Raw genomic sequence first — 56,896 nt, forward strand, 5'->3', positions numbered from 1 at the left:
AGCTCGGCGTGCGGGGGCGAAGGTCTCGATGCGGAGCATCGTGGCCTTTGCACCCGTGCGGCGAGGTGCCGTGCCGAGTGCCCCGCAGTAGGCGCGGAACCATCAGACACCCCCTACGCTGGTGGTGCACAGGCGGCCCGCGGAACACCAGGGAGAGCGCGATGACCGAGTTCCGGATCACGCACGAGATCCACCAGACGCACCCGGACATCCGCGAGCGGCTCACCGCCACCACGATCGAGGCGATCAACGAGTCCAGCGCCCGTTCCGCCGAGGACGCGGCCCGGGTACTGCGCCACAAACTCGGCGAGATCGGCGTACAGATGAGCGACGCCGCCTGCCTGTCCGCGATCGAACGCATCCGCTCCGGCAAACAACTCCGCTTCGAGATCGAGCCCGTCCCCGACGAAGACTGAGCCCCGCCGACTGACGGCAGGTCGGGCGGGCGGCAGCGGGCGGGCGGCAGGCCGGTTGGGCGGCAGGTAGGGTGCGGGCGTGGAGCTTGGTGAGTTGGGGCGTCGGGTTTATGCGACCGCACATCTGACCGGGGAGTTTCTGCTCCGGTCCGGGCAGACGACGACGGAGTACTTCGACAAGTACCGTTTCGAGGCCGACCCGGTGCTGCTGGACGAGGTGACCGCGGCGATGGTCCCGCTGATCCCGGAAGGCACCGAGGTGCTGGCCGGTCTGGAGATGGGCGGCATCCCGGTGGTCACCGCGCTCGGGCGGCACACCGGCCTGCCCTGCGCGTTCGTCCGGAAGCAGGCGAAGGCGTACGGCACCTGCCGGCTGGCGGAGGGCGCCGAGACCAAGGGTCGCCGGGTCACGATCGTCGAGGACGTCGTCACCACCGGCGGCCAGATCGTCCTGTCCACCAACGAACTCCGCGCCCTCGGCGCCACCATCACCGACGCCCTCTGCGTCATCAACCGCAACCCCACCACCCCCGAACCCCTCACCGAGGCCGGCCTCACCCTCCACGCCCTACTAACCCCAGAACACCTCATCCCAACCACCTGACCCCCGGGCTCAACCCACCCACCCCAAGACACCTCGCGCCGGCTCGGGTCAGCCGGCTTTGCGTTGGTGTTCTGGGAGGAGGCGGCGGAAGTCGTCGGACGAGATGATCGGGACGTTGAGCTCGCGGGCCGCGCGCGCCTTGACCGACAGGCTGTCCACGTCAGCGGCCACCACGAACGTGGTATCCGGGCGAACCGCCTCCTGCGGCGCGAACCCGGCCGCCACCGCCCGGTCCCACCACACCTCGCGCGGCTCGACCATGTCCCCCGTGAACACCAGCGTGCTCCCCGGCGGATACCGTCGCGCACCAGGACGATCCGGTACGACGTACCGCCCGGCGCTCGCGCGGAGCAGCGCCTCGTCGACGTCGGACACCCGCCGCCCGAGCATCACCGCCATCTTGTCGAGCTCGCCGCGCTGGTCGAGGGTGATCTCGCCGGTCCCCCACGACGCGGTCGCCAGCGCGGACACGTACCACCGATGCAGATGATCGACCTGCGGACGCGTCATGCCCAACTCGGTTGCCACCTGCACCAACTGGTCAGCGTCCGCCGCCGTGATCTCACGGTTGGCGAGGATCGTATCGAGCAGTACGAGATACGAGTCGGCCTGCGGCGGCTCCGGGACGCGCGGCAACTGGTCGACAAGCCGACTCATCCAGCCGTGTCGTCCACCGGCATGCACCGGTCGCACCGTTGGCGGGACATCCGAACCGGGCAGCTCCGGCCAAGGCATCCGCCGTACCTCTTCGTAAGCCCACTGCCAAGGTGGCGGCGCCGCGAAAGCCCCCAGATACTGGGCGAACAACTCCGCCGTCGCCCGCGTGTCCGCCAGCGCCGAATGCCAGCCCTCGATCGAGATCCCGGCCGCCGCGCAGCAGGCACCGAGCGTCCGTTTCGCACCGGGATGCAGATACGCGGCCAATGCCATCGTGCACATCGACCGCTCGGTGATGAGCGGAACACTGACACCGAGCCGCGCGAACTCGGCCCGCAGGAAGCCGAGATCGAACTCGACGTTGTGCCCGACAACCATCCGTCCGGCCAGCAACTCACCCAACTGCCGGGCGATGTCCCCGAACTCCGGCGCCGCCAGCACGTCGGCGGTGAGGATCCCGTGAATGTGCTGAGGGCCCAAGTCACGTTGGGGATTCAGCAACGTCACCCACTCGCGCTCGACCCGCCCGTGTGCGTCCAGCAGCACGACGGCGATCTCGATGACCCGATGCCGATGGGTCGGCAGTAGACCGGTCGTCTCGGTGTCGATAACCGCGTACATCCAGGCCTCCTCCGGTTCGCTGACCGACTGAGACAACCCAATCACACGCCGCCGACAGTTTCCGCGACGTCAGGTACCGGACGGAATCTCGACCTCGATCTCTTCGCCCAGCCGCGCTCCGTGCGCCAACTGGAGTTCATCGCCACTCCAGAACCGCCCCGGGTCGTACCAGTTGAGCTTCCGCCCGCGGAGCAACCCCATCTCCTCGTACGTCACCGCGACCACCTCGGCGCAGTACGCCGACTCCAGCTCGAGCTCGCGCGATCCGCGACGAATCGCCGGCACCCGCCCACGCACCCATCTCGACGCGAGCCGAGCAGTCGACGGGAACGGCGTACCGTCCAGGCGAGCGACAGTCCGCAGTACTGCGTCCTCCATCTCCCGCGTGACCGGGTGATCGAGCTGCCGCAGCCAGGCCTGCTGACCGTACTTGCGCGCCCACACCAGCACCGCGTCGCGCAGATTGTGCAACTGCGCACCGCGCTGGTGCTGGCCGGTCCACATGTCCGGGAGCGAGCGACCCAGTTCCGCGTGCCACATCAGCGGTGGGAGGTCCTCGACGACGACCGCCATACCGACGTGGTTGACAGGGCTGTTGGTGGTCAGCTGGATGGCACGGTCGGCGGCGCTGCCACCGCGGAACAGCCAAATGTCACCTGTTCGTGTCAGTTCCGTAGCGTCATCCAGTGAAATCCGGCTGTTCACATCGCTAGGTTAGTCGGCATGAAGGTATGGAAGGTGGTAGGGCTTGCGGGACTCGTCGGCGTCGCCGCGACGGGCGTCGTGATCGCACGGGGCGAGCGGAAGCGCCGTGCGTACACGCCGGAAGAGGTCCGCGATCGCCTCAAGACCCGGGTCAAGGAAGCAGCAAACGCCTGACGCCGGACGACAAAGTCGGCCGGGCAGGTGTGGGTGCGCCGTAACTCGGTGGTACGGCGTCGCCCACGCCTGCCCGGCCGCAGTCGTTGCAGGACGCAACTTAAAGGTTGTGCCTTAAAGGTTGTGCAGGGCAACCTGTTCCAGGCGGCCGGCGGTGATCGTCGCGGTCTGGTAGGTGCAGTACGGCTGCCGCCTCCGGTCGGTCGGCGACCCCGGGTTCAGCAGCCGGATCCCGCCCGGGCCGGTCGTGTCCCACGGGATGTGACTGTGCCCGAACACGAGCAGATCAACCCCTGGGTACGCCGCCGCGCAGCGAACTTCTCGCCCCGTGGCCGGACCGGTCTCGTGCACCACGGCGACCGACAACCCGTCGAGCGTCACCCGCGCGACCTCGGGCAGCCGAGCGCGCAACGCCGTACCGTCGTTGTTGCCCCAGCACCCGATCAGCCGGGCCGCACGTGACTCCAACTCGTCCAGCAGCCCGACGCTCACCCAGTCGCCCGCATGGATGACCACGTCGGCGTCGTCGACCGCGTCCCACACCGGCGCGGGCAACTTCTTCGCCCGCACCGGCAGATGAGTGTCCGAGATCAGCACGAGGCGCATGCGCCTACCCTCTATCCCTTCAGCGCCTCGATCAACTCCTTCTCTCGAGCCGGGCTGAGTCCTGCCTTGCGCTCGCGGTCCAGGCCGAGCTCGCGTTCCCAGGCGAGGGTGTCCTCGACGAACTCCCGGCGGGACCGGTGGGTGAGGCCGGCCGCGGCGGCCGCCGCACCGCTGCGGGACGACCAGCCCTCGTACCCCGGCTCAGTGATCCACATCGCCAGCGAATCCGGTCCCATGTACTGCTCGACCTTCTGCTCCTCCAGCCACTCCCGCGGCGCCAGCACGACGGGCCCGGTGTGACCACCGACCTCGCGCACCAACTCGATCCACTCACCGAACGGCACCACCGGCCCGGCCGTGTCGAACGTCCCCGTGCGTCCCTCGGTCGCGTTGTCCAGCAGCCATCCGGCGAGATCCCGTACGTCGACCACCGATGTCGCCAACTCGGGCGTGTCGGGCACCAGCAACGGCTCCTCGGGCGCCCGCGCCGCCCGCGCGACCCACGCACCCGCGCGATCGCTGGGGTCCCCCGGCCCACCGATCAGCCCGGCGCGCGCGATCACCAGCCGATCCCCGACCACCTCGCGCGACGCGAGCTCACACGCGACCTTCGCCTCGCCGTACAGCTCCCGATCGACCACGTCCTCCGCGGTCGGCTCCCGCAGCGCCGCGGTCTCGTCCGCGCCCGGCGTGTCGTACTTCTCGTACGCGTTGCACGAGGACACGTACGTCCAGTGCTTGGCGCGGGCGCCGAACGCGGCCAGGGCGCCCTTCACGAAACCTGGTTGCCACGAGACCTCGAACACCGCATCCCACTCCCGCGCGGGCACCGCGTCGTACGCATCCGGACTGCTGCGATCGGCCGCGACCAACGTTGCGCCGTCCGCAATCGAGCCGCTCTCGCCACGGGCAACACAGGTCACCGAGTGCCCGCGCGCGATCGCCTGCGCCGCGATCTCGCGACCGAGCCACGCCGTACCACCGAGGATCAGAATCTCCATGCGGGCAAGCCAATCAGGCCGCGCCGACAATTCCCAGGCACCTCTGCCGAGGGCAGAAACTCCCGTGCGTGATTCGTTGCCCTCGTCAGGTCACCGTAATCGTCGTCCCCTTGCCAGGCAGGCGATCCGGGCGCACTGTCGAACCAGAAGGACACCCAGGGGTGAGTGTCTGTGGAAACAGGGGGAAGTGATGGCTGGTTTCGTTCAGATCATCGAGTACCGGACCTCCAAGCCGGACGAGATCGAGGCGCTGCTGGAGGACTACCGCGCGAAACGTGAGGCCGAGGGCGGCGGGCCGATGCCGACCCTCAGTCTCGCCTGCGCCGACCGCGACGAGCCGGGACGGTACTTCGCGATCGTCCAGTTCGAGTCGTACGAGGCGGCGATGGAGAACTCGCAGCGTGCCGACACCACCGAGATGTCGGAGAAGATGATGGAGCTCTGCGACGGTCCCGGAACGTTCTACAACCTCGACCTGGTCTCCTCGATGTAGGTGAATCCTCAGGTACGGCGTACGCCGGCTCGCCCGGGCGTACGCCGTACCGAGGTGACCGGTGCCGGGAGGGGGGATCAGCCGGCACCGGTGGATCGGGAGGTCAGCGGAAGACGCGGTACGACGACCAGGTCGACGGCGGCGCCGCGCCGTACGACCCGCGGTCGCGATCGGAGTGCAGCGGGTCGGGGTCCTGCGGCTCGGGCGCCGAGTGCAGGTCCGGCCACGGCCGCGGTGGAAGGGACTCGCGGGGCGGCAGTTTGAGATCGGGATCAGGACCCGCTTCGGGGTCGAGCCACTCGATCACGGTCGCCCCGCCGTGCCCGTGGATCGCCACGACGGAATCGATACCGTCCCAGACGGTCGTGGTCGGATAGTCGCCGTACCAGCGGAGCGCGACCGAGCCGTCGGTGAACTGCACACCCTCGGCGACGGGTCCGGTGCCGCTGACACCGGAGACATCTTGATGACGGATCAGCCGGAAGCGACGGGAGCTCATTTCGGCGCGACCTCCCACAGCCGCTCCCCCGGCAGCTTCCGTTCCGGTCCTGGATCGTGGTCCGGAACCGGGTCACTGGTCACCCGCAACCCGGCGAACCTGCGTGACATGGCCGCGGCGTACCGCTCGGCCAACTCTGCTTCGGCCCGGTAGTCGGCGACCACATGGTCCCCGAACCAGACCCGCACCCGACGACGCTCCACCCGGACCGCAGCCGGGTGTGGATCACCATCGTCGGCCATCTCAAAGCACCCGGCACCGAGTCGAGCCGGTTCCCATCAGCGACCTCGCATGACAACCCTTCACGGCAATCACTTCCACTTCCCTGTGGGGATGGGTTCACAGGTAGTGACGACCGACCCAGCCGTTCATGACGCCGGTTCCAAAAGTTTTCTCACCCTCCGTGAGAGTGCCCACGGCAACCGCCCCGAAGAACACCCGCCGGGGCCGGTGAACAAGCAATAACCTGTTCACCGCCCCCGCGGGGTGTCCCCACTCCCCATCAACGGCACCATGCCGCGCTCAGCCCCGGATCCAGGCCCGCCAGGCGTCGATGTCGTCAACGTCGAGCGACGTCTCCGGCGGGAAGGTATGGACGCCGGAGCCGGGCAGGTACGCCGCGACGATCCAGGACATCGCGGTGGCCAGGACCAGAGCGATCCGAGGCTGCGTCGAGGCGAGTTCATCGAAGACCGCTCGTGCCTCCTTCGCCTGCGCGACCTGGTTCCTCGAGCCGGCGATGCGTACATCGACCGCTCCGGTGTACCGATCGATCGCGGAGACGTCTTCGGGTGCGGGGTCGGCCTCGCCGTAGGTGTTCGGCTCGACAAGGAGCAGAACCCGTCCGTCGACGGTCCGGGCTCGTCCCCCGAAGAAGTGCTCGTTCTCCGCCAGCTCCGAATCCTCCAGCCGCTCCAGTTGCAAGGCAGCCGCGAGCCACTCGGCCACAGCGTCCAGCGGCTCGTCGGCGGCGACAAAGATCGTGTCGCTGTTGGACATCACTTCTCCTTCGTGTACGTGATCAGACGTCCGTCACCGAGGATGACATGAACGACGTCGGCGACTCGCCCACCCGGCTGGCCGCACGCTCTCCGGAACGATCTCCCGGCGACATCCTCTGACAAGCCGACCTGCCTGCCGTCGATCAGGACCTCGTTCCGCTCCCCCGCCTGCCTGCTCGCGTCATGGATGCTCCGCTTGATCGCGTTCGACTTCCCGCTGACCGGCGTCTTGAACTCGATGATGACGCCGTCGGCGTCCCCGGACTTACGCACCATGCTGTCGGGGTTCGACAAGTTGTCCCGGGTGTGATCTGCCGGACGCGCGTCGACCCGCCAGCCCTCCTCCGCGAGCCGGTCCGCGATCGCTCGCTCCTTCGGCTCGAAGACACTTGCCGGGTCGACGACCCCAGGCGCGAAGCTCACCCCCAGAGGACGCGGGTCGAAGGCCGGGTCGACGTCGACGGTTGGGAGGTCTGGGAGGGCTATGTCGACGACTAGTGGGGCGGGAGTGAGCTGCTCGGGGTAGTCGAAGGTGGCTTCGATCTGTTCTGTGGTGATGGTGAGGGTGGCGTGTTGCCATTGGTGGTCTTGGGCGTCGGACATGGAGTCGAGGAGGAGCTTGACGGCCTCGGTGAGGTCGGGGTCGATCTCGAGGTCGCGGGTGAGGCGCTCGGTGCGCTTCTCGTCTTCTTTCTCGTCCGGTTCTTCGAACTCGGGGGCCTCGTCGGTCTCCGGTGCGAATTCGAAGTCGCGGGTCAGGCGTTCCGCGCGTTTCTGCTCTTCCTTCTGGTCCGGTTCCTCGAAGATCACTTCGCCGGTTTCGGTGACGGTGATTTCGAGTTCCAGGAGGTTCTCGTCGTCGCGTTCCTCGTCCTTCTCGCGGGTCTTGCGGTAGTTCTCGAAGGCCTTGCGCGCGACCGTGACCAGCGGCGGCTCGTTGTCTTCGGCAACTTCCAGGTCGTCGTACGTCGCTGTGAGACGTCTCGTGCGGATCTCGGAGCCGGTGCCGCTGGTCGGCTTGTTGCGGTCGGCGGAGTCGGACGACGGGCGGTTCGTGGACGGGCCCCGGTCGCCGACAAGGCCCTCAGCCCAGCCGCGTGCCTTCGGTGGCGCCATTGACAGGTAGTGCGCGGCGGCCTCACATGCGCGCGCCGCAGCGTCAAGCTGCTGCGCGGCGACCGTTGCCTGCCCGCGGGACGCGATCAGCGCGACTTGTGCGTTCTCCCGGCAGCGCGCCGCCGTACGCAGAAGCTGGTCGACGACGCGGGGGATCTCGTCGAAGCAGTCGACCAGGCCGCGGGCAACCCGCTGCAACTCGGACGGCAAGAGCGTTAGATCTGGTCGGCGTAGTTCTTGCAGCCGGCCGACGCGATCTCCAGCGCCTCGGCGGCCTGTTCGACGGCCTTGCTCGCGGCCTCCAGGATCTCGGTGATGTCGCGGTCGATGCCGGTGGCGGTGCCCGCGATCAGGCTCTCCACCAACTGACTGTGCTGCGTGAACCGGAGCTTGAACCCGGCCAGGCCACCCGCTGCCTGCTTGGCCTCCATCGAGACCTGGTGCAGCTGTTCCTTGAGCCGCAGTACGTCGGACACCTCAACCCACTCCCAAACCTAGTTGCGCTTTTTCGGCAGCACGATCGCCGTACCCGCGACGACGACCGGGACCACGATCCCGAGCCACCACGGCAGACCGGCCGCCATCGCGACGAAGACGAGGACCGCACCGCCCCAGCCCCACCAGCGCGCGCCGGGCAGCCATGGCAGCCCGAGCACCCGCGACGCGGCCAGCATCGTGACCGCGGCGATCGCCGCTGCCTCGACACCGGTTAGGAACGACCCGCTGAGCACCCACACCAGCACGAACCCGACCAGCGCCAGGACCGCGCTGATGGTACGCCGCTTGCGCTGCTCCTGGAGCGCCCGGGCCGTCGTCCGCAGCTCCTCCAACTGGTCGACCGACTCGGCGAGCTGTTCGGTGATCCGCTCGGCGACCGTCTCGATGTCGTTCAGCGCGCGGATCTCGGGCAGCGTGTGGTTCGCCCGCTTGCCTTCCGCGGGCAGCCCGGCCCGCTGCAAACTCTCTGCTGCCTTGTCGGCGAGCGAGTTCAGCCGGGTCTGCAGCCGTCGTCCGCGCTCGGCCATCGCATCGGCCTCGGCCGCCGCGGTCGCCTCGGCCTTCGACTTGTGCGCCGTGACCCGGTCCTGCGCCTGCTGTGCGTCGGCCCGCGCCATCGCGACCGTCCGCAGCGCGCGCACGTACTCGGACCACTCCTGCTCGACAGTCTTCATCGCCGTACCAACTCCACCGCACGATCCACCTCGTCCGACCGCAGCGCGGCGAACGGTACGACGACCTGTGCCTCGGGATGCAGCCCGTCCCACAGCAACGCCCGGTGCGGTTCGGAGGCCCACCGCACCAGCGGACCTGCCACCGCGCGTACGCCGTCCTGTGGGTGCCGGAGGAACAGGTGGGTCGCCACGTTCGCCCGCCCGTACCCGAGGTGCTCGGTGCACACATGCAGCCGGTTCCACCACCCGAACGTGATGAGGCCCTGCGCCGGTCCGTCCCGCACGATGTCCTGCAACACGTTCGCGGGGCTCTCGAAGTACCCCTCGGCGTGCAGCTGCATCCGCGGTACGCCGTGGAACCCGAACCCGATCAGGTACGTCCCACCGGCTTCACCGCTCCGCATCGCGTCCCGTAGCGCGAACAGTCGCGGCGCGATGTCGTCGTGCTTGTCCACGGTCTCGACCTCGCACCCGAGCTCGCGCAGCACCTGCACCAACGCGTCCTTGCCCTCGGCAACGGACGGCGCCGAGTTCGTACCGTCCACGAAGAGGAACCGCGGCGGGTCCACGGCTGATGCAGCCGTCGACACCGCCAGCCCGGTCAGTACGCCGAGCGCATCCGGTGGACCGTCACCCAGCACGAGTACGCCGGCGCCAGGCTCCGGCCGCACCTCGACGGAAACCGGCTCCTCCGTCACCGCGATCGGCAGCCCGGTCCACGGCCGCCCCAATTCGGGCTTCACCGCAGTCGCCGTGTCCGTCAACCGCGCCGGCTCGGCCAGATGGAACACCCGCGGCGGATGCACCGCCGAACCCGCGCGCGTCCACAGCTCCTGCCGCAGCGAGTCCAGCACGGGCTTGTCCGCGTAGCTCACCAGCACGTGCTGATTGTCGTCCGGCGACCCGAAGTTCGCGTTCAGCACGGCCTCGCCGCGGAACTGCAACTCGGCCGCCGCCGTGTTCCCGCTGCGCAGGATGGCCTGCGAGTCGGCCGGTGTCGTCTTGAGTGCGATCCGGTACGGCACCTGCCCGAAGATCGAGTCCCGCCGCGTCGACAGCCGCTTCACGCCCTCGATCGTCTGCGTCGCCAGTACGACGTGAACGCCGTACGCGCGCCCCAGCCGGACCAACCGTTCCAGCAGCTTGGCCGCCTCGTCCGCCAGCTCGTCGTCGTCTTCGAGCAGCACCTGGAACTCGTCCAGTACGACGAGGATCCGCGGCGGCCGATCCGGGCCCGGAGGCAGCTCCGCGATATCAGCCACGTTGCCGTGCGACTTGAAGATCTCGCTGCGCCGCGCGAGCTCGTCCGACAGATGACGCAGTACGGCGAGACCGAACGCGCGATCGCTGTGCACGCCGAGCACGCGGATCTGCGGCAGCCAGTGCGGCCGATCCGGGCCGGGGCCGAGCGCCGAGAACTCGACACCGTGCTTGAAGTCGAGCAGGTACATCTCCAGGTCGGCCGGCGAATAGCGCGCCGCGAGACCGTGGATCAGCACGAGCAGCAGGTTCGATTTGCCCTGGCCGACCGCGCCGCCGACGAGCACATGCGGCAGGGCCGGGTTGCCGCTGCGCAACCGCACCAGCGCCGGCGTGCGGTCGTCGTACCCGATCACCGTCCCGACCTCGTCCGTGACGGGCTGCCACCAGGTCGAGCGGTCCGGCAGGGTGCGCTCGAAGTCGACGGTCGGGAGTACGGCGATCTCCGCCTGCTCGGCGATCACGTCACAGATGCCCGCGGCAACGGTCGCGTCGAACGCCGGATCGAGCCGGGCCGGCGGCAGCTGCGCGACCTCGACCCGATCGTTGACGATGGCAACCGGATTGAGGAGATCGAGCAACTGTTTCGAGTCCACGTCGAGCTCGGCCGCCGTGGACGCGTCGTAGTGGACCAGGAAGCAGATGCCACGCTTGCCCGCGGTCGCGGCCAGCCGGAGCAGGTCGCGCTGGGCGAGCGTGTCGATCCCGGACGGGTAGTCGAACAGGATGACGATCCGGTAGGGGTCGGTGACCTGGCCGGTCTCCTTCAGGAGGTCCTCGAAGCGCTCGTGCCCGAGCTGCGCCTGCCTGCTCGCGCGCAACGACGACACGTCGACGAGACCGGACAGCACCGTGTGCAGCTGCTCTGCGGTATGTGTTGCCCTGGGCACCAATTGCGGGTACTTCGTGGTCAGGTGACCGAGCAGCCCCATCATCCCGGTCAGCCGCGGATCGAACGCGTCGATGCGCAGCCGGAACGGTTCGGCCGCCGCCACGAGCCGCATCGCGACGCTCTGCAGCAGACGGCGCGCGGACTCGTTGCGGTCGCCGGTCACCTTCCAGCCGTTGGTGCGGAGCAGTGGCGCGACAACCGGCGTACCAGCGTCCAGTTCGCCGACCCGCACGTACGCCGGGACGCCCGCGCCGACCAGCTGACGCGAACGCCAGCGGGCATCGTTCGGCGGGATCGACGCCAGGCCCGGTGCGAGCCGGTCCGCGAGCAGCCGCGCCTTCGGCTCGGCCTCGGACAGCGCCTCGGCGGTCTTCGCGTCGACGAGCGATCGCGACTCACGCCGGGCGGCCGCCGTCTGCTCCTGCAGTTGACGATGCAGCTTCACGGCGCGCTGATGCTCGCCGTACGTCAGCCGGCGCGCGTTGTCCAGCAACTGCCCCAGCGCATGCTGCAAACCGCGGATCCGCGCTTCCAGGAGCTCCGGTGCGGCCGGTCCCCCGTCAGGCTTCTCCGTCACGAGCATCGTCCTTCCGCCCTTGCCCCGCGACCCTACTTATTGCCTGGTGTAACCATGTCACACCACTAGCCCCAGTGGTCACTCCAGGTATCAGTAGTCTCACCTGCTAATCAGGAGCGACGATCTCTAGCTCGTAGCCGTCGGTGTTGGAGAGGAAGGCGGCGTAATGCTGCGGTCCGCCGGCGTACGGGTGGCGGTCGGCGAACATCAGTGTCCAGCCGTGCTCGGCGGCCTCCGCGACGATGCTGTCGACCTCGGCCCGACCGGCCGCGTTCAGTGCCAGGTGGTTCATGCCCGGCCGCATCCGGTCGTGCTCGGCGGCCGACATCGCCGGGCTCTGCTCGACGACGACGTAACAGCCGTCCGCGGCGGTCCAGGTCATGCCGCCCGGCCAGCCGTCACCGTCCTTCCAGCCCAGCCGGTTGAGGACCCAGCCCCAGCTCGTGACAGCCCGGGAAAGGTCCGGGACCCAGATCTCGACGTGATGCACCGCGGTAGCCATCGGAGCATTATCTGTGCTCGGCATGACGGTGCGACACGGCCGTCGAGATTCCGGCCGCGATCGCGCCGGAAAGCAGCAGCCAGACCAGCGCGGCGAGCAGCCACGGCCACCACGGCCGGACCTGCGCGCCCTCGGCGACGGCCTTGCCGAACAGTCCGCCGGCAGGCGCGAAGACGAGCACGAGCACCAACCGCGCGAACCTCGTCTCCCTGCTCATTTCTTCAGTGTGCGAGACAGCAGCCGAGCCTGCAGAAACCTTGGCGTTTCGCGCCCGGTCACCTTTCTGTCCGTGGGAGGGTTTACGGTCTCCGTGACAGTCGAAATCTGTGCTGGTTCAAGATGGGGGTTCGAGGTGAGTACCACCCGGATCGAGAGCACGGCGTACGGCGCCGCGGCTCTGGAGCGCCTGCAAGCCGTCGTCGCGCGGCTCAAGGCCGACGATCCGATGACCCCTGTCACCCTGCTCCTGCCGAACAACCTGGCCGGCGTGATCGCCCGCCGCCACCTCGCGCGTTCCTCGGTCGCCGGGCTGTACCTGGCGACCCTCGAGCGGCTCGCCGAGCAGATCGCCGCCGGGCTGCTCTCGCCGCGACGTCCCGCGACCCGTCCGATCGTGGCGGCCACCTGGCGTACGGCGCTCGCGAAGGCGCCCGGCATCTTCGACGAGGTCGCCGAGCACCCGTCGACCATCCAAGCGCTTGCATCCGCGCATCGCGAGCTCCGCGACCTCACCGAGCCCGCGCTCGACAAGGTCGCGCACGCGTCCGCGCTCGGCCCCGACCTGGTCCGCCTGCATCGGCACGTCACCGCCGAACTGGCTGCCGATTGGTACGACGCGACTGATCTGCTCCGCGCCGCCGCGTCCCGGATCGCCGCCTCGCCGTCAACTGTCGACGAGCTGGGCGCTCTGGTCTTGTACCTCCCGCAAGAGCTGACCCAGTCCGAGGCAGCCTTCGTCGCCGCGCTCGGTGAAGCGGCCGCCGATCTCACGGTGATCGTCGGGCTGACCGACGTACGCCGTGCCGACCGCGCGGTGCGGCGATCGCTCGAACGGATCGGGATCGATCTGCCGACGTCGATCTCGAAGAACTATCCGGTCGCGACCGAGATCCTCAACGCGTCCGACGCCGACGACGAGGTGCGTTGCGTGGTGCGTGACGTCGTCTCGGCGCTCGAGCACACGCCGGCGCATCGGATCGCAGTGCTGTACGCGGCCGCCTCGCCGTACGCGCGGCTGCTGCACGAGCACCTGTCGGCCGCGCGCATCGAGGTGAACGGTCCCGGCACGCGGCCGGTGCACGAGCGGGCGATCGCGCGGACGCTCCTCGAAGTACTGGCGCTGGTCGATCAGGATCTGCCGCGGGCGGACGTGTTCCGTGCATTGGCGAATGCGCCGACGCGGGACTTCAACGGCGACCGCATCCCGGTGCCGCAGTGGGAGCGGATGTCGCGGGCGGCCGGGGTGGTACGCGGCGACGACTGGGACACGCGGCTGGCGCGGTACGCCCAGTCGGAGCGGCGAACTGCCGACCAGGAGGAGGCGGCCGAGGATCCACGGCCGGCTGCGGTACGGCGCGCGCAGTACAACGCGTCGACGGCGGAGCGATTGCATGCGTTTGCTTCGACCTTGCGTCGACGGCTTGGGAGTTTGGCTGCGCTGGAGACGTGGGCCTCACTGTCCGAGGGTGTGCTGCAGCTCTTCCACGACTTGCTCGGGGACTACTCGTCATTGCCGATCGAGGAGCAGTACGCCGCGGCCGCAGTCGAAGGGTCGTTGAAAGGGTTGTCTACGCTCGACGAGCTCGGTACGCCGGCGAGTCTCGCCGTACTGCGGGATGTGCTCGATCTCGAACTGCAGCAGTCCCTGCCGCGGGTCGGCACGTTCGGGACGGGCGTGCTGGTCGCGCCGCTGTCCGCGAGCGTGGGCCTGTCGGCGGACATCGTGTACGTCGTCGGGCTGTCCGAGGACCTGTATCCGGGCCGGGTACACGAGGACGCGCTGCTCCCCCACCGCGTGCGTGAGGCGGCTGCACCGGAGTTGGCGTCGTTCCGGGATCGCCTGGACGAGAAGCAGCGGCATCTCCTCGTCGCGTTCTCGGCCGGTGCGCGAGTGGTCGCGTCGTTCCCGCGCGGCGATCTGCGCCGGTCGTCGCGACGGTTGCCGACGCGCTGGCTGCTCGGGTCGTTGCGGGAGCTGACAGGTGATCACGCGTTGCCCGCGACACAGTGGGACCGGTACGGCGAGGTGCTGCGGACGTCCGCGTCGTACGCCGGTTCGTTGACGACGGCAACGATGCCGGCGACCGAGCAGGAGTGGCAGACGCGCGCGGCGGCGGCGCGGTTGTGGGTTCAGGACGGCGTACTCGTCCGTGCCCGGGAGTTGCTGCGGGGGCGTGCTTCTGCGGCGTTCACGCGCTTCGACGGGGACTTGTCTGGTGTGTCGGGGCTGCCCGAATTCGCGGTCGAGGATCGGATCGCGTCACCGACGTCGCTGGAGTCGTATGCGACCTGTCCGCACGCGTACTTCGTCGAGCGGCTGCTGCAGGTGGAGCCGCTCGAGGCACCGGAAGATCTGCTCGTCATCTCGCCGATCCAGGTCGGGAACCTGATCCACAACAGCCTGGATGCGTTCGTGACACGCCTGGCCGGTTCGTTGCCCGGGTACGGCGAGCCGTGGACTTCTGAGCAACGGTCGCTGTTGTTGGCGATCGGGGCGGATCTCGCCGAGCAGTTCGAGGCGGAAGGGCTGACCGGGCATCCCCGGTTGTGGCAGCGCGAGCGGTTGCGGATCCTCGGCGACCTGATGGTGCTGCTCACCGACGACGATCGCTGGCGCGCGTCGCGGTCCGCGTCGGTGGTGGCGAGTGAGCTGACGTTCGGCTTCGACGGCGAGCCTCCGGTGGAGATCCCGGTGCCGTCGGGGCGGGTGTTGCTGCGCGGATCCGCCGACAAGGTGGACCTCGGCGCGGACGGCACGATCTATGTGACGGACGTGAAGACCGGCGGTTTCTCGCGGTACGAGGGCATCGAGGCGGATCCGGTCGCGGGCGGGACGAAGCTGCAGCTGCCTGTGTACGCGTACGCGGCCCGCGCGCGGCTGGGCGAACCGTCCACTCCGGTCGAGGCGTCGTACTGGTTCGTCCGGCGCGGCGGCAAACGGATCCCGGTCCCACTCACCCCCGAGGTCGAGGCCCGGTACGTCGACACGCTCGACGTGATCGTGTCGTCGATCGCGGCCGGCCACTTCCCGCCGAAGGCACCCGAGGTGCCGGACTTCCTGTGGATCCAGTGCCCGTACTGCAACCCCGACGGCCTCGGCCACAGCGAGGTCCGGGCGCGCTGGGACCGCAAACGCCACGATCCGGTGCTCGAGCGGCTGGTGCGGCTCATCGACCCGACTGCCCTGGAGGTCGTCGATGAGTGAACAGTTGCTCGACTCGGCAGCTCGCGATCGGATCCGCTCGGACACCGACACCACCCTCTTCGTCGAAGCAGGCGCCGGGTCGGGGAAGACGTATGCGCTGGTCGAGCGGGTCACCACGCTCGTGCTGCGAGACGGCGTACCGCTGCGAACGATCGCGGCCGTGACCTTTACCGAGAAGGCAGGGGCGGAGCTCCGGGACCGGCTGCGGGTCGAGTTCGAGAAGGCGCGGAAGAGCGAGGACCGGCAGCTCGCGGACGCTGCGCTGGACGATCTGGATTCGGCGTCGATCGGCACGCTGCATGCGTTCGCGCAGCAGATCCTGCTCGCGCATCCGATCGAGGCCGGGCTGCCGCCGCTCATCGACGTACTCGACGAGGTCGGCTCGTCGGTCGCCTTCGAGGAACGCTGGGCCGAGCTGCAGCAGCAACTCCTCGACGACGATTCGATCGCCGAGCCGCTGCTGCTCGCGATGGCGGTCGGCGCCGAGCTGAAGCATCTCCGGTCGCTCGCCCGGCTGTTCGGCAACGACTGGGACCTGATCGCGGATCGGGTCCTGGTCGAGCCACCGGAACTCGTCGCGATGCCGGATCTCAGCGGCCTGATCGCGGCGGCCGCGCAGATCGGCGCCGCGGCCGAGACCTGTCTGGATCCTGAGGACCGCCTGCTGCCGAAGGTTCAGCAGATCCGCGAGCTCGGTCTGACGCTGGAGGCGGCGTCCGATCAGGAGACGCAGCTCGCGCTGCTGCAGACCTTCCGCGGCCTGAAGATCGGCAGGATCGGGCGCAAGGAGAACTGGCCGGACATCGCCAAGGTCCGCGCGGACTGTACCGAGGTCGTCGAGGTCGCGGGCTCATTGGTCGAACTGCTCCTCGATGCTTGCCTCCGGCATCTTTCGCACTGGATCGCGGAGCGGGTGCTGGAGTCGGCCGAGCTCCGGCGGGCGGAGGGACGGCTGGAGTTCCATGACCTGCTGGTGCTCGCGCGCGACCTGCTCCGGCGCGACCCCGAGGTGCGTGCGGACCTTCAGGAGCGCTTCGAGCGGTTGCTGCTCGACGAGTTCCAGGACACCGACCCGATCCAGATCGAGCTCGCGGTGCGGATCGCCGGTGGCGCGGAGGCGGATGCCACGGACTGGCATGACGTCGAGGTGCCCGAGGGGCGGCTGTTCGTGGTCGGGGACCCGAAGCAGTCCATCTACCGGTTCCGGCGCGCCAACATCGCGACGTACCTGACCGCCCAACAGCTGCTGGGCGAAACGGTCGCTCTCACCACGAACTTCCGCACGGTGCCGCCCATCCTGAGCTGGATCAACACCGTCTTCGCGACCCTCATCCAGGCTCACGAATCCGCGCAACCGTCGTACCAGTCGCTCTCCCCGCACCGCACCAACCCAACCTCCGCCGGCCTTGGCGAAGCCTCGCGCCCGGGCATCACGTCGCGCACTGATGCGCCGCCTCCCGACGCGCCCGTCAAGGGCGACCAACTCTCGATCTTCGACTTCCCCGACGACGCCGACTCGGATCAGCTCAGCGACCTCGCGGCCGTCCTCCCGTTCCGCCGGCGCGGCACCGACGTACCGCTCGAAGAACCACCGACCGCCGAACCCGAGGACCCATCAGCCGGGCCTGCCGTCACGATCCTCGGCGCCACACCGCACGACGACCTGCCGCGCGCGCAAGCCTCGGTCCTCCGCGAACGCGAAGCCACCGACGTCGCCTCCGTCATCGAAGAAGCACTCCGCGAAGGCTGGCTGGTGTACGACGACCGCGCGGAAACCTGGCGCCCCGCGGAGGCCGGCGACATCGCCGTACTCGTGCCGGCCCGCACCTCCCTCCCGTTCCTGGAAGACGCCCTCGACCGCGCCGACATCCCGTACCGCGCGGAAGCCAGCTCCCTCGTCTACCAGACCGCCGAGGTCCGCGACCTGCTCGCCTGCGCCCGCGCGCTCGGCGACCCGAGCGACCAGCTCGCTCTCGTCACCACCCTCCGCTCACCCCTGTTCGGCTGCGGGGACGACGACCTCTACACCTGGAAGCGCAACCGCGGCATCTTCAACCTCATCGCCCCGGTGCCGGATTCCCTGGTCACCCACCCGGTCGGCGAGGCGATGGAGTGGCTCCGGCGGACGTATTTCGTCGCCCGCTGGCTCACCCCCAGCGAGATCCTGGCGAAGATCGTCGCCGACCGCCGCATGCTCGAAGTCGCCGCGATCGGCCCCCGCGCCCGCGATGCCTGGCGCCGCATCCGGTTCGTCGTCGACCAGGCCCGCGCCTGGTCCGAGGTCGAACACGGCGGCCTCCGCTCGTACCTCGCCTGGGCCGCCCACCAAGGCGAAGAGACGTCCCGCGTCGCCGAGGCCGTCCTCCCCGAGACCGACGCCGACGCGGTCCGGGTGATGACGATCCACGCCGCGAAGGGCCTCGAGTTCCCGATCGTCATCCTCTCCGGCATGACCGCCTCCCCGAACCGTCAACGCGGCGTCCAGGTCCTGTGGCCGCTGCCCGGCGGCTACGCGGTGAAGCTCAAGTCGTCCGTCCAGACCGAGGACTTCGACCTCGTACAACCCGTCGACGAACAGATGGACGACTACGAACGCCGCCGCCTGCTGTACGTCGCCGCGACGCGCGCCCGCGACCACCTGGTCGTCTCACTGCACCGCTCCGGCAACCGCCGCCACGCAAGCAACGCCGAGCTCCTCGCGACCGCCGGCGGCGTCGACGCGCCACACGCCACGCTCTTCACGGGTGCACCGGTCCCCGACCGCGAGCCGACCGGCAGCCCGGACGTCACCCCGCCGATCTCCCGCACCGAGTGGGAATCCCGAGCCTCCGCCGCCCAGGCCGCAAGCCGGAGGCCCTCCGCCCAGAGCGCCTCCGGCCTGGAAGGCACCAGCCCGGAACTCGCCCTATCCACTGGTACCGAGGCCGTCGTAGTCCCTGGAACCGCGAAAGGTGCCCGCGACCTCGAGCTCCCACCGTGGTCCAAGGGCCGCTACGGCACCGCGATCGGCCGCGCCGTGCACGCCGTACTCCAAGTCGTCGACCTCTCCACCGGCGCCGGCCTCGAAGCCGCCGTCTCCACGCAGTGCCTGGCCGAGGGAGTCCTCGAGTACGCCGACGTCGTCACTGCACTCGTCCGTTCGGCGCTCGCCTCCGAGGTGGTGAAACGCGCCGCCGCCCGCTCGCATTGGCGCGAGTCGTACGTCGGCACACTCCAACCCGACGGCACCGTCCTGGAGGGCTTCGTAGACCTCATCTACCGCGAGGACGACGGCCGCCTCACCATCGTCGACTACAAAACCGACGCCATCCCCGCAGCAGCCCTGGACAGCCGAGTCGCGTACTACGCACCCCAACTCCACGCCTACGCCGAAATCCTCCCGAACACCGGCCCCCCAGTCCTGCTCTTCCTCAACCCCAACACAGCCGTCGAACGCCGCCTCTAATCCACTCGTTCTCCGACCCAGCGGCCGCCCGCCTTCACCCTCACTCGCTCAGGCAGCGCCGGAGAACTCCAACGCAGCGGTCGTCGTCCCCCGTCACCCTCACTCGCTCAGGTAACGCCGGAGAACTCCAACCCAGCGATCGTCCCCCGTCACCCTCACTCGCTCAGGTAACGCCGGAGAACTCCAACCCAGCGATCGTCCCCCGTCACCCTCACTCGCTCAGGTAACGCCGAAGGACTCCAACCCAGCGATCGTCCCCTTCACCCTCACTCCTTCAGGTAGCGCCTGAGGACTTCGATCCAGCGGTCGAAGGCGTCGAGATGCGCGTCGTGGCTACCTCCGGCGATGTCCGCCCGCCGCGTACCGGGCCGGCGACGAATCAGCTCGTCCTTCTGAGCCTCGGTGAACATGCCGTGCTCACCGAAGACGGCCAACGTCGGGACCGCGAGGTGCTCCCACTCGGTCCAACGATCCTCCTGCACGGCGGCGATCGTGGCCTCCATGACGTCCGCGTCGAACCGAGGCCGCAAGCCGTCGGGAGTACGTTCGAGATCGTTGACCCAGGCAACCGCAAGCGGCCCGTCGCCGAGAAACGCCCGCGCGGAGGCCTCGTCGGCGAACGGCACCGGCCACGACGCAAGGTACGCGCCGATCTTGCCCGCCCCCTCGGCGCCGTCCTCACCGGCAACATGCCCCTCGAGCATCACCAGCCGATCGACCAGCTCGCGTCGCTCCGCAGCGGTAAGGAACGCCGTATGCGCACCCATCGACTGACCGACCAACCTGACCCGTTGCCCAGGAACGAGCTCCTCGACAACTGCGACAACATCTCCGACGAACGCCGCACGGGACACGTCCGCCGGCCGACGGCTACTGCGACCGTGTCCGCGCTGATCGATCAGCAACACCCGAAAGCTGTCAGCCAACGCACCCGCGGTCGGGAGCAGTTCACGCGAGCTACCGGCAAGCCCGTGCAGCAGCACCACTGGCGGCCCGTCACCCCCGCAATCCGTGACAGCGATCCTCGCATCGCCTCGCTCGATCATCATCTCGGTCCTCAGCACGCCATCCATCTTCCTCGCGCCATCTTCCTCGCGCCCAACTCCGACCAAGCCACCGGACTAGGCGACCAGCCGCACCGTGAGTACGACGATCAGCAGGCTCGAAGCCACCGTAGTAGCGAGCCGCCCGCGTGCCCCGGTCAGCAATCGCCCGAGCAACGCTCCACCACCCGCGAGTAACAGCTGCCAACTCGCCGACGCCACAAACGCCGCCACCACGAACACGATTCGCTCGCCGAGTCCCGCAACACCCGACCCGCCAAGCACGAGCGCCGCGAAGTAGATCACCGTCCACGGGTTCAGCATGGTCATCCCGAGCATCCCGAAGTACGCCGTCCACGCGCCAACCGGCGTCTCCTGCTGCAACGCAACGATCCGCCCCTCGCGATAGCGCCGTACCGCCTTGACCGCCCCCATCACCGCGAGCCCGATCAACACCACAACCGATGCCCACCGCAACGGCCCGACCACCGGCACCAACAACGGAGCCAACACCGAACCGGCGCCCGCAGCCACCGCCGCATACACGCCATCAGCCGAAGCAACCCCGAGCGCCGCAAACGCCCCGATCCGCAACGAACTCCGCGCCGCCAACGCCACCAAATAGGTCCCGACAGGCCCGACCGGCACAGCAACCCCATACCCAGCCAAAAGCCCCGCGACTAGCACCCCGATCACAACGGACCGAAGATCGACCCCCACAAACGACCACCCTGCTGCTGCAGAACCCCAGCCACCAAGGCCAAAGCTCCCACCAGCAACCGTCCAAAGGTCGTCGTAATCATGCCCCCATGATGAAGACCCGCCCTCACCCCTTCAACCCAATTACCTCCAACGACCACCCACCCACCGCCCCTGGCCCGAACTCGCCGCTCCACCCTCATCTCGGGCACCCACCTAACCCGAGCAGCCAGCGCTTGTCCCGTTGTCGAGAGCAACCATCCGAAGGGTCTGGCCCGCGTGATCACAGTCGAGCCCGCGCCTCAGCGAGAAGCCACTCGATCGCCTCGACCGGGACGTCTTGATCGAAGACATTGACGACGCGCCGGCCAGTCTCGCCGTCCTCGAAGACTTCAGCCGCACAGCCCCCATCCGCCGGTGTGAGCTCCAGCCCCACGCCGTCGCGCTCACCAACCGAACTGGCGAGCACGAGATGGAACCCACCGATCATCGTCATACCCGTCCACCTGACCGATTGCGCCATACGCACCTCGTCCGTCAATCCGCGACGCGGAGAATCTGCCACTGCCGAGACTCAAGACCCATGGCCGACATTCTGGCTCGTCCTCACGTCGCCGGTACACCCACTCCTCGCCAGCCAAGAGTCCACGCGACTGTGAGGGCGGTACGGCGACGGCGTCGAGTCGGATGTCGACCGGCGGCATGGAGGCGGCGACGACATACGCGCCGGCCTCCGAGACCAGGAGATGCTCCTCGTGGCCGACCGACTCGTACATGAACCTTGCCTCGATGCGAGGGTACGTGGGGTGGACTGCGACTGCTCTGAGGTTGGGTGTGACCGAGTCCCACAGGGCTCTTTGAAAGGACAACAGCACGTCGATCCGGAAGGCGGCGAAGTCTCGCGTCATCTAGGTCTCCTAAGGGACATCTGCGAGTCCTCGGGCATACTGCCTCAGCATCGACAACTGCTGGTCCGAGATCGGTGAGATCGGCTCATTCGGATCCAATGCACACTCGAGCTGCCCTTGCGCCGTCATCCAGGCCAACACACCTGTGGACATGCAACCGGGGTCGAACAACTGAGGCGGGTCGCAGAATGGAAGGCCCTCAGCGCCTACCCACGCGACAGCGCATCCCGATTCGATGACCGCGGCAAGCGAAACGCGCAGGGCAGCCTCCATGCCGTCAGCTGTCGGCCAGACGAGAATCGGCAGGTCCCAGGTCGGGATTTCCCACGCGTCACCGCGCAGGACAAACTCGTCGACTTCGGGTTCGCCGAACCAAACATGAGCAGGAAACACGACCGGACCCCAACCGCCGCGCCTCGCAAGACCGTAAATCGTGAGACCTGGCACTTCGTCCCCGTCGACGACAACAACGAGCGAGTCCCGCGCGAGACGTGAATTCATCTCATCTACTCCACTCCATCAATGAGCAGGGTACGACTCGTCCCCGCATCGCAACTCCGGGCCAAGGGCAACTGCAGACGGCGACCGGAGACAGCTGCGTCAAAGCAGCCCACCAACGCCCTGGACGGTCGGATTCGCCGTCGATCAGTTCGTGAGTGTCGGCACCGGCGCCGACCGCCACTCGTCCTGGAGCACACCCTCACTCCGGCTCGTCCTCACGCCGCCGGTACACCCATTCCTCGCCGGCCATCAGTTCCCGCGACTGGAAGGTCGGCACCGCCACAGCTCAAACCGGACATCAACGGCGCGGGCGCGACGTCAGCAACGACAGAGGCCTCGGCCTCGGCGGCTAACAGACGCTCGGCGTCGCTAAATGCCTCGTAGATGAACCTTGCTTCTATCAGCGGGTACGTGGGGCTGACAGTTCTGAGGCCGGGCGTGACGAGATCCCATGGAGCCCGCTGGAAGCACAACAGCACGTCGATCCGGAAGGCGGCGGAATCTATCGACATCTCGGCTCCGTGGTCTGCGCTGTCTATCAGTTGTCTGGTTCGAACTCGATCAGGTCTTCGATCGCGCGTTGTAGCCACGCGTAGAACGACGGGAACGTTTCGCGCAGTTCGCGCCCGGAGTCATCGAAGTCGTGAATGATCAGCACCTCACGCGAGCCAACCTGCCAGCACGCGACGTCGTCGTTGTCCTGACGCCGTGCGAAGGGCACCAACACCCGGGCTGGATACCGTGCCGCCAACCCCACGTAGCGGGCAAGCAGCAAATCGCCTCCGAGAATCTGCCAAGGCTCCAGGTCAACCAACCCGAGCTCGATCACCCGAACGAACGACGCAGGATACGAGAAGCCATCCGGGACGTCGGACAGACCGAGGAGATATCCCACCGTCAGATCCCTTTCCATTCGGTGAACGGCGACGCTATCGGGTATTGCTTGCGGTACTTAGCTCTGGTTGTTGATACGGTTCACGATCGTCTCGCCCCAGGTCGCGGGCAGACCGTCATTGCGATCCGCGACGCACGCCACGTGGGTGGGTGGGTGGGTGGGTGGGTGGGTGGGCGGCATGAATCTGACTCACCGCCATCACAGTTTCGCCGGTGCCGCATCAGCGTGCAATGCCCGGCGTCTCAGTCGGCAACCGTCAGGATTTGCCACTGGCGCGGCTCGAGGTTCAGGGAAGTTCCCAGCTCAGACAATGCCTCGGCGGTCTGCGCGCCGATACCGGCATCGTGTTCATAGTCGCAATCCACGCAATCGAGGGTACCGGGATATCCGCTGATGATCTCCTCACCGCCATCTGACAAAAGACATGCTTGTTCAGGCGCTGCGGCACCAGCCACACTTAGCGTCCACCGAATGAGGCTTACGATCGTCATCTTCTTCCTGGCATGCCGACGCTCCGCCTACCAGTCGCCCAAGTCGTCACGATTGTGCGAGTATGGCGGCGAGCTCCTCTTCGAAGATGGCGACGGCCTCCGGCTCATCATCAAAGTACTTCTCCCAGAAGCCGCTCCGCCAGCGCGCCGGTCGAACCGACAGGAAACCTGCGCCTGACACCGCTGCCGTCCAGTTCGATGGTATGGACTCATCCGTCGTTTCGAACATCTCGGATGCCCACAAGCCCGGCGCTCCCTCAGTTGGATACAGTCGCAATTTTATGTCACGACCCGGCGACGCAACGATTTCAATCACAACATACTCTTCGCCGATACGAATTGAGTCGCTCCATTCCTCCGGGCTCCCCGTCACGGGATTTACAATTCGAACGCATCGGACCTTCATCTCCACCTCGCCTAGTTGAATTTGACCTTGTAGTCAATATTGTAATTGACTCGACCAGTGAGGCTATTGTAATAGAAATGCACCTGGAACGGACCGGACGGGCTGCGGTAGGTCTTCGTTGAATATTTTCCCCAGTCTTCGATCTTGCTTCCGTCGGACGTAAGCGCGTGGATCACGGACGGATTACTGAGGTCCTCACCGCGGAGGATTTCGCGTGCGGAGTCAATGATCTCGGGTTTGAGATAGCCGAACCTCGACGAGATGGCATCAGCTTCCTTGCGCGACACCTGCGTCTCGAGACCGTTGCGCGCAGCGAGGGTCCGTGCTGAATCGGGTCCGAGACGCACGGCTTGCGTCAGGGAGTCGTTCCGGGCACGACCCAGGGCAGGGAAGCGGCTGGCGACGAGGCCGACTGCTACGTTGGCTGCTAGTTGGGAGCAGTTGCCTTTGAGGACGCAGGCTTGGGTGTCGAGGATGCCGGCGGCGCCGGCGGAGATTACGCCGGTGGCTGAGGAGATTTGGAGGAGGATGGGGATGGCGGGGGCGCAGGCTCGGGCGAGGGTGCAGATTACGGCGCCGCCCAGGGCGGCTGTGGAGACGTAGCCGGAGACGTGGGAGACGTCGGTGAGGGTGCCGTCGATGCCGTCCAGGCCTTGCAGGTCTGTGGTTTTGAGGGGGTTACCGGCGGTGTAGGCGTAGGGGTTGGCGGAGCCCGCTTGGTCGGTGGTGAGGAAGGTTCCGGTGGTGGGGTTGTACTCGCGTTGGCCCAGGAGGTAGTTGCCGGTGGGCAGTTTGAGGCCGCCGATGTAGCCGGGGGCCTCCTGCTGGGTGGCCGGCTTGGTTGGGCCGGCTCGGGTCTGGCCGTAGGGCTCGTAGTTGTGTTGTTCGGGCTTGGTGGTTGTTGCTGTTAGCACCGAACCGTTGGGAGCGGTGGTGAGCGGGGTGAGGGCGCTGGGGGTCTGTTGGGCGACGATGCCTGCGCCGTAGAGGTAACGGGTGGGTGGGGGTTGGCTTGGCGGCCTTCGCGGCAGGCGAGTTCGTGGTTGTGGTGTTGAGGATCTGAGGTGAGAGCGGGTCCCACATGTAGCGGGTGGTTTGGCCGGCTGTGGTTGAGGTTGCCCGGCGGCCGTCGCCGGTGTGGGTGTAGGTGGTTTCGACGCCTGCGGTGGTCGAGGTGACGGGTTTGCCGGCGGGTGACCAGGTGTAGGTGGTGGTGCCGTCGGAGGCTAGGTTGCCGTCGGGGTCGTAGGTGTAGCGGCGGGTGGTGGGGACGTCGAGGGGGTAGGTGGCCGGGGTGGTGAGCGAGGCCTGGAGTTCGTTGGCGGGGCCGTAGATGGACCAGGTGCTGCCCGACGGGCGCTTCTCCCAGGTGCGGTTGCCGTTGGCGTCGTAGTCGTAGCGGATGTAGTCGCTTGCCTCGTCTGTGCACTGGTCGGTGCCGTAGCAGGTCGCGGTCAGGCGATTCAACGGGTCGTAGGTGTACGACGTCTTGCCAGCGACTGAGTCGTCGGAGTGGGTGACGTTGTCGGCGGCGTCGTACGCGGAGGTGATGGTGCGGAGTGGGCGGCCGCCCTGTGCCAGGGAGAGTGATGTGGTGCGGCCGCGGACGTCCAGTTGTTCGGTCTTGATCTGCCCGCCGGGTTGGGTTGTTGTGATCGTGCCGCGGGGGAGGTCGTAGCGGTACGAGGCGAGTGGTTTGCCGTCGGAGGCGGCGGAGGTCAGACGGTTGACGGCGTCCCACGTGTACGACTCGGTGTAGCCGGCTGCAGTTCGTCCGGTGAGGTTGCCGACGGCATCCCAGCGGTAGGACACGGGGCCGGCCGATGTGAGTTGGTCGAAGGCGTCGTACCCGAAGCGGGTGAGGCCTATGCCATCGGTCATCGACGTACGGCGGCCCGCTGCGTCCCAGGTGAAGCTGACCGCGGGTGTCTTGTCGGAGTACGAGATCTGCAGCGGCGCACCGCGCGCATCCAGAACAAAGGATGCCGTCTTGCCAGAGGGCAACGTGGTGCGGATCAGGCGGCCGGCCCTGTCGTACCCGAATCGCCAGGTGCGACCGCCGTACGTCGTCGATGTCGTCCGGCCGGCGCCGTCGTACACGAATGTCTGCGAGCGACCGCTGGCGTCGACGGTCTCGGTGACCCGGCCGGATGCGTCGAAGGTCGTGGTGGCCTCGGGCAACGATGGTCTGGTGACGCCGACCACTGCGCCGGCGTCGTTGTAGCGCAGCTTGGTGGTGCCGCCGCGGGCGTCGACGAGGGTGGATACGCGGCCCTGCCCGTCGTACGTCTGGCTCGTGGTGACATCGAGCGCGCCATGCTGCGAGAGCGGTTGGTCGTCGTCGTTGTAGGTGATCGTGCTGACAGCGCCGCGCGGTGAGGTCGTCTTGATCGGCCGCCCCCAGCCGTCGTACTCGATCCGCGTCACCTGCCGCAGCGGATCGGTGACCGTCACCAGATCGCCGTCGACGGAGTACGAGTACTGCGAAACACGACCCAGAGCATCGCGAGACGCCGTGACAAGGCCGCGCGCGTCGTAGCTGACCGACGAGGTGCGCCCGCCGTACGTCGTGCCGGTCAGGTTCCCGCGGACGTCATAGGTGTACGTCGTACGCCGCCCGAGCGGATCCACCGTCGCGACGATGTCGTTGCGGGCGTTGTAGGTACGCCGGGTCACACCACCGACCGCATCGGTCGAGGCGACAACGCGGCCGAGAGCGTCGTACTCGTGCCGGGCGCCATGCCCCAGGCTGTCGAAGACTCTGATGAGGTTGCCGCCGGCATCGTAATGGAACGTGGCCGTTGCGCCGGTCGGATCGGTCTGTCGGATCAGCCAGTTCCGCTCGTACTCGTTGATCCACTTCCCACCGGTCGGGTCGGTCATCGTCGACGTACCGCGAATGCCCTCGTCGTCCCAGGACCAGGTCGACCGACCGCCCTTGGCGTCGGTCTGCGCGACGACTCGCCCGTCGGAGTCGTACTCAGTCACGTACGCCGGCTTGGCCGCGTCCCCCACCGTCTCCGACGTCAGCCGCCCGTCGGAGTACTCGTACCGCGTGCGAATCCCGCCCGGCGACGTCACACCGACCAGCCGACCGTCGGCGTACTCGTACCGCACCGTCCGCGGCGCCACGCCAGGCCCCGACAACCGCACCGTCGCGATCTGTCCCGAAGAGTTGTAGTCGTACGACAGCGACCGCCGACCGTTCGCAACCGTCCGCACGCGTCCCGAGTCCCGCGCAACCGTCACACCTTGACCGTCGCGGTCCCGGATCGCCTGCAACTCGCCGGCCGCCGAGAACTGCATCCGCACCTGGTCGATGCTCGTCAGCACGTACGTCGGCCCCGACCGCGCCAGCGTGAAGCGAGCGGCTCCGGGCTCCACCGCGAACCCGGTCCCCTTCCGCGTGAACCCGATCTCCCGCCCGTCGGACGCGAGGTACCGCGCACCGGTCGGCGACACCTGGAGGCGGTCCGAGTACGACGCCCTCCATCCGGCACCGAGCGAGCCGGTGGATGCGTCGTTCGAGTTGTACGTCCGTGTCACCGCGAGTGGTACGCCGAGAGCCGTGACCGAAGCGTCCGTCTCGACGGCGGCCAGCGCACCGGTCAGAGAGTTGACGGGATCGGACTGCATGGCGAACGGCCCGAAGAACGCCCGCGCCTGTTTGTCCGGGAGCACGAACCCGGGCGCACCGGCATAGATCATCATCGAGGCGGACGCCGAACCCTTGCCGTTCGTCAAGGACACGCTCAGCAGATTCGGTGAGCCGACGAACTTGCAGTCGAGTGGCACGAACACCGACCAGCTCAGCGACTGGGTCCGCGCCGGCTTCGGTTTGGGCACGTTCTCACAGGGCCAGTGGTCGACCTGCCACGTGCGGGTGTCGGTGATCCGGAGGTAGCAGAGGTCGATCGTCAGGCTGAACGTGCGGGCCTGGAAGGTGAAGTTGAGCCCGGTGCCGGCGTGGGCCATGCCGCCGTCGAGGGCGATCTCGGTGCCGGTGCTCAGGACTTCACCGTTGGCAGAGACGGTCATGTCCGGATGCAGACACGGATATTCGTCCGGCTTCGCTGCGGACGCGACCGGCGTGAAGGGCAGAGGCAGGACAGCGAGGACAAGCGCAACAAGCCGGTTCCGCATGGTTCGCCTCCGCTCAGTCGTGGGTCTGTGACAGAGAGTTTACGGAGATTGGCCTGCGGAAAGAGCGGATAGTTACAGGTTGTGGATAACCGGCAGCGACTTTGGCGTCCGGGGGGCCGTGGAGTCGCTACGATCTGCGGAAACAGGTGAGGAACGTTCGAATGATGGTCCGCCCGCTGGCGGGTCTGCCACCACAAGTGTGAGGGTGTGGCTCATGAACATCGGTACCCGGAAGATCGTCGTCGACGAGGCGATCGCGCAACTGCGGCTGTACGCCGAGACGAACGGCGCCGTGCTGCAGTACTACGACGGGCTGCCGGGTATGACCACCGTCGGTGGCTCCGACCCGAATCGGATCACGTTCGAAGACCTCGGCCGGATCATGGTGATCGGCGCCGACCTTCGGGTGCTGGACATTCCCTGGCTGCTCGAGGTGGAGGCCGAGAAGGAACTCGCCGCGATCCCGGTGGACGCACGCCTCGAGGACGCGGCACCGGGCAGTGACCTGTTCGAGGCGGCGATGGCCCTGGACGACAAGTTCACCGGCCACCGCGGGTTCGGGCACGCGAAGAAGTCGAAGCTGCTGCACCTGAAGCGGCCGTACCTGTATCCGGTGACCGACAGCTTCATCCGGATGACCTACGGCAGCGCGTCGGCCGGAGCCGAGTTCCTCAAGGCAGTCCGCGAGGACCTGGTGAACCCGGCCAACGTCCGTGACTTCAAGCTGCTGCAGGTCCGCCTGATCGCGGAGCCGGCCACCAGCGCCGCCCGTCTGCTCGGCGAGGTGCCGACGCTCCGCCTTCTCGACATCCTCGCCTCCCTGCTCGGCGAGGCGAAGTAGGACCTACAGAATGCCGAGGCGCGCCAGCGGCTCGACCAGTTCACGCTCCTCGTAGGACAGGTGCGACAGCAACGTGTCGTCCAGCAGGTCGACGGCCGCCCGCAGACCGTCGAGGTCGCCTGACCCGTCAACCAGCGCGACAAGTGCTTTGTCGACACCTTCCAGTACGTCGTGAATGACCTTGTGCTCCTCCTGCAGCCGATCCACGACCGGCACGAGGTCAGGGTCGGCGCGGCGTAGATGCGGGAACATGGACGCATCCTCGAGCGAGTGGTGCGTCGTCACGAGCCGGCAGTACGACTCGCAGTACGTCCCGAGCGTCCAGTTGTTCTGCCGCATCGTCATCGTGTTGATGTGCGACCGCGCCGCACCGACTCCCAGCGTCCCGGCCGCGACCTGCTCGACCAGGTCGCGCACCTGGTCGAGCTCCGCACGCAGGTGGTCGTGTACGTCGATCAGGTGCTGACCGGACTGCAGCTGGTACGGCGTGTACGTCCGCGACGGGTCCGGCGCCGGACCGGTCGGCCGCGCGGACTCATCCAGCAGCTGTACGGCGCTACGTCGTACAGCAGGAGGTGGTGTCGGTACGACGCCAAAGCCCGTCGCAGCCACCGGAGCAGACCGAGGCGCAACGACAGCGCCCGACCGAGCCACCGCAACGGCCTCCCGCACACCAGCTGCCACCTCAGCGAACCGCCGGATGTCGTCCGGGTTGTCCGAGGCAAGGATGTAGGTGCTCATGCCTTCGCCCAGCGTCAGCTCGGTCAGCTGGTCGATCCACAGCTCCTCAGGCCCCTGCAGGAAGCCACCGCCACCAGCAAACTGACCTGAGACGTTGTAGAGCCGCCGTACCGCAGCAGGGTCCCGCCCGGCCTCCACAGCTGCCTCGTCGATGATCTTGTTCATAGCAGCCAGCTCATCCGGTCCGGCGTACCCGCTGCTCGGCAGCCACCCGTCCGCGAGCCGTCCGGTGAGTGCGAGCATCCGCGGCTTGTACGCACCCAGCCAGATCGATACGTCGTGCGCCGGTGCCGGACCGCGCTTCGCACCGGACAGCGTGTAGTGCTTGCCGGCCAACCGGACGCCGCCACCACCAGGTGTCCAGACCTCGCGCATGATCGCAATGGCCTCTTCCAGCGCGGTAATGCTCTGTCCGGTGGTCAGCCGCGGCCCGCCGTTGGCTGCGACCGCGTCGAGGAACCCACCGGCGCCCAGGCCGAGCTCGACTCGCCCACCGGTGATCAGGTCGAGCGTCGCGACACTGCGCGCCAGGACGACCGGGTGCCGGAGCGGGAGGTTGGCGACGTTGGTGCTGACCTTCACCCGCTCGGTCTGGGCTGCGACGACGGACAGCAGCGTCCAGGCGTCCATCAGCCGCGGCTGGTACGGATGGTCCTGGAAGCTCACCAGGTCGAGGCCGACCTGCTCGGTCAGCTGGGCCAGCGCGATCACGCGGTCCGGGGTGTCGACCGCGGGGGTCAGGAACGTGCCGAAGACCAGCTCGTGGCCGTAGTCCATGATTCACCTTCTCGAAGTGGGTTCGGGGCAAAACTACTTCGATAGACGAATAATCTCAACTACAGAACATCTACTGCCGGACGAGCAGCCCGAACGCGTCAGCCGGACTCAGCTCTGCGCCGCGCCTGTACGCCGCCTGATACGCATCCGGACCCAGCGCGAGCGAGGCCGCAGTGACCGCCCGGGCGAGATCCTCCGCCTCCGTCGAGGCGATCAGGTAGTTCTCGGTGGCCCTGGTCGCGGACGCGCTCCCCAGCAGGGTCGCAGCGAGGGTCTTGTCCGGGTGCGAGCCCGCGATCCCCTCCAGCGCCCAACACATGCCCCGCAGCGAGTCGAACTCCTCCGAGACCCGGAACGCCTCCGCGTGCAGCTCCAGCGCGTCGTCCGGCCGGCCTTGGAGCTCCCTGACGAACCCGAGCTCATCGAGGACGATCGCCAGATACAGAACGGATTCCGTCTGCAAGCGCGCCGCGTCGATCAACGCCTGCAACCGCTCCGAAGCCTCGTCCAGAGCACCGCTACGACGAGCCGCGAAGCCGAGCACCAACTCCGCGAGGGCCTGCGACGCGCGCTGCCCTTGTTCGGTCGCCAGCCGCAGCGCACGCTCGCCGTACGACCGGGCCGACTCGTAGTGGCCTCGCCGGATCGCCGTCCACCCGAGCATGCCCAGCGCGCTGGCGACCTCGGGCCACAGCCCGATCTCCTCCGCGGCCGCGGCGCCTTCGAGGTGCAGCCGCTCCGCCTCGTCGAAGTCGCCGACGAGCTCGGCGTGCGCCCCGATCCAGCTCGTCGCCTGCAGCACACCCCACCGGTCCCCCAGCGCTCGGAAGATCCCGATGCTCTGAGACGCGTCGTCGTACAGGGCCGGCAGATCCGCTCGTACGTGCGCATGCTTCGCGCGTGCAGCCAACACAGCCGCCACGCCCCACTGGTTCCCGTCGGCCTCGAACTTCTTCAGGGCCTGGTCAAGCATCGACAGGCACGCGGACAGGTCGCCGACGTCGCTGGCGGCATGCGCGATCCACCACAGCCCCATGGCATCGGCGCTGTCCAGCCAACGGTCCCGCTCCGCTGGAGCGTCAGGGTGCCCGAGCAGGTACATGAACCCGGCCCGCCACACCCCAGCCCGTGCTGAACCCGGCACAGTCGCCAGAGACCGCAGCGCCTCCACATGCCGACCACGCAGGAACCAGTACCAAGACAGCGCGTCTACAAGCCGTTCAGCCAGGTCCAGCTGACCTGTGGTCACAGCACGATCCAGTGCGGTCCGGAAGTTGGCGGAGTCCTCGTCCAGCAACTGCAGCCACCTGCTCTGCTCCTGACCGAACAGCCCGGGCCGCGCCGCCTCAGCCAGCGAAACGTAGTACGACAGATGCTTAGCACGTGACGACTCGAGCTCACCGGCCGCCCGCAGCTTCTCGACGCAGAACGCCGCCACCGACTCCAGCAACCGGAAGCGACCCCCATCCACCGGTACGACGAGCGACCGGTCGACCAAGCGCACCAGCACATCCAGTACGTCGTCCGCACCGCAAACAGCCGCCGCAGCGTCCGCCGTACATCCATCTGCATGTACGGCGAGACGCTGCAGCACGGACTGCTCCTCTAACGCCAGCAGCTCCCAGCTCCAGTCGATCATCGCGTGCAGCGTCTGCTGTCGTGGCGCAGCGCCGCGGTGTCCTGTCGCTAGCAGCCGGAAGCGGTCGTCCAACCGCGCTACGAGCCCACGCACCCCGAGCGCCCGTACTCGCGTCGCAGCCAGCTCCAACGCGAGCGGGATCCCGTCCAACCGCCTGCACAGTACGGCGACATCAGCAACGGTCTCGTCCGTCAGAGCGAAGCCACGTGACGCTGCAGCAGCCCGTGTGACGAAGAGCTGCACCGCACTGCATTCGCCCGCCACGTCGACTCCAACCGACACAGGCGGCACAGACAACGGCGGCACACTCCACACCACTTCCCCAGCGAGCCCGAGCGGCTCGCGGCTTGTCGCCAGGACACGTAGCCCTGGAGCAGCCGCCAGCAAGCGGTCCGTCAACAAAGCGACCTCGTCGACAATCTGCTCGCAGTTGTCCAGCACCAGCAGCCGGGAACCCATCACTGAGGCCAACCGATCGACCACAGGGGTGCCCTCGGTGTCGCGGAGATCCAGCGCTGCCTGCACCGCATCAGTGAGCGAGTTGGTGACCGACAACGCGTCAGGAGTCACTGCAGCGAGTTCGACCAGCACGACGCCGTCCGCGAACCGGTCCGCAACACCGGCCGCAGCAGCCAGCGCCAAGCGAGTCTTGCCGACACCTCCCGGACCAGTCAGCGTGACTAACCGTGATGTGCCCAAAGAGGCACCCACCTCGGCCAACGCATCGCTCCGACCGATCAACTCAGTCAACTGAGCCGGGAGGTTGCTACGCGCATGTGGCAGGTCCTGAGTGAGGATCGACTGCTGCAGCGCGACCAGCTCCGGGCTGGGGTCCAGACCGAGGTCCTCCAGCAGCGACTGCCGTAGCTCATCGAAGCTCTCGAGCGCCTCGGTCTGCCGCCCGGAACGGTAGAGCGCCTTCATGTGCGCAGCGCGGAGCCCTTCACGCAGCGGGTGCTCTTTCACGAGGGCTGCGAGGTCCACAACAGGTAGATCGGCCTGTTCGAGAGCACTGAGCCGCAGGTCGGTCAGCCGGGCCACAGCTGTCTCGACAAACGCGTTGTCCGCAAAGTCGGCGTACGCCGGACCGCGCCACAACGCCAGCGCCTCGTCGAGCGAGCCGGCGGCCAGCAGTTCACCAAACCGCAGAGCGTCGTACGTCCCAGCAGAAACCGTTAGCGAGTAGCCGGCCGGACCGGACTGCACCAGCGAGCGGCTGCCGGGCTCCGCGTCCTCGAAAGCCCGCCGTAGCTGGGACACCTTCGCGGACAGCGTTCCGGACGGGTTACCGGGCAGTTCCGATCCCCAGAGGTCGTCGATGAGACGGTCCGCGGGCACCGGTCGGCCGTCGTGCACCAGCAGGTCTGCCAGCAGCGCACGCACCTTCAGCCCTTGGATGACCACGGGCGTCCCCGCGTCTGTCCAGGCCGTCACCGGTCCTAGTACCCCGAAGCGCATGACGGCACCTTATTCCGGTCGGCCGGAAAGGACCGGAAAGAAACCGTAAACCCCTTCCGGCAGAGTCTGTGGCAGACGGAAGGAGGACGCAGATGCGACTGGCAGTGATCATCGGCAGCACCCGGCGCGGCCGGTTCGGACCGACCGTGGCGCACTGGCTCGCAGAGCAGGCAGCCAAGCAGTTCGAGGTCGACCTGGTCGACCTGGCAGCTGCGAACCTGCCGACCACACTGCCCGACACGGACGACGAAACACCGCAGGAGGTCGCTGCGCTGAGCAGCCGACTGTCAGCGGCGGATGCGTTCGCCGTAGTCACGCCGGAGATCAACTGCAGCTTTCCGGCCACGCTGAAGACCGCACTGGACTGGTACTACGAGGAGTGGCACGCCAAGCCGGTAGCGATCGTCAGCTACGGCCGGGAGAGCGGCGGCTGCCACGCCACCGCGCAACTGCGGCAGGTCTTCTCAGAACTCCAGGCGGTCACCATTCGCAACACCGTCGCACTGCCCTGCTACTGGGAGCAGTTCACCGCCGACGGCGGCTGGCCACGGCCTACCGCCGGCTACGAGGCAACCGCCAAACTCATGCTCGACCAGCTCGTCTGGTGGGCCGAAGCACTACAGGACGCTCGCACGAAGCGCCCGTACCAACCCTGAGAGGAAAGATCCATGAGGAAGCTGATCGAATCCACGTTCGTCACCCTGAACGGTGTCATCGACGAGCCGCAGCGCTGGAGCCCGCCGTACTGGGACGAGGAGCACATGTCCTACGGCCAGTCCCTGATGGACGGCGTCGAGGCGCAGGTACTGGGCCGCGTCACCTACGAGGGCTTCGCGGACGCCTGGTTGTCCCGCGCCGGCGACCCGTTCGCCGACATGTTCAACGCGATGCCGAAGTACGTCGCCTCCCGCACGGTCACCGAGTGGAGGTGGAACGCGCAGCCGCTCGAGGGCGACGCGGCCGAGGCCGTCCGCAAGCTCAAGGAGTCCGAGGGCGGCGACCTGATCAAGTACGGCACCGGGTCGTTCTCGAAGACGCTGCTGGAGAACAAGCTCGTCGACGAGTACCACTTCTGGATCTTCCCGGTGGTCGCCGAGGGCGAGAACATGTTCCGCGGTACCGGCATCGACCTCACCCACCTCGAACTGCTCGGTACGACGACCTTCAAGTCCGGCATCGTCGTCCACAAGCTCGCCCCGAAGGCCTGATCGCACTACCTCGTCCGGCCGGTCACCCGCAACAAGGTGGCCGGCCGGAGGCTTGTTCGCACGAACCGTGGGTACCGGTCGGAGCCACGGGGGATGAGGCGGCGCTGGGGACCGTCTGCCAGGGGATCCTCGCGATCGGCCGACAAAGATCGCGGATCCACACGTGCGATCGGACTGGAGTTTTCTGATGGGTGCCGTCCTGACCATTGTGATCATCGTCGTGGTGCTGCTCGCGGCAGCGGCGTTGTTCTTCCTGTACCAGCGCAGGCGTTCCGACGAGCTGCAGCAGCGGTTCGGCCCGGAGTACGAGCGCACCGTCGACGAGTCGGGCGACCGCCGCAGCGCCGAGCGTGAGCTGCGCGGGCGGCAGCGCCGGGTGTCGCGGCTGGGTATCACGCCACTGACGCGCGAGTCGGTGGAGACCTACCGCGCGGAGTGGGCCGGCGTACAGCAGAGCTTCGTCGACCGTCCTGCCGGAGCTGTTACGGACGCCGATCGGCTGGTGCTGCGGATGATGCGCGAAGCCGGCTACCCGGTCGACGAGTTCGACCAGCGGGCCGACGACGTCTCGGTCGAGCATCCGGAGGTCGCCATGCGCTACCGGGAGGCGCACAGCATCGCCGTCGCCCAGGCACGCGGCGAGGCCGACACCGAGGACCTGCGGCGCGCGGTCACCGCCTACCGCCAACTCGTCGACGCCCTGCTGGACGACAGCACGACCGCCCGCCGAACCAACACGAAGGAGCAAGCATGACGACCGATGGCATCGACACCGACGGCCGTACGACGGCCGCGCGTACGACAACAGCGCCTACGACAACAGCGCGTACGACAACAGCGGCCAACGAGACGTTGGTGGCCGAGGATTCCGCTGTGGATTACCGCGCCCGCTGGGAGGTTGTCCAGCAAGGGTTCGTGGACGATCCGCGCAACGCGGTTAGCGAGGCCGACAAGCTCGTCGACGACGTACTCAAGCATCTGGCCGACGGCTTCGACCGCCAGCACCAGAGCCTCGAGCAGCAATGGTCGGACGGCGAGCCGTCGACCGAGGACCTCCGCTCGGCGCTGCAGCGCTACCGCGCGTTTTTTCAACGCCTGCTGACACTTTGAGCCAGAACGTGGAGCGGCCGGTACGTCGGCGTACCGGCCGCACCGCTACGGCTCAGGGCGCGATGTTCTGGTTCAGGTGGAACACGTTGCCCGGGTCGTACTTGCGCTTGACCTCGGCCAGCCGGTCGTAGTTCTGCCGGTAGTTGTCCCGGATCCGGCTCTGGTCGTCGTCGGCCATGAAGTTGATGTACCCGCCGGCCTCGGAGTGCGGCGCGACATCGTCGTAGTATGACCGCACCCACTCGATCCCGGCCTCGTTGTCCGCCGGGTCCGGCCACATGCCGGCGATCACGGTCGCGAAGTTCGCGTCCCGGTAGGCGAACGCGGTCGCGTCCGGTGTCACCCGGTGGCAGGCGCCGTTGATCGGGTAGATGTGCACGGTCGAGTTCACCGCCGGGAGGCCGGGCGCGTGCCGTACGTGCGCCTGGATCGCCTCGTCGGTCAGTTCGGTGACGAAGTTCGCCTTCCAGTAGTGCTGCAGACCGGGCGGCACCAGGGCGTCGAAGGCGCTGTTCAAGGCCGGGTACGGCATCGGCCCGACCATCTCGGCCAGCACCGGCGCGAACTCGCGGAACTTCGAGATCTGCGTCTCGCCCTCGTCGAGGTCGCCGGCCCAGCAGCCGACGATCGCCGCGAACGGCTCGCCGTGCCGGTTCTCCGGAATGAACGGCAGCGGCGGCGCGATCTGGAACGCCGGGAACCCGCCGAGCTGCTCGGGCGCGTCCTTGATCAGTTCCCGGAACCCGGACAGTACGGCGACCGCGTCGGACAGCTCGAAGAACATCGGGCCGCCGTAGATCGTCGACACCGGCGCCAGCCGGAACTCGAGCGCGGTCACCACGCCGAAGTTGCCGCCACCGCCGCGCAGCGCCCAGAACAGGTCCTCGTTCTCCTTCTCGCTCGCGATCAGGAACTGCCCGTCCGCGGTCACCACGTCCGCCGACAGCAGGTTGTCGCACGACAGCCCGAGGCCCCGGTCCAGGTACCCGATCCCGCCGCCCAGGGTCAGCCCGCCGACGCCGGTGGTCGAGATGATCCCGCCGGTGGTGGCCAGCCCGAACGCGTGCGTGGCCGCGTTGAAGTCGCCCCACGTCGCGCCGCCGCCGGCCCGCGCGGTCCGGTTCACCGGGTCGACCCGGACGTTGCGCATCCCGCTCAGGTCGATGACGAGCCCGTCGTCGACCGTGCCGAACCCCGGCACACTGTGCCCGCCGCCGCGAACGGCCAGCTCGAGCTCGTTCGTCCGCGCGTAGTCGATCGCCGCCATCACGTCACCGGCGTTCTCGCACCGGACGATCACCTGCGGGCGCCTGTCGTGCATCGCATTGGTGACCTTGCGCGCCTCGTCGTACCCCTCGTCGCCCGGCGTGATGACCTGTCCACGCGTGCGTTCTCTCAAATCGTCGATCACTGTTCGCTCCCCGAACCACTGTCGCCTGTCGCACAGCGGCGCACGCCTGCAGAACTTGCACAGCGGCACACCGCGCAGACCGGTCGTCGCCGTCGAGCGCAGCGCGAGAACTTCACCCCAGAGAGCGCCCCGACCCCGACGGGCGGCCGGCCCTCCCCCAGACCCGCCCGTTCTCCCCGACCTTCCCAAGCAGGACCGTTTTCGTCAATAACCGATGTCAAAGCCGCCCGGACCGCTCCGACCACAAGGCACAAGCAGCCATCGCCCGGAGGACATCATGCGGAAGATCATGTACTACGTGCACCAGTCGCTCGACGGCTTCGTCGAGGGGCCGAACGGCGAGTTCGACTGGCCGGTGCTCGGCCCGGAGCTGGGCGCGTACTCGATGGCCTTGACCGAGCGCGCCGACCTGTTCCTGTACGGGCGGACGGTCTGGGAGATGATGTCGTCGTACTGGCCGTACGCCGAGGAGATGAACCCCGACCAGCACGCGATCGAGTTCGCGCCGGTATGGCGCCGTACGCCGAAGCTCGTGCTGTCGACGACGCTGCAGAGCGCGGAGTGGAACACCCGGATCGTCCGCGCGGCCGAGGAGCTCGCGGCGATCAAGGCCGAGCCGGGCAAGGACATCCTGCTCACCGGGAGCTCGACCGTTGCGGCGTCGCTGACGGAGCTCGGGCTGCTCGACGAATACCACGTGATCGTGCACCCGGTGGTGCTCGGCGGCGGCAAGCCCGTACACCAGCCGACCGGCCGACGTACGCTCCGGCTGGCCGAGACCCGGTCGTTCGACAACCGGACCGTGCTGCTACGCCACGACCTGGTCTGATGAGTGCGCGCGGGCCGCGGCGGCGAGAGCATCCGCGACGGCGGCGACCGCGGGAGTTCGGGTACGGCGGGTCAGCAGGAAGACCGCCCGCCCGACATCCGCTTCGGCCGGCAGCCGTACCGCGACGCCCGGAGCGCCTGCGCCGATGACCAGATCCGGGAGCAGTGCGCCCGCGCCCGTCGTACGAACGAGTTCGAGCAGGATGAGGAAGTCGTCGGAGCTGTAGCGGATGTCGGGTTCGAAACCGCCGAGCTCGCGGCAGACGCGGACGTGCATCTCGCGATGACCCGTCCCCGGTTGGCAGGCCGCCCACGGCAACTCGGCAAGCTGCTCGATCGGGACACGCTCAGCCGAAGCCAGCGGGTGGTCCGACGGGAGAATGACGCGGATCTGCTCGCGGAGCAGGGGCTGACGATGCAGATCGGTGTGTACGGCGCGCGGCTGGCCGTCGTACTCGTCGCCGACCATGACGTCCAACTGCTGGAGCCGGATCGCGGGCGCGGCCTGCTCGACCTCGAGCTCGGCCGCCTCGACGCGGATGTCGGGATGGGTGGTCGCGAGGCTGCGGATCGCGGGAGCGACGACGCGGATGAAGGCGGACTGGAACGACGCGATGCGCACCAGTCCCGCAACCCGGCCCGCCGCGACCGCGGCCAACTCGGCCTCCGCCGCCTCGACTCCCTCAAGCAGCGCCGTCGCGTGCCGCACCAGCACCTCGCCCGCGGCCGTCAGCCGCACGTTGCGACCGACCCGCTCGAGCAATCGGGTCCCGGTCTCGCGCTCCAGAACGGCCAGCTGTTGCGAGATCGCGCTGGGCGAATAGCCGAGCGCCCGGGCCGCTCCGTGCACGGTGCCGCGGCCGTGGACCTCACGCAGCAACCGCAGGCGGTGCAGATCCATCATTCGTTCAGCTTAGCTTCACAATGCTGTCCGTGAAGCCGTGATGGACGTGAACAGTCCGTTCCCCCGACGATCGATGACGTGGGACGCCTCTTCTGCCTTCTTTCCGCCGCCACCTTCGGAGTCATGGCCGTCTTCGGCAAGCTCGCGTACGACGCGGGCGTGTCGGTGGACGCTCTGCTCCTGGTCCGCTTCGGCATCGCCGGCGCGCTACTGCTGGCCCTCGCACTCGGTCGTGGGGCGCTGCGCAATCTGCCCCGCCGGGCCATCCTCATCGGACTCGGCATGGGCGTCTTCGGGTACGCCGCCCAATCCGGCCTGTACTTCTCCGCGCTGACCCGCCTCGACGCGTCACTCGTCGCACTGCTGCTGTACCTGTATCCGGTCCTCGTGATGGTCGGCGCGATCGCCCTGCGGCGCGAACGAGCGTCACGCCGGCGCATCGGAGCGCTCGCGGTCGCACTGGTCGGGATCGGGTTGGTGCTCAGCGGGGCGATGAGCGGCCGGTTCGACTGGCTCGGCGTACTGCTGGCGTTGGGTGCACCAATCGTCTACACCTGCTACATCCTGGTCGGCGATTCGCTGACCGGCGACGTACAGCCGCTCGCGTTGACGGCTCTGGTATGCACGGGCGCCTTCGGCACGTTCCTGGTCCTCGGCTTCTTCCGGGGAACTGACCTGACGTTTGCGCCGATCGGCTGGCTGTGGCTGGCGGCCGTCGCACTGATCAGCACAGTCGCGGCCATCCTGTTCTTCTTCGCCGGAATGGCACGGGTCGGTCCGTCGGTCGCCTCGATCCTGTCGATCTTCGAGCCGGTGGTGACAGTCGCGTCGGCGGCGCTGGTCTTCGGCGAGCACCTGAGCGCCGTGCAATGGCTGGGCGGTGCCCTCGTCTTGTCCGCCGTACTGATCGTGCAATGGCCGCGTCAGGCGGGCTTGCAGGTGGGCGCGTCGGCGAGGGCCGCGGTCGCACGTGCCGCGGCGTTGAGGTTCCGGGTCGCGCCGGACCAGGCGGCGACCCAGAGATCCTGCGCGTGCTCGGCGCCGAAGTCCCCCGCCGCGTGAGCGGCCATCGCCTGCAAATGGGTCGCCCAGTCCCCGGCGGCGGCCCGGTCCGCCGCACCCGCGGCGTCGAGAGCAGCGAGCCGCTGCTTGCAGGCCGCGGCAGCCTCACCCGGTACGCCGGCGCAGCCACCCTTCGTCTTCGCGCGCTCGGCGACCGCTGAATTCACCGCGGAAATATCCGCCGGACCGAGCAGCCGCGTGCGCTTCCAGATCGCCTTTGTTTGATCCTCGGTATTCTTACCGGCCAGCAAATCAGTCCGCGCCTGTACGTGTTCACGCCAATGCTCAGTGGCATTACCCGCCGCGGTCACGACAGCCTCGGCCGCCGCGATTTCCTTGGCACACGCGGACGCGCTCGGATTCACCACGTTGCGCTCGGTCGCAGGCGGCGTACCGAGCGTCGGGGTTGCCTGATGTGCCGAATGCTTTGCTATCTGTGCCGACGGATCCGCCGACCCGTCGCCGGAGCCGGCCCGTGCGATCGCCACCCACGCGACCGCGCCCAGCGCGGCGACGATCCCGGCGGCCAGCCACATCGCGCGATGTTCCTGAGGTATTGCCCGTCTCGCTCGCGACATCATCCCCATCCCCAATCCGAGAATGCTGTCACGGGACTGGGAGAAACGCGACCAATTCACGGTACGCAACGGTAGTCGTGCATTCCGTGCGGTTATTCTCAGGGTTTGAGCGCGCTCACGGCGTACATCGTCAACGACAGATGGAACGCTCCGCGATCGGCCGCCTCCGCGAGTGTCCGGGCGAATGCCTCGGCCTCCGCCTCGGTGATGACACCGGCCTGCAACGACGTCAGGTGCATCATCCCGACGAAGCCCTGCCGCGCGCCGTCCTGCGACTCGATCATGGTCGCCGCGGTCTCACCGGTGATCTCAAGACCGGCATCGGCGAGCAGACCGCGGAGCCGGCGGCCTGAGTACGGGTTGGCGGTCTCGTGCAGGAAGTAGTCGACCATGCGCTGCAGTACGCCGGGATCGGCCGGGTGCACGATCGCGGTCGCCCAATCGGTGTCGATCAGCACGATCCGGCCGCCGGGACGCAGTACGCGCGCCATCTCCTTCACCACGGGCACCGGGTCGTCGACGTGCTGGAGGACCCGCTCGCAGCGCAGTACGTCCACCGACTCGTCGGCGAAGGGCAGTGCCTCGGCGTGACCATCGACGTACTCGACGTCTGCGCCGGCGGCACGTCGTACCGCCTCGGCTCGCAGGCCCGGGCTGGGCTCGACGCCGATCGCCCGGGCGCCCAACCCGGCGAACGCGACCACGTCCTCGCCGGTCCCGGAGCCGACGTCGACCGCCGTCTCCCCCGCGGCCGGCGCCAACTGGTCCAGCGCCCACGACTTCAAGGTCCGGATCGCGGGTCGCCAGGCCATCTGATCCAGGACGAATGCCTGCTGCTCAACGTTCTGCTCGGCCACGTGCGCGGCCCGAAAGCTGCCGCGCTGGGTCACGAACCCGGGCCCGTCCGATACATCGGTCATCTGGATCTCCCCCTCCGATCCGAGACTAACGCCGCACGGGCCCAGGAACGCTTCACGACAGCGGCTGCCATTCGTCGTTCGACATCCGCAGGATCGCCCAACCCACCGCGGCGAATCCCACTGCCTGCAGGCCCCAGCCGACCAGATCCAGCGGGTGACTGCTGATGATGACCGAGGTCAAGTGCAGCGGTTGCGAGATCGCCACGGCCACCGCAGCCCACCGCCCGCCGACTCCCGAGCGCCACATCGCGATCCCGAGCAGGATGGTGCCGAGCACGTGACCGACCACGAACACCACCCCGGCCAGGTCCGTCGAGCCGTGCGTCACCTCGGCGACCCTCGTGATCGACGCCTGGTCGAGACCGGCCGTCCCAGCTGACCAGGCGAACACGTCGCTCGACGCTGCCACCGGCAACGACAGGTAGCCAGGAACCATCAGGAATACCGCGATCCCGGTGAGCCACGGCGTACTGCGGCGCGTCAGCCGACCGACGAAGTACACCGCCGGCACCAGCGTGACGCACGCGAGGTAGGCCAGCCAGAGCACGGTCGAACCGCGATCGAGATGGCCGACGATCTTGCTGGTGATCGTCGGTACGTCGTCCGTCGTGTTGTACGGCAGCAGGAACCGCAGCAGCGCGACCGCCGCCGGTCCGATCGGCAGGATCAACGCGGCCACCCATCGCCAGACCGGGCGGATGTCCGCGCTCGTCGTACGGCTGATCGTCTGTGTCATCGCGCGCCTGCCAGCTCGCGCTTCGGCAGCAGTACGGCGATGACGCCGACGACTGTCGCACCGACCCCGAATCCCGCCGCGGCGACCGCAGCTGCCGGTACGTCGGACGCGAAGAACGCCGGTACGGCGAGCAGCGCCGAAGCCAACCGCAGCGTGATCAACGGCGCCAGCGCCCAGCGCTTCCCGCGCCACGCGAACCCGACCAGCACCAGGCTGATCAGCCCGACCACCGCGGACCCGATCGCGATACTCATCGGCGGGTGATCCCCGTCGGTCAGGAGCGGCGTCGCCACGTCCATCAGCGCGAGCAACCCGAGCAGTACCAGCCCGAATCTGTACATCTTCCTACCCCCTTGTTTCCGTGTTGGGCACCACCGTGACGCGTGCGCCGTACCGTCCGCCTGGGCGCCGGATCCCACCCGGGCGGGCGATTCCCTGCCCGATCCGGGATCACATTCCCGAGACGCCGGGAACGTTCCGGGCGCACACTGCCGGTATGACAACCTCCGTGAACCGACGCGGCCTGGCCGGTGCGCTGGCCGGTCTGGTGATCGCCGAGGTGACGTTCGCTGTCGTCTACGGCCTGTCCGCAGGCTGGGGCTGGGGTGAACTGGTCGACAACTTCGTCGTCACGAACGGCGTGATGGGCCTGACCTTCGGCCTCTGCGGCGCGGTGATCGCCTGGCACCGGCCGGCCAACCCGATCGGCTGGCTGTTCCTCGCGGACGGGATCGGCCACGCCACGACACCGTTCGCCGACACCCTCGCTTTTGTCGTGCACAATGAGACCGCGCAACGAGTTCTCGTCACTGTCTCGCTGGCGACCTGGCCGTGGTCGATCGGGCTGTTCCTGCCGCTGGCGCTGTTGCTGTTCCCGGACGGCCGGTTGCTGTCGCCGCGCTGGCGTTGGGCCGCGATCGGAATCATCGCGACCTCGCCGCTCTTCGTCCTGGAAATGGCCGGGAGCGGTGAACCGGTCTCACCGGACCTTCCTCGCGGCATCCTCACCGTGCCCGACTTCGACGCCCTGCAACCCCTGTGGACGGCGACCGAGGTACGCAACCTCGTCGCGATCCTGCTCGCCCTGATCTGCCTCGCGATCCGCTACCGCCGCGCCGACGAAATGGGCCGCCGGCAACTGCTGTGGTTGCTCCTGGCCTCGGTGATCGCACTGCTCTTCGTCACGCCCTGGGCCTTCGTCGCCGGTACGCCGATCCTTGTCCTGCTGGCGATCCCGCTGATCCCGATCGCTGTCGCGGTGGCGATCGTCCGCTACCAGCTGCTCGATATCCGGCTGGTTGTGTCGCGCGCGTTGACGTGGGCGTTGCTATCGCTTGTTGCCATCGGCAGCTATGCGGCGCTGGTCGCGCTCCTCGACTCACTCATCGCGTCACAGGTCGGCCGCTCGGCCGCGGTGACGGTCTTCGTCGCACTGATCATCGCACCGGTGCTACCTCGCCTCCAGCAGTTGGTCGACCGAGCCCTGTACGGCGACCGCCACGACCCAGCACGAGTCGCCTCCCGAGTAGGCGAACAACTATCCGCCGGCCTCCCAGGCGTAGTCGCCGCAATCCGCTCCGCCCTACGCCTCCCATACGCCGCACTAGTCGCCGACGGCCGCGTCATCGCGGACGGGTCGGCTGTGGGTTCCGTCGTACCGCTGGAGTTGTCGTACGGCGGTGAGGTTGTCGGGACGCTCGAGGTCGGGGTTCGGTCGGGTGAGTCGGGGTTGTCGTCGGCCGACCGGAGTGTGCTCGGGCTGGTCGCCGTACCGCTGGCAGTCGCGGTGCACGCGACGCGGTTGTCGGCGGAGTTGCAGTCGTCGCGCGAGAAGCTCGTGTCTGCACGGGAAGAGGAACGACGCCGGCTACGACGGGACCTCCACGACGGGCTGGGGCCGACCCTCACAGGCGTCGCGTTCTCCGCGGACGCGGCCGCCAACCTCATCACCACCGACAAAGCCCTCTCCGCCGACGCGTCCCGAGCCGTCGAACTGCTTGCGCGTTTGCGCGCCGACACCCGCTCCGCGATCGCCGACGTACGCCGCCTGGTCGACGACCTACGCCCGCCGGCCCTGGACGAACTCGGCCTCCTCGGAGCCCTGCAACAACGCGCCGACCAGATGTCAATCCGCGCCGACGGCGCAGCGATCCGCGTCGAGGTCTCAGCCTCCGGGTTGCCGACGTTGCCGGCCGCGCTGGAGGTCGCGGCGTACCGAATCGCGACAGAGGCGCTGACAAACGTAGTACGGCACGCCCGGGCGACATCCGCCGTACTGGCGCTGCGCTGCGGAACCGACCTGGAAATCGAGATCACCGACAACGGCCCGCCAACCGCCCCCTGGCACCCCGGCGTCGGCCTCCAAGCCATGCAAGAACGAGCCGCCGAACTAGGCGGCACCTTCCAAGCCGGCCCAACCCCCACCGGCGGCCAAGTCCAAGCCCACTTCCCCCTCCCCACCCCAGCCGCCACCACCTCCCCCGCCCACACAGACACACCCGCCCAAGCCGGGCCCCGCACCCCAGCCGCCACCACAAGCACAACGCGAGCTCCCGCCGGCGTCGGGCAGCCGGCTGATTCTTCCTTGGAGGTGCGGTGATTCGGGTTGTGTTGGCCGACGACCATCCGGTGGTTCGGGCCGGGCTGGAGGCACTGCTCAGTTCGCTGCCCGGGATCGAGGTCGTCGGCGTCGCCGCCACCGGCCGGGAGGCGATCCGCGAGGTCGTCACAACCCGCCCCGACGTCGCCGTACTGGACCTCCAAATGCCCGACCTGGACGGCTTCGCCGCCACCCGCGAACTCGCCCGCGCCGCACCCGAGGTCGCCGTCCTGGTCCTCACCATGTTCGACGACGACGACTCGGTCTTCGCCGCCATGCGCGCCGGCGCCCGCGGCTACCTCGTCAAAGGCGCCGAACAGGAGGAGATCGCCCGCGCCATCCGCGCCGTCGCCGCCGGCGAAGCCATCTTCGGCCCCGGCGTCGCCCGCCGCGTCCTCACGTTCTTCGCCGCCCCACCACCGACCGACCCGTTCCCCGAACTCACCACCCGTGAACGCGAGATCCTCGACCTACTGGCCGCCGGCCTCTCCAACCCCGCGATCGCCATCCGCCTGGACCTCGCCCCGAAAACCGTCGCCAACAACGTCTCCACCATCTTCACCAAACTAGGCACCGCCGACCGAGCCACCGCCATCATCCAGGCCCGCAACGCCGGCCTCGGCGTACCGAAGGACGGGTAATCCTCCCACCCGCACGCCACTCCGCCGCCTGATCCAGCCGGCACCGACCGCAAATCCCGCGACCACTACCCGTTCTTCTGTACGCCAAGGATCGCTTTCAGGTACCGGTTGCCCACGACCTCCAGGTGGGCAACGAGACCCGGTGGGCCGTCGACCCGGAAGTCGAGGCCGAGCATGCCGATGTAGACCGCGATCAGCTCATAGGAGTCGGCGCCGGTCACCAGGACGCTGGTGTTCTCGTCGACCGATTCGACGATGCCGACGGCGGCGTTGATCCGGGACAGGACCTCCCGCGCGGGCGCGTACACCGTGATCCGGGCATGCACCTTCCAGCCGGCCGACGCCACGTCCCGCAGGACGAAGTCGGCGTACTCGTCGTCCTTCATCGGCCGCGGTTGGTACCGGCGACCCGTTGCCATCCGCAACGACATCCAGTCGGCCCGGTACGTGTGCCAGACCGCCTGCTCGTCACGGGCGACGAGATGCCAGTACCCGTGCCAGCTCACCAGCCGGTACGGCTCCACCAGGATCGGCAGGTCCTGCGTCGTACTCGATCCGGCCTTGTAGAGCGAGTCCCCTTCCGGTACGGCGTACTCGAACCGGAGGTAGTGCTCGTCGCGGATACATGCGGCGATTGTAGACAAGAGGGTTGTGTCGATCTCGGGCGGATCGATGTTCGCCCGGGTGTTGTCGGGGCCTTTGTCCATCGCCTTGTTGATCGCTTCGACCTGACGTTGCAGCCGGTGCGGGAGAACCTGCTCGAGCTTGGTCAGCGCGCGGACGCTGCTGTCCCCCATCCCGACCACGCCCGCGCCGGTCCGCAGACCGACGGCGACAGCGACCGCCTCCTCGTCGTCGAGCAGCAGCGGCGGAAGCTTCGCGCCGACGCCGAGCTGATAGTGGCCGGCCGGACCGCGCGTCGCGTCGACCGGGTACCCGAGCTCGCGCAGCCGATCGATGTCGTTCCGCACCGTCCGCGTCGTCACATCAAGCCGCTCGGCCAGCTCGGAACCGGTCCACGCCGGGCGCGTCTGCAGGAGAGCTAGCAGTGCTAGCAGACGCTGCGAAGTCTCTAGCAAATCAATCTCCTAATTAGGAATCTAATGTTCCTATACGGATTCTACGGTAGAGCCATGAACACGAACGAGAGCATCCGGCCCTTCACCGTCACGATCGCCCAGGCCGACCTGGACGACCTGAACGCCCGCCTCGCGCGGACCCGCCTTCCCGAGGCCGCGCCGGGCGACGACTGGGACTACGGCACTCCGAACCACTACCTCAGCGAGATGGTCGACCGCTGGCAGAACGGGTTCGACTGGCGGGCGCAGGAGGCCCGGATGAACGAGTTCCCGCATTACCTGACCGAGATCGACGGGCAGACCGTGCACTTCATCCACGTGCCGTCCGCGGTCGAGGGCGCGACCCCGCTGCTCCTGCTGCACACCTACCCGGGCTCGTTCGTCGACTTCCTCGACATGATCGGCCCACTCACCGACCCGGTCGCGTACGGCGGATCCGCCGAGGACGCGTTCTCGGTCGTCGTACCGTCGATGCCGGGCTTCGCCTTCAGTACGCCGCTGGTCGACCGGGGCTGGACGATGGCCCGGGTGGCGCGGACCTACGACACGTTGATGCGGCGGCTCGGCTACACGTCGTACGGCGCGCACGGGTCCGACGGTGGCGCGATGATCTCGCGTGAGCTCGGCGTACTCAATCCTGAAGGCTTCCTCGGCCTGCACGTCCTGCAACTGTTCTCGTTCCCGTCGGGCGACCCGGCCGAGTTCGAGAAGTTCACGCCGGCGGACTACGCGGCGCTGGAGCACCTGAAGTGGTTCCAGTCGGTCGGCGGGTACAACGCGATCAACTCGACCCGCCCGCAGACCGTTGCCGTCGGCATCTCCGACTCGCCGGTCGGCCAGCTCGCCTGGAACGAACTCTTCAACAACTTCGGCAACGGCACCAGCCTGGTCTCCCAGGACCAGATCCTCACCGAGGTCTCGCTGTACTGGTTCACGAACACCTCGGCCGCGGCCGGCCGGTACCACTACGAGGAAGCCAACTCCGGCGCCGAGCCGCAGCTCAACTACGCCCCGACCGGCGTCGCCGTCTTCGCCGACGACTTCAAGACGATCCGCCCGCTGGCCGATCGCGACAACACCAACATCGTGCACTGGTCCAACTTCGAGAAGGGCGGCCACTTCGCCTCCCTCGAGCGCCCCGAAGAGGTCACCGAGGACCTCCGCAAGTTCTTCCGCAACCTCTGACGCTGGTGGAAAGGCCGGCCCCGCGGGCCGGCCTTTCAGCCGTTGGTGTCGATGATCCCGATCTGCTTCGGCCCGGAACTGTCGAGTACGTCGATGCCAGGCTCGAAGAACCGGCTGAGATAGATCCGCTGTCCGTCCGGGCTGACCGCGATCCGCGAGGGCAGCCCGAGGTTCCCAATCAGGGACCCGACGACCTCGCCGCTGCCGACGTCGACGACCCCGACCGTGTCGTCGTTGCCCGACCGCCCGAAGACGTAAAGGTGCTTGCCATCGTTGCTCGTGGCACCCGCTGTGATCGGTCCCGGCAGAACGTCCGGCTCCGGCTTCGTCACCGCGACCTTCGTGTTGATGACCGCGTAATTGTCACGTCCGACAACATAGATCGCTCCGTCGGGTCCTGGGACGAGGTCACCTGGCTCCTCGCCGACCTTGATCGCGCCCCGTGCCGCCTGCCGCGACTTGGCATCGATGACTGCAACGGTGTTCGTGTCCTTGGACGAGATGTAGAGCCGGCCGCTGTCGTCGATCGCGACATCCGTCGGGGTCGATCCCGCGGCGAGCGGCCCACCGACCGTCGCCAGCGTCTCCGTGTTGATCTCGGTGATCGTCGCTGCCGTCTGACTCAACACGAACAAGCGATGCGTTGCAGTGCTCAGCGCAAACTTCGTCGGCCCGGGCGCGACCGCGATCGGCTGACCGACCACGGCCCAGGTCGCGGCGTCGATCACCGAGACCGAGTTCGAATTGGAGTTGGCGACGTACAGCCGGGATCCGTCGGGCGCGACGATCAGGTTGCTCGGGAACTCACCGACCTCCAGCGGATCGCCGACGCGTTCCTGCGTCGTCGTACTGAACCTGATCACGCGGCCGTTCTCGACATCGGTCGCGTACAGGAACCGGTTGTCCGGGCTGAGCGCGAGGCCGACCGCCAGCGGAGCCTGAGGAGCAGGCGGTATGACGTTGATCGCGATAATGCCGAGTACTGCGGGGGCCACGAAGGCGGCCGGGGTGATCCAGCGGCGGAGTGGCTTGCCGGTCCCTAGCTTCACGGTTGCGACACCGAGAACGAGCCAGACCGCGAGCAGGGCGATTGCGGCGAATTGCTGCAGGTCGGTCTTGCTCTGGAACCGCAGGAAGCCGAACAGAACCACGAATCCGCTCACGACCCAGCCGACCAGGAACTGGCGGTTGAAAGAAATCAACGGTCCCGCGATCGCGACCTCAGCTGTGAGCAGGTAGAGGAGCACCACGTTGAGCAGATGCACTCTGCTGTGGCGATCGAAGTACAACAGGATCACGAGCACCAGGACTGCCGCGGCGGCGCCGAGCCCGATCAGTAGCTTGGGTGGTGGGTTTCTCACTGGCGGCGTACGGCGCAACCGGAGCAGGCCGATGAGGCCTGCGACCAGCCACGCCACGGATGCAATCAAGTACCAGGTCGCCGGCAACGGGTGCAGGTCTGACCGGAGTTCGCGCGTGATCCAGCCGGTCGCCATAGCGGTCGCCAGGAGCGCCGGTCCCGCCAGTCCAACGGCGAACGCGGCCGCGTCGGCGCGCAACCTGATCACCACCGGGATGACGGCAACCGCTAGCACTGCTACGACAATCAGTTCCCAGATGCGCGGCGTTGCGACGACCGCGCAGACGACCTGTGCGGCGGCGGCGATCATCGTCAGACCGAGGATCGGCCAGTCCAGATCCGGCAGGCGGAAACGGTCGCGCCACCGCCTGGCAGTCGCTCGCGCCGCCGCTCCGAACGTCGGTCCGGTGGTCCGCCTGGGCGTTTGTGTGGGGGTTCGTGCGGCGCTTGGTTGCGGTCGGACAGGTGGCGGCGGGTTGTCGAGGTACGCCTGCGCCGCGGCCGCGACGCTCCGGCTGTCGTCGTCCCGGAGTCGTTCGAGCTGCTCGCGCGCGGTACGGCGTACCAGCTCGTTGTTTGCCTGCAGCAACTGCCCTAGCGGTGCTAGCGCAGTACGACGGATCTCGGCGAGCGGACTGTTGATCGCGCTCGCCAGATACTCGGGCAGCGCCCAACGCGGGTTGGAGGCAACGACCGTCCGGCCCTCCGTCTCGGCGAACTGGCGCGGGCGCTGACCCGGCTGCTCAGCGACAACGGCCTTGTAGGTGTAGTCGTACAGCTCGTCGGTCGTCACATCCCCGTCGGCGTCCAGGTCGGCGGCACCGGTACGCAGCCCTTCGACCAGGTGATGCGTGAACACCGATTCCGTTCCCTCAAAGGCGTACTGCGTCGAATCCGACGCGGTCAGCACGATCCGCCCGCGCCCACCGAACGCTTCCTTCGTGTGTACGGCGGAATCCGACTTGGCGAACTGCTCCGCCGCGTACGCCCCGCTGTAGCAGCAATCCAGAATAAGGATCGTCTGCCGCGACCGGCTCTCCGACACCGCCTCCCCCACCAACACCGCCGACAACGCCGTGAACCGCAGGCTGTCCCGCACCGTGTTCTGCATCGCCAGGTACAGCCGGCCGTTGTCGTCCTTCAACCCGTGCCCACTGAAGTACAGCAGCATCAGGTCGTCGCGCTCACCAGCGGCGAAGAAGTCCGCGATCGCCTTCCCCACCTCGTGCGTGGGCCGATTCATCAGTACCTGTACGTCGAACCCCGCGATCGCCTGATCCTCGAGCACCTCGGCCAACGCCTCGACGTCCCGCTCCGGCGCCGCCAACCGCCGCAACCCGGCATCCTCGTACTCGTACGTGGCCACCAGCAAGGCCCGGCGCTGCCCCATCCCTCAGCTCGCTTCGTACCTGCGCAGGAACGCCTCGACCAACAGCCGCTGCTCCTCGCCCGAGGCCGCCTCCACCTCGATCGACTCGTCCCCGACCGTCAGCTTCACCCGCTGCCCAGCGGTACGCCGACCCAGCCAATCCCGAAGTACCGCAATCAGCAACGGCACCATCCCACCCGCCCCACCCAAAGCAACCGCCACCGCCCCCACCGCAGCCGCGTCACCTTTCGCCCCGTCCGGCGCAGACGTCAACACATCCCGCGTCTCGAACTGCTGCCGCAACTCCCGCCGCAACTGCCGAATCCCCCGATCCGCAACCTCCGGATCCCCATCCACCAACACCACATCAACCCACACCCCACCCCTCCCAACCTCGCGCCAATAATCCTCGACAACCCCACCCTTCCGCAACGGTAAGTAGCCACCCACTTCCAACCCGCACCCATCCGCCTACCGCCCGCCCCACCTGCACCATCCAATCGCCGGCGCCACCGCGATCATCGGCGCCGCACCTCGCTCGCCCGCGCCCCGCTCAGACAGGGAGCCCGGAGCGCCAAAGCACCCCGGGCTCCTTTGAGCTCCACCCAGCTGGAGGGACGTCCGGGCAGAGCCTCCTCCACCGGCCAACACACCCCCAGCCGGCGCGCACCCCCACCTCACCCACTCCCGAAGTTACGCCCGCCCCACCACCCGACAACAGCCCTCGGCCCCCTGTGGATAACCCACCTCGCAAGCCGCACCAAACTCCTATCCTGAACACGACCGACCAACCGAAAGGACCACGAATGGACCCCGAAGAGACGCAACATCTGCTCCCCGATGGGAGAACAGTCTGGGTCCTCTCGACCGGAGAAGCCTCGAAGAACCTGCCGGCCCTGCTCCAAATGTTCCGGTCCGGCGCAGCCGAGCCTCTAGTGTTCGGCGACGCCGGCCAGCCCGAGGCTGCGGTCATCCCGTTCGAGGTCTGGCGAGCCCTGACCGAGGCGGCGACGGACCAGGAGGGCTTCGATTCCTCGTACTCGCTCGCTCGGCACCGTCTGCAGAATCCTGGTGGGCCTTCTGCTCCCATTGAGGAGGTCGCCGCCGAGTTCGGCTGGGATCTCGACGAAGAGATCGACGACTCCGAGTTCCGCAAGCCGAAATGAGTCAGTACCGGCTCCTCGTCAATCACGAGCTGCTGCTTTACCTACGCGAACTCGAGCGAGCCGCCACGACCCAACCGGACAGCCTGCGCGCCCGTGAACTGCGCGCGCTCAGGGCTGGCCTTCGCGCCATCGCAAACGGTGAGGAAGCTGACTTCGAAGGCAAACGCCTTCGCTTCGCCACTCACGACCTCGGCGATTGTGCCGAGATCAAGTTGCCGGTCATCCCCGAGACCCGCGGAAGCCAGGAACTCGGAGCGTCCCACCGACTGGTCTATCGCGAGTTCCAGCCTGAAGACGGCGGCCCGCCCTACCGCGAGGCCGTGTGTTTCGAACATCGCAAAGACGACCGCCCGTTCGAGGTCGCCGCCAAACGCCTGGGCCGCGAGGTCGGCGTCCGGCGCAACACATTCAGGTTGTACGGCGCCTCATCCGACATAGCCCCGATCCGCCAGGCTCTCCCGCAGGATCTCCGCATTGCCCTGGCGGCAGCATCCAGCGTCGCCCCGGCCTCAGGCGCGGTCCACGGCGGACCGCCAATTCAGAACCTGCGGGTCGCTCAACGACACAGTCCCCCAAGCCGGGAACTCTGACGATTCATGCCGTCAGCGCCTACGGCGGGCTACCCACGCGGATCGTGGGTTGATAGCCGGTCTAGCCACGCGCGAACGCGCGCGACATCGGTGTACCCATGAGCCTTCAACGCATCGACTATGTCCTGACCGCAGATCATGACAATCGGGTGTCCATCGACGCGCACCTCCGAGTACGCCTGCGACGCGAAGTGCGAGGTCGTGACGAATACACCGAACTCACGGTGCCTGATCCGCGAAATCAGCCGGGCGACGTCGCGGACTCCGACGGACGTGTCAGCGCTGTAGCACTTGGCCTCAAGCGCGAAGTCGAGAGCGATCGGATCAGACTCTGGCCCGATCATGTACTGCCCAACCGCATCTCGGCCGCCGTCGCGGCTGGGGCGTGTGACGTCACATCGCCCAGTAGCGGGCGCGACAAGGCGCCACAGCTCAACGGCTATCGGCTCGAACTCGTGCTCGCGCCCCTGGAAATGGCCGCGAATCTCGGCCAGAATCGCGCGCCCAACTGGGTCGCTGGGGAGCTGTTGAGACTTGGCTCTGACGACGGTGGTCGCGGGAGCCTCCAGCGGCACATAGACCCTCCCATCCACCCACGACCTCCAGGCTGCTGGGCAGTGCTCGCTCTCATATGCCCGGCCGGCTAGCACGTCGCTGATCCACGCCCGCGGTATATGGCCAGCATCCAGCACGGTGAATCGCGCCCGATAGTTCTGAAAGCGCTGGCCACCGGTGGAGCGCCAGACGGCAACGAGATCGTCGTCGCTCGATAGCGATGCGGCGCCCGGCGCCAGCAAGCCATTGAAGGCAACACTCCGGCCAGGCATAGCCCTGTGAAACAGCAGAAACGGTGGGACTCCTCGGCGATCGTTCAATGTTCCATGTCCGAGCGCGAACACGTCCCGCAATAAGAGATTCCCACCGCGCTGAGTCTGGTGAAGCTCGCGCCCCGGCCGCCGATTGTCTCCAAAATAGGTGAACACACCGGTCCGCGGGTCGAGAATGTCCGGCCAGTCGACCTCTGTCCCGGACGTGTACAGGGCAACCAGTCGTGCCGTTCCGTCGCGCGGAGATCCTTTCGGCCGGAAACCACCTTGATTGCCCACAGGCAACAGACGCGCCAGTGCATCATCTGCCGCAGATCCCGCGGACCCTCCAGCGTAGACAGCATCGACGACCAGATCTGCGGATTCATGCCCAACAAAGGGAAAGATGGGACCAGCCACAGGTGCAGGCTATCTCGCGCCGGGATCGACCGAGCTAATGTCAGCCGGGCGGGCAGTAGCTCGAGGCTCGACTCGGCAACAATTGAGGCAATCGAGAGCTGGCGACGGCCACCTCAGACTAAGCTCGCGACTCCACGACGGATCGAGGGGGCCTGCTAGAGAATGCCGGACATGCTGCCAGGAATGTCACCTCGATCGGGCTCCTCTGAGAATGACGCAGTCGCGGCAGAGCTTCTCCGGCTCGATCCAACCGGCGATGAAGTCGCAGGCGTACTACGCGACACGCTCGATCAACTCCTTGACGGCCGACGCCGGGGGCGCTGGAGCTACTCCGCTCTCCACAAGACTGAGAAGACGTACATGGGCACCCTGGTCGAGATCAATCTCCACCGCAAGTTCGAGTTCGCCGATGGCGACGTCACCGACTATCGGATCGCTGGCATCGAGGTGGACTGCAAGTTCTCCCAGTCCATCGGCGGCTGGGAGTTCGGGCCGGAAATGGAGGGCCATCTAGCCCTCGTCGTGTGGGCCAATGACCAGGACAGCGCCTGGCGTGCTGGGATCGTGCGCGCAACATCCGACGTACTCCGAGAATCCAGGAACAGGGACGCAAAGCGAAAGCTGACTCGGGACGGCGTCGGGCGAGTTCGGTGGCTCTGGGCCGAGCACCCTGGCCTGGCGCCAAACCAGCTGCTTCGGATGCCCGCCGCGCAACGCGAGCGGATCTTTTCAGCCCGCGCGCGATCCGGCGACCGGCATGGGCAGGCGCGACTGCTCCAACTCTGTCGGGAACTACCGGGCGTCATCCTCCGAAGGACAACAGTGGAGACGGTCGGATGGGGACTGGACGATCCCATGAAGCGGATGCGCTCGAACGGTGGTGCCCGCGACAAGCTGCGTCCGGAAGGCCTGCTCGTCCTCGGTCACCAGGACAACGATCCCGCAGTCGCGCAGGCACTCAGCTTGCCCGTGCCAGCGAAAGGCCAGTTCGTGGTATGCCGAGTCGTCCCGTCGAAGCACTCCGTCGGCGCCGAAATTGAGGGCTCGTGGTGGCGGCAGGCAACCGCAGACGACCCGGTCGTGCCTGCGCCGGTCGTCCCGCGGTAATCACACCAGAGTTCCCGAAGATACCTTCGCCGGTATCCTCAGTGGTCGTGAGTGATTCGGTGCTGCCTGGAATGCCGACTGTGCGGCTGGAGTCTGACGCTGCGCGCGATCAGGTGGTTCGAGCCTTCAGCAAGGCCGATCCGGATGGGACGCGGGCCGCGGCTGTGTTTAGGGCGACGTATGACCAGTTGTACGACGGGCAGCACACTGGGCGGTTTCGGTGGGATCAGTTGTACAAGACTGAGAAGACTCACTACGGGACGCTGCTGGAGATCAATCTTCGGCGCGAGTTTGACGACGTCATCGATGACACCGTCGAAGGTAATGCTCTGGACTACTCGATCTGTGGATATGACGTCGACTGCAAGTTCTCGCAGAGCTTCGGTGGATGGATGCTGCCGCCTGAGTGCTTCGGTCAACTGCTGCTGGTGGCCTGGGCTGATGACCAGCGTGGGACGTGGTGTCTTGGAGTCGTGAGAGCGACTGATGACAACCGGCGGTCCAGCGTGAATCGGGACGGCAAAACTCAGCTGAGCTTGATCGGACGGCAGCAGATCGATTGGTTGCATTACGAGGCGAGTCTGCCGCCCAACGTGCTTCTTGGTCTGGACGCGGCGACACTCCAGAGGATCCTCGCCCCGAAGTCGGGGCAAGCTCGAGTGACGGAGCTGCTCAGACATGTGACAGAGCGACGGATTGGGCGCAACACGATCGCGACTCTGGCCCAGCAGGACGACTACATGGCTCGGCTGCGAGACAACGGAAACGGATCGCGGACGAAGCTTCGGGAGGTGGGCTATCTGATCCCTGGCGGCGATTACGAGGCCCATCGCACGGTCGCCAGAAAACTTGGAGTCGAGATCCCAGGCCCAGGTGAGGTGATCAGCCTGCGGGTTGTTCCGGCCGAGCCCGGAGCGCCTTGGACTGTTGAGCTGGAGGGGCGGCCCTGGCGCCTCGCGCGTGAGGGCGAACTGGTAGTCGAACCAGCGCCGAAGCTTCCCGACGTACGCAAGGCGAAGTGACGCCGCGGTCCATCTCCTCCAGCCACCAGACAGGAGACCAGAAGCCCTCGAACGACCGAGCCAGCAAGAGTGAGTCAGGCACATGGGAGACGACAGGCTAGTGGAGACGCCCACAACCCCCGGACGATCGCGGAACATGCAAGCCATCCGGAGGACGAACACCAAACCCGAGATCCTGCTGCGCTCGGCCTTGCACCGATCTGGCTACCGCTTCCGCAAGGATCTCAGCGTCTACACGTCATCACGCCGAGTTCGGCCGGACATCGTTTTCACGGCACGCAAGGTCGCAGTGTTCATCGACGGGTGCTTCTGGCATTGCTGCCCTGAGCATGGGCGGCAGCCGTCGGTGAATTCGCAGTACTGGTCGCCGAAGCTCCAGCGAAATGTCGAACGAGATCTCCTCGCTGATGCTGCGTTGGGCGAAGACGGGTGGTCGGTCGTCCGTATATGGGAGCACGAAGCGATCGACGACGCCGTCGAGAAGGTCGTGCGCGCTCTTCGCGACCGCAGCTAGCTGACCTTCGAGCGCATCTGGGCTAGGTATTCATGACGGACGTGATCGTCTTGGCCGATGAAGGCCCGGAAGTCGCCTAATTTGTAGGCCGGCTCGCCCGATTCGGAGTCGACGGGCTGCATGTTGAAGTCACGCATCAGGTGCTTGAGACGCAACTCGATCTCCTCGAGTGTCAGAGATCCATCGATCTGCTCGAAGATCTCGGTAATCGTGAGCGGGTCAGTGGCAGCTCGCAGGACTCGATAGACCTCATCGTGAGTCACTGCCTCGGTCTGAACGCGTGGCTCGCCTTCGTGGTTGAGGGCGGCGACGATCTGGCGGCCGATCGCCCTCGCGACCGGAGGCGGGAAAGCGTTCCCGATCTGGCGATACTTCGAGGTCTTGCGGCCCGCGAAATGCCACTTCCTCTCGTCCCAGCCTTGAAGTCGCGCAACCATCTCGACCGTCAGCTTCGGGTCGTGATCCTCGGGAGCGTCGGCCGATGGCGCCGCGTCCGCAACACCCAGACCATCGACGCCCATTTCACGCCAAGCGCGTTTGGCGCGGGTTGGGCCTAGGTCGGCTCCCCCATGCT

Annotated in this window: 55 protein-coding genes and 1 pseudogene (1 of these 56 cut by a window edge); 21 read left to right on the plus strand and 35 right to left on the minus strand. The window is 67.5% G+C overall.

All coding sequences use genetic code 11. The features are described 5' to 3' along the window. Positions 1-161: 161 nt before the first annotated feature. Positions 162-416: a hypothetical protein gene (locus tag ACWF0M_RS26175; protein WP_452238350.1), complete on the plus strand. Its 255-nt coding sequence runs from the start codon at positions 162-164 to the stop codon at positions 414-416. A gap of 79 nt (positions 417-495) precedes the next feature. After that, positions 496-1,020 (plus strand): orotate phosphoribosyltransferase, encoded by a 525-nt coding sequence (locus ACWF0M_RS26180; RefSeq protein ID WP_452238351.1) that lies wholly within the window; start codon positions 496-498, stop codon positions 1,018-1,020. Positions 1,021-1,068: 48 nt separating this feature from the next. Here the strand turns inward: ACWF0M_RS26180 and ACWF0M_RS26185 are convergent, their stop codons facing one another. Both ACWF0M_RS26185 and ACWF0M_RS26190 read right to left on the minus strand, forming a co-directional pair. Then, positions 1,069-2,298 carry an exonuclease domain-containing protein gene (locus ACWF0M_RS26185; protein ID WP_452238352.1) on the minus strand — a complete coding sequence of 410 codons (1,230 nt, stop codon included), beginning with the start codon at positions 2,296-2,298 and terminating at the stop codon, positions 1,069-1,071. 69 nt (positions 2,299-2,367) lie between these two features. Continuing rightward, on the minus strand, positions 2,368-3,003 hold the full coding sequence (locus ACWF0M_RS26190) for a hypothetical protein (RefSeq protein WP_452238353.1): 636 nt from the start codon (positions 3,001-3,003) through the stop codon (positions 2,368-2,370). An 18-nt stretch (positions 3,004-3,021) separates the two neighbouring features. Between ACWF0M_RS26190 and ACWF0M_RS26195 the strand changes: the two genes are divergently transcribed. Beyond that, positions 3,022-3,177, plus strand: a complete 156-nt coding sequence (locus ACWF0M_RS26195; RefSeq protein WP_165546543.1) for a hypothetical protein — start codon at positions 3,022-3,024, stop codon at positions 3,175-3,177. 114 nt (positions 3,178-3,291) lie between these two features. Here ACWF0M_RS26195 and ACWF0M_RS26200 read toward each other — a convergent pair whose 3' ends face one another. After that, complete coding sequence (locus ACWF0M_RS26200) at positions 3,292-3,783, minus strand: metallophosphoesterase family protein (protein ID WP_452238354.1); 492 nt, start codon at positions 3,781-3,783, stop codon at positions 3,292-3,294. Between the two features lie 11 nt (positions 3,784-3,794). After that, on the minus strand, positions 3,795-4,784 hold the full coding sequence (locus ACWF0M_RS26205) for an oxidoreductase (RefSeq protein ID WP_452238355.1): 990 nt from the start codon (positions 4,782-4,784) through the stop codon (positions 3,795-3,797). A gap of 190 nt (positions 4,785-4,974) precedes the next feature. Between ACWF0M_RS26205 and ACWF0M_RS26210 the strand changes: the two genes are divergently transcribed. Beyond that, on the plus strand, positions 4,975-5,277 hold the full coding sequence (locus ACWF0M_RS26210) for a hypothetical protein (protein ID WP_452238356.1): 303 nt from the start codon (positions 4,975-4,977) through the stop codon (positions 5,275-5,277). A 103-nt stretch (positions 5,278-5,380) separates the two neighbouring features. Here the strand turns inward: ACWF0M_RS26210 and ACWF0M_RS26215 are convergent, their stop codons facing one another. The 9 genes from ACWF0M_RS26215 to ACWF0M_RS26255 form a co-directional block, all read right to left on the minus strand. Beyond that, positions 5,381-5,776 carry a hypothetical protein gene (locus ACWF0M_RS26215; RefSeq protein ID WP_452238357.1) on the minus strand — a complete coding sequence of 132 codons (396 nt, stop codon included), beginning with the start codon at positions 5,774-5,776 and terminating at the stop codon, positions 5,381-5,383. Then, on the minus strand, positions 5,773-6,018 hold the full coding sequence (locus tag ACWF0M_RS26220; protein ID WP_452238358.1) for a hypothetical protein: 246 nt from the start codon (positions 6,016-6,018) through the stop codon (positions 5,773-5,775). The genes ACWF0M_RS26215 and ACWF0M_RS26220 overlap by 4 nt, the downstream gene beginning before the upstream one ends. 280 nt (positions 6,019-6,298) lie before the next feature. After that, positions 6,299-6,775: a hypothetical protein gene (locus tag ACWF0M_RS26225; protein WP_452238359.1), complete on the minus strand. Its 477-nt coding sequence runs from the start codon at positions 6,773-6,775 to the stop codon at positions 6,299-6,301. Then, a complete protein-coding gene (locus tag ACWF0M_RS26230) occupies positions 6,775-8,103 on the minus strand; it encodes a hypothetical protein (protein ID WP_452238360.1) in 1,329 nt (442 codons plus the stop codon). The genes ACWF0M_RS26225 and ACWF0M_RS26230 overlap by 1 nt, the downstream gene beginning before the upstream one ends. Before the next feature lie 5 nt (positions 8,104-8,108). Next, positions 8,109-8,369 carry a hypothetical protein gene (locus ACWF0M_RS26235; RefSeq protein WP_130388988.1) on the minus strand — a complete coding sequence of 87 codons (261 nt, stop codon included), beginning with the start codon at positions 8,367-8,369 and terminating at the stop codon, positions 8,109-8,111. Positions 8,370-8,387: 18 nt separating this feature from the next. After that, positions 8,388-9,065, minus strand: a complete 678-nt coding sequence (locus ACWF0M_RS26240) for a hypothetical protein (protein WP_452238361.1) — start codon at positions 9,063-9,065, stop codon at positions 8,388-8,390. Then, positions 9,062-11,794 carry an FtsK/SpoIIIE domain-containing protein gene (locus tag ACWF0M_RS26245; RefSeq protein ID WP_452238362.1) on the minus strand — a complete coding sequence of 911 codons (2,733 nt, stop codon included), beginning with the start codon at positions 11,792-11,794 and terminating at the stop codon, positions 9,062-9,064. Before ACWF0M_RS26245 ends, ACWF0M_RS26240 begins: the two co-directional genes overlap by 4 nt. Positions 11,795-11,900: 106 nt before the next feature. Then, a complete protein-coding gene (locus tag ACWF0M_RS26250; RefSeq protein WP_452238363.1) occupies positions 11,901-12,296 on the minus strand; it encodes a VOC family protein in 396 nt (131 codons plus the stop codon). A 7-nt stretch (positions 12,297-12,303) separates the two neighbouring features. Beyond that, complete coding sequence (locus ACWF0M_RS26255) at positions 12,304-12,513, minus strand: hypothetical protein (protein ID WP_452238364.1); 210 nt, start codon at positions 12,511-12,513, stop codon at positions 12,304-12,306. Positions 12,514-12,648: 135 nt separating this feature from the next. Between ACWF0M_RS26255 and ACWF0M_RS26260 the strand changes: the two genes are divergently transcribed. Continuing rightward, positions 12,649-15,720, plus strand: a complete 3,072-nt coding sequence (locus tag ACWF0M_RS26260) for a PD-(D/E)XK nuclease family protein (RefSeq protein ID WP_452238365.1) — start codon at positions 12,649-12,651, stop codon at positions 15,718-15,720. Further along, positions 15,713-19,165: a UvrD-helicase domain-containing protein gene (locus tag ACWF0M_RS26265; protein ID WP_452238366.1), complete on the plus strand. Its 3,453-nt coding sequence runs from the start codon at positions 15,713-15,715 to the stop codon at positions 19,163-19,165. The genes ACWF0M_RS26260 and ACWF0M_RS26265 overlap by 8 nt, the downstream gene beginning before the upstream one ends. 266 nt (positions 19,166-19,431) lie before the next feature. Here the strand turns inward: ACWF0M_RS26265 and ACWF0M_RS26270 are convergent, their stop codons facing one another. The 10 genes and pseudogenes from ACWF0M_RS26270 to ACWF0M_RS26315 all read right to left on the minus strand — a co-directional run. Continuing rightward, positions 19,432-20,229, minus strand: a complete 798-nt coding sequence (locus ACWF0M_RS26270) for an alpha/beta fold hydrolase (RefSeq protein WP_452238367.1) — start codon at positions 20,227-20,229, stop codon at positions 19,432-19,434. Positions 20,230-20,286: 57 nt separating this feature from the next. Next, positions 20,287-20,856, minus strand: a complete 570-nt coding sequence (locus ACWF0M_RS26275) for a LysE family transporter (RefSeq protein ID WP_452238368.1) — start codon at positions 20,854-20,856, stop codon at positions 20,287-20,289. A gap of 334 nt (positions 20,857-21,190) precedes the next feature. Continuing rightward, complete coding sequence (locus tag ACWF0M_RS26280) at positions 21,191-21,403, minus strand: hypothetical protein (protein WP_452238369.1); 213 nt, start codon at positions 21,401-21,403, stop codon at positions 21,191-21,193. 421 nt (positions 21,404-21,824) lie between these two features. Continuing rightward, entirely contained in the window at positions 21,825-22,316 is a 492-nt protein-coding gene (locus ACWF0M_RS26285) for a hypothetical protein (protein ID WP_452238370.1), read from the minus strand. Between the two features lie 215 nt (positions 22,317-22,531). Then, complete coding sequence (locus tag ACWF0M_RS26290) at positions 22,532-22,828, minus strand: hypothetical protein (RefSeq protein WP_452238371.1); 297 nt, start codon at positions 22,826-22,828, stop codon at positions 22,532-22,534. 26 nt (positions 22,829-22,854) lie between these two features. Continuing rightward, positions 22,855-23,229, minus strand: a complete 375-nt coding sequence (locus ACWF0M_RS26295; protein ID WP_452238372.1) for a hypothetical protein — start codon at positions 23,227-23,229, stop codon at positions 22,855-22,857. 224 nt (positions 23,230-23,453) lie between these two features. Then, positions 23,454-23,702 carry a hypothetical protein gene (locus tag ACWF0M_RS26300; RefSeq protein ID WP_452238373.1) on the minus strand — a complete coding sequence of 83 codons (249 nt, stop codon included), beginning with the start codon at positions 23,700-23,702 and terminating at the stop codon, positions 23,454-23,456. A 46-nt stretch (positions 23,703-23,748) separates the two neighbouring features. Then, positions 23,749-24,114, minus strand: coding sequence for a hypothetical protein (locus ACWF0M_RS26305; protein WP_452238374.1), 366 nt, complete (start codon positions 24,112-24,114; stop codon positions 23,749-23,751). A 5-nt stretch (positions 24,115-24,119) separates the two neighbouring features. Continuing rightward, positions 24,120-25,022, minus strand: coding sequence for an RHS repeat-associated core domain-containing protein (locus ACWF0M_RS26310; protein WP_452238375.1), 903 nt, complete (start codon positions 25,020-25,022; stop codon positions 24,120-24,122). 2,506 nt (positions 25,023-27,528) lie between these two features. Further along, positions 27,529-28,251: pseudogene (locus tag ACWF0M_RS26315) on the minus strand (DUF6531 domain-containing protein); the annotation flags it as partial. A gap of 214 nt (positions 28,252-28,465) precedes the next feature. Between ACWF0M_RS26315 and ACWF0M_RS26320 the strand changes: the two are divergent. Then, positions 28,466-29,092 carry a DUF6308 family protein gene (locus ACWF0M_RS26320; RefSeq protein ID WP_452238376.1) on the plus strand — a complete coding sequence of 209 codons (627 nt, stop codon included), beginning with the start codon at positions 28,466-28,468 and terminating at the stop codon, positions 29,090-29,092. 3 nt (positions 29,093-29,095) lie between these two features. Here the strand turns inward: ACWF0M_RS26320 and ACWF0M_RS26325 are convergent, their stop codons facing one another. After that, positions 29,096-30,610 carry an LLM class flavin-dependent oxidoreductase gene (locus tag ACWF0M_RS26325; protein ID WP_452238377.1) on the minus strand — a complete coding sequence of 505 codons (1,515 nt, stop codon included), beginning with the start codon at positions 30,608-30,610 and terminating at the stop codon, positions 29,096-29,098. A 70-nt stretch (positions 30,611-30,680) separates the two neighbouring features. Continuing rightward, entirely contained in the window at positions 30,681-33,707 is a 3,027-nt protein-coding gene (locus ACWF0M_RS26330) for a BTAD domain-containing putative transcriptional regulator (RefSeq protein ID WP_452238378.1), read from the minus strand. Positions 33,708-33,799: 92 nt separating this feature from the next. On the opposite strand from ACWF0M_RS26330, the gene ACWF0M_RS26335 reads away from it, so the two are divergent. The 4 genes from ACWF0M_RS26335 (at position 33,800) to ACWF0M_RS26350 (ending at position 36,025) form a co-directional block, all read left to right on the plus strand. Continuing rightward, complete coding sequence (locus ACWF0M_RS26335) at positions 33,800-34,363, plus strand: NADPH-dependent FMN reductase (RefSeq protein ID WP_452238379.1); 564 nt, start codon at positions 33,800-33,802, stop codon at positions 34,361-34,363. 12 nt (positions 34,364-34,375) lie between these two features. Beyond that, a complete protein-coding gene (locus tag ACWF0M_RS26340; RefSeq protein WP_452238380.1) occupies positions 34,376-34,915 on the plus strand; it encodes a dihydrofolate reductase family protein in 540 nt (179 codons plus the stop codon). Positions 34,916-35,102: 187 nt separating this feature from the next. After that, complete coding sequence (locus ACWF0M_RS26345) at positions 35,103-35,669, plus strand: hypothetical protein (RefSeq protein WP_452238381.1); 567 nt, start codon at positions 35,103-35,105, stop codon at positions 35,667-35,669. Further along, positions 35,666-36,025: a hypothetical protein gene (locus ACWF0M_RS26350; protein ID WP_452238382.1), complete on the plus strand. Its 360-nt coding sequence runs from the start codon at positions 35,666-35,668 to the stop codon at positions 36,023-36,025. The genes ACWF0M_RS26345 and ACWF0M_RS26350 overlap by 4 nt, the downstream gene beginning before the upstream one ends. Positions 36,026-36,077: 52 nt before the next feature. On the opposite strand, the gene ACWF0M_RS26355 is transcribed toward ACWF0M_RS26350, so the two are convergent. Further along, positions 36,078-37,436 (minus strand): FAD-binding oxidoreductase, encoded by a 1,359-nt coding sequence (locus tag ACWF0M_RS26355; protein ID WP_452238383.1) that lies wholly within the window; start codon positions 37,434-37,436, stop codon positions 36,078-36,080. 277 nt (positions 37,437-37,713) lie between these two features. On the opposite strand from ACWF0M_RS26355, the gene ACWF0M_RS26360 reads away from it, so the two are divergent. Then, a complete protein-coding gene (locus ACWF0M_RS26360; RefSeq protein WP_452238384.1) occupies positions 37,714-38,265 on the plus strand; it encodes a dihydrofolate reductase family protein in 552 nt (183 codons plus the stop codon). Here ACWF0M_RS26360 and ACWF0M_RS26365 read toward each other — a convergent pair. Beyond that, positions 38,245-39,168, minus strand: coding sequence for a LysR family transcriptional regulator (locus tag ACWF0M_RS26365; protein ID WP_452238385.1), 924 nt, complete (start codon positions 39,166-39,168; stop codon positions 38,245-38,247). The two genes, ACWF0M_RS26360 and ACWF0M_RS26365, sit on opposite strands and share 21 nt — an antisense overlap. Before the next feature lie 78 nt (positions 39,169-39,246). Here ACWF0M_RS26365 and ACWF0M_RS26370 point away from each other — a divergent pair, with 78 nt between their 5' ends. Next, positions 39,247-40,230 (plus strand): DMT family transporter, encoded by a 984-nt coding sequence (locus ACWF0M_RS26370; RefSeq protein ID WP_452238386.1) that lies wholly within the window; start codon positions 39,247-39,249, stop codon positions 40,228-40,230. A 676-nt stretch (positions 40,231-40,906) separates the two neighbouring features. On the opposite strand, the gene ACWF0M_RS26375 is transcribed toward ACWF0M_RS26370, so the two are convergent. From ACWF0M_RS26375 to ACWF0M_RS26385, 3 genes are read right to left on the minus strand one after another with little or no spacing between them, the layout of a single operon-like run. Continuing rightward, positions 40,907-41,728, minus strand: a complete 822-nt coding sequence (locus ACWF0M_RS26375) for a methyltransferase domain-containing protein (protein ID WP_452238387.1) — start codon at positions 41,726-41,728, stop codon at positions 40,907-40,909. A gap of 52 nt (positions 41,729-41,780) precedes the next feature. Further along, positions 41,781-42,464: a hypothetical protein gene (locus tag ACWF0M_RS26380; RefSeq protein WP_452238388.1), complete on the minus strand. Its 684-nt coding sequence runs from the start codon at positions 42,462-42,464 to the stop codon at positions 41,781-41,783. After that, positions 42,461-42,805: a hypothetical protein gene (locus ACWF0M_RS26385; protein WP_452238389.1), complete on the minus strand. Its 345-nt coding sequence runs from the start codon at positions 42,803-42,805 to the stop codon at positions 42,461-42,463. The genes ACWF0M_RS26380 and ACWF0M_RS26385 overlap by 4 nt, the downstream gene beginning before the upstream one ends. 155 nt (positions 42,806-42,960) lie before the next feature. Between ACWF0M_RS26385 and ACWF0M_RS26390 the strand changes: the two genes are divergently transcribed. Further along, the gene (locus ACWF0M_RS26390; protein WP_452238390.1) at positions 42,961-45,063 is read left to right on the plus strand and encodes a histidine kinase; all 2,103 of its coding nucleotides are present in this window, start codon (positions 42,961-42,963) and stop codon (positions 45,061-45,063) included. Beyond that, complete coding sequence (locus ACWF0M_RS26395) at positions 45,060-45,704, plus strand: response regulator (protein WP_452238391.1); 645 nt, start codon at positions 45,060-45,062, stop codon at positions 45,702-45,704. Before ACWF0M_RS26390 ends, ACWF0M_RS26395 begins: the two co-directional genes overlap by 4 nt. Before the next feature lie 65 nt (positions 45,705-45,769). Here the strand turns inward: ACWF0M_RS26395 and ACWF0M_RS26400 are convergent, their stop codons facing one another. Continuing rightward, entirely contained in the window at positions 45,770-46,783 is a 1,014-nt protein-coding gene (locus ACWF0M_RS26400; RefSeq protein WP_452238392.1) for a helix-turn-helix transcriptional regulator, read from the minus strand. A gap of 54 nt (positions 46,784-46,837) precedes the next feature. Here ACWF0M_RS26400 and ACWF0M_RS26405 point away from each other — a divergent pair, with 54 nt between their 5' ends. Continuing rightward, a complete protein-coding gene (locus ACWF0M_RS26405) occupies positions 46,838-47,968 on the plus strand; it encodes an epoxide hydrolase family protein (RefSeq protein ID WP_452238393.1) in 1,131 nt (376 codons plus the stop codon). A 35-nt stretch (positions 47,969-48,003) separates the two neighbouring features. On the opposite strand, the gene ACWF0M_RS26410 is transcribed toward ACWF0M_RS26405, so the two are convergent. Together ACWF0M_RS26410 and ACWF0M_RS26415 are read right to left on the minus strand one after the other, a co-directional pair. Next, positions 48,004-50,718 (minus strand): caspase, EACC1-associated type, encoded by a 2,715-nt coding sequence (locus ACWF0M_RS26410; protein WP_452238394.1) that lies wholly within the window; start codon positions 50,716-50,718, stop codon positions 48,004-48,006. A gap of 3 nt (positions 50,719-50,721) precedes the next feature. Next, complete coding sequence (locus ACWF0M_RS26415) at positions 50,722-51,054, minus strand: effector-associated constant component EACC1 (protein ID WP_452238395.1); 333 nt, start codon at positions 51,052-51,054, stop codon at positions 50,722-50,724. A gap of 449 nt (positions 51,055-51,503) precedes the next feature. Here ACWF0M_RS26415 and ACWF0M_RS26420 point away from each other — a divergent pair, with 449 nt between their 5' ends. Together ACWF0M_RS26420 and ACWF0M_RS26425 are read left to right on the plus strand one after the other, a co-directional pair. Next, positions 51,504-51,863, plus strand: coding sequence for a hypothetical protein (locus tag ACWF0M_RS26420; RefSeq protein WP_452238396.1), 360 nt, complete (start codon positions 51,504-51,506; stop codon positions 51,861-51,863). Then, positions 51,860-52,453, plus strand: coding sequence for a hypothetical protein (locus tag ACWF0M_RS26425; protein WP_452238397.1), 594 nt, complete (start codon positions 51,860-51,862; stop codon positions 52,451-52,453). The genes ACWF0M_RS26420 and ACWF0M_RS26425 overlap by 4 nt, the downstream gene beginning before the upstream one ends. A gap of 29 nt (positions 52,454-52,482) precedes the next feature. On the opposite strand, the gene ACWF0M_RS26430 is transcribed toward ACWF0M_RS26425, so the two are convergent. After that, a complete protein-coding gene (locus ACWF0M_RS26430) occupies positions 52,483-53,679 on the minus strand; it encodes a restriction endonuclease (protein WP_452238398.1) in 1,197 nt (398 codons plus the stop codon). A gap of 183 nt (positions 53,680-53,862) precedes the next feature. On the opposite strand from ACWF0M_RS26430, the gene ACWF0M_RS26435 reads away from it, so the two are divergent. From ACWF0M_RS26435 to ACWF0M_RS26445, 3 genes are all read left to right on the plus strand, one after another. Beyond that, positions 53,863-54,786, plus strand: a complete 924-nt coding sequence (locus ACWF0M_RS26435) for a NaeI family type II restriction endonuclease (RefSeq protein WP_452238475.1) — start codon at positions 53,863-53,865, stop codon at positions 54,784-54,786. A gap of 47 nt (positions 54,787-54,833) precedes the next feature. Then, the gene (locus ACWF0M_RS26440) at positions 54,834-55,808 is read left to right on the plus strand and encodes a NaeI family type II restriction endonuclease (protein WP_452238399.1); all 975 of its coding nucleotides are present in this window, start codon (positions 54,834-54,836) and stop codon (positions 55,806-55,808) included. A gap of 82 nt (positions 55,809-55,890) precedes the next feature. Beyond that, a complete protein-coding gene (locus ACWF0M_RS26445) occupies positions 55,891-56,322 on the plus strand; it encodes a very short patch repair endonuclease (protein WP_452238400.1) in 432 nt (143 codons plus the stop codon). On the opposite strand, the gene ACWF0M_RS26450 is transcribed toward ACWF0M_RS26445, so the two are convergent. Then, positions 56,319-56,896: the 3' portion of a DNA cytosine methyltransferase gene (locus ACWF0M_RS26450; RefSeq protein WP_452238401.1), read on the minus strand. Its footprint extends 667 nt past the window's final position; only the last 578 of its 1,245 coding nucleotides appear in the window; the start codon falls outside the window, past its right edge — the gene reads right to left on this strand; its stop codon occupies positions 56,319-56,321. The two genes, ACWF0M_RS26445 and ACWF0M_RS26450, sit on opposite strands and share 4 nt — an antisense overlap.

Source organism: Kribbella sp. NPDC055110 (assembly GCF_053607525.1).

Coding starts and splice junctions, on each gene's coding strand:
- ACWF0M_RS26405 (WP_452238393.1), top strand. CDS start 46,838: ATGAACACGAACGAGAGCATCCGGCCCTTCACCGTCACGATCGCCCAG.
- ACWF0M_RS26240 (WP_452238361.1), bottom strand. CDS start 9,065: ATGAAGACTGTCGAGCAGGAGTGGTCCGAGTACGTGCGCGCGCTGCGG.
- ACWF0M_RS26380 (WP_452238388.1), bottom strand. CDS start 42,464: ATGACACAGACGATCAGCCGTACGACGAGCGCGGACATCCGCCCGGTC.
- ACWF0M_RS26330 (WP_452238378.1), bottom strand. CDS start 33,707: ATGCGCTTCGGGGTACTAGGACCGGTGACGGCCTGGACAGACGCGGGG.
- ACWF0M_RS26200 (WP_452238354.1), bottom strand. CDS start 3,783: ATGCGCCTCGTGCTGATCTCGGACACTCATCTGCCGGTGCGGGCGAAG.
- ACWF0M_RS26250 (WP_452238363.1), bottom strand. CDS start 12,296: ATGGCTACCGCGGTGCATCACGTCGAGATCTGGGTCCCGGACCTTTCC.
- ACWF0M_RS26280 (WP_452238369.1), bottom strand. CDS start 21,403: ATGACGATGATCGGTGGGTTCCATCTCGTGCTCGCCAGTTCGGTTGGT.
- ACWF0M_RS26375 (WP_452238387.1), bottom strand. CDS start 41,728: ATGACCGATGTATCGGACGGGCCCGGGTTCGTGACCCAGCGCGGCAGC.
- ACWF0M_RS26365 (WP_452238385.1), bottom strand. CDS start 39,168: ATGATGGATCTGCACCGCCTGCGGTTGCTGCGTGAGGTCCACGGCCGC.
- ACWF0M_RS26255 (WP_452238364.1), bottom strand. CDS start 12,513: ATGAGCAGGGAGACGAGGTTCGCGCGGTTGGTGCTCGTGCTCGTCTTC.
- ACWF0M_RS26215 (WP_452238357.1), bottom strand. CDS start 5,776: ATGAGCTCCCGTCGCTTCCGGCTGATCCGTCATCAAGATGTCTCCGGT.
- ACWF0M_RS26205 (WP_452238355.1), bottom strand. CDS start 4,784: ATGGAGATTCTGATCCTCGGTGGTACGGCGTGGCTCGGTCGCGAGATC.
- ACWF0M_RS26285 (WP_452238370.1), bottom strand. CDS start 22,316: ATGAATTCACGTCTCGCGCGGGACTCGCTCGTTGTTGTCGTCGACGGG.
- ACWF0M_RS26265 (WP_452238366.1), top strand. CDS start 15,713: ATGAGTGAACAGTTGCTCGACTCGGCAGCTCGCGATCGGATCCGCTCG.
- ACWF0M_RS26345 (WP_452238381.1), top strand. CDS start 35,103: ATGGGTGCCGTCCTGACCATTGTGATCATCGTCGTGGTGCTGCTCGCG.
- ACWF0M_RS26385 (WP_452238389.1), bottom strand. CDS start 42,805: ATGTACAGATTCGGGCTGGTACTGCTCGGGTTGCTCGCGCTGATGGAC.
- ACWF0M_RS26390 (WP_452238390.1), top strand. CDS start 42,961: ATGACAACCTCCGTGAACCGACGCGGCCTGGCCGGTGCGCTGGCCGGT.
- ACWF0M_RS26300 (WP_452238373.1), bottom strand. CDS start 23,702: ATGACGATCGTAAGCCTCATTCGGTGGACGCTAAGTGTGGCTGGTGCC.
- ACWF0M_RS26210 (WP_452238356.1), top strand. CDS start 4,975: ATGGCTGGTTTCGTTCAGATCATCGAGTACCGGACCTCCAAGCCGGAC.
- ACWF0M_RS26335 (WP_452238379.1), top strand. CDS start 33,800: ATGCGACTGGCAGTGATCATCGGCAGCACCCGGCGCGGCCGGTTCGGA.
- ACWF0M_RS26225 (WP_452238359.1), bottom strand. CDS start 6,775: ATGTCCAACAGCGACACGATCTTTGTCGCCGCCGACGAGCCGCTGGAC.
- ACWF0M_RS26435 (WP_452238475.1), top strand. CDS start 53,863: ATGTCACCTCGATCGGGCTCCTCTGAGAATGACGCAGTCGCGGCAGAG.
- ACWF0M_RS26350 (WP_452238382.1), top strand. CDS start 35,666: ATGACGACCGATGGCATCGACACCGACGGCCGTACGACGGCCGCGCGT.
- ACWF0M_RS26175 (WP_452238350.1), top strand. CDS start 162: ATGACCGAGTTCCGGATCACGCACGAGATCCACCAGACGCACCCGGAC.
- ACWF0M_RS26290 (WP_452238371.1), bottom strand. CDS start 22,828: ATGTCGATAGATTCCGCCGCCTTCCGGATCGACGTGCTGTTGTGCTTC.
- ACWF0M_RS26360 (WP_452238384.1), top strand. CDS start 37,714: ATGCGGAAGATCATGTACTACGTGCACCAGTCGCTCGACGGCTTCGTC.
- ACWF0M_RS26220 (WP_452238358.1), bottom strand. CDS start 6,018: ATGGCCGACGATGGTGATCCACACCCGGCTGCGGTCCGGGTGGAGCGT.
- ACWF0M_RS26295 (WP_452238372.1), bottom strand. CDS start 23,229: ATGGAAAGGGATCTGACGGTGGGATATCTCCTCGGTCTGTCCGACGTC.
- ACWF0M_RS26195 (WP_165546543.1), top strand. CDS start 3,022: ATGAAGGTATGGAAGGTGGTAGGGCTTGCGGGACTCGTCGGCGTCGCC.
- ACWF0M_RS26340 (WP_452238380.1), top strand. CDS start 34,376: ATGAGGAAGCTGATCGAATCCACGTTCGTCACCCTGAACGGTGTCATC.
- ACWF0M_RS26320 (WP_452238376.1), top strand. CDS start 28,466: ATGAACATCGGTACCCGGAAGATCGTCGTCGACGAGGCGATCGCGCAA.
- ACWF0M_RS26445 (WP_452238400.1), top strand. CDS start 55,891: ATGGGAGACGACAGGCTAGTGGAGACGCCCACAACCCCCGGACGATCG.
- ACWF0M_RS26185 (WP_452238352.1), bottom strand. CDS start 2,298: ATGTACGCGGTTATCGACACCGAGACGACCGGTCTACTGCCGACCCAT.
- ACWF0M_RS26425 (WP_452238397.1), top strand. CDS start 51,860: ATGAGTCAGTACCGGCTCCTCGTCAATCACGAGCTGCTGCTTTACCTA.
- ACWF0M_RS26420 (WP_452238396.1), top strand. CDS start 51,504: ATGGACCCCGAAGAGACGCAACATCTGCTCCCCGATGGGAGAACAGTC.
- ACWF0M_RS26410 (WP_452238394.1), bottom strand. CDS start 50,718: ATGGGGCAGCGCCGGGCCTTGCTGGTGGCCACGTACGAGTACGAGGAT.
- ACWF0M_RS26325 (WP_452238377.1), bottom strand. CDS start 30,610: ATGGACTACGGCCACGAGCTGGTCTTCGGCACGTTCCTGACCCCCGCG.